General features: G+C 43.2%; 45 protein-coding genes and 2 pseudogenes (1 of these 47 running past the window's edge). 14 read left to right on the plus strand and 33 right to left on the minus strand.

Annotation, left to right across the window (positions count from 1 at the left end; translation table 11 throughout):
• Positions 1–97 precede the first annotated feature (97 nt).
• Complete coding sequence (locus AB6D07_RS12950) at positions 98–907, minus strand: SH3 domain-containing protein (protein WP_017084343.1); 810 nt, start codon at positions 905–907, stop codon at positions 98–100.
• Between the two features lie 341 nt (positions 908–1248).
• On the opposite strand from AB6D07_RS12950, the pseudogene AB6D07_RS12955 reads away from it, so the two are divergent.
• A pseudogene (locus tag AB6D07_RS12955) lies at positions 1249–1506 on the plus strand (carboxypeptidase M32); the annotation flags it as partial.
• Positions 1507–1608: 102 nt separating this feature from the next.
• Here the strand turns inward: AB6D07_RS12955 and AB6D07_RS12960 are convergent.
• The 3 genes from AB6D07_RS12960 to AB6D07_RS12970 all read right to left on the minus strand — a co-directional run bounded on the left by AB6D07_RS12960 (position 1609) and on the right by AB6D07_RS12970 (position 4168).
• Positions 1609–2613: a metal-dependent hydrolase gene (locus tag AB6D07_RS12960; protein WP_017103019.1), complete on the minus strand. Its 1005-nt coding sequence runs from the start codon at positions 2611–2613 to the stop codon at positions 1609–1611.
• Positions 2614–2756: 143 nt separating this feature from the next.
• Positions 2757–3185, minus strand: coding sequence for a hypothetical protein (locus AB6D07_RS12965; protein ID WP_017103020.1), 429 nt, complete (start codon positions 3183–3185; stop codon positions 2757–2759).
• A gap of 173 nt (positions 3186–3358) precedes the next feature.
• On the minus strand, positions 3359–4168 hold the full coding sequence (locus AB6D07_RS12970) for a sulfite exporter TauE/SafE family protein (protein ID WP_009846561.1): 810 nt from the start codon (positions 4166–4168) through the stop codon (positions 3359–3361).
• 329 nt (positions 4169–4497) lie between these two features.
• Here AB6D07_RS12970 and AB6D07_RS12975 point away from each other — a divergent pair, with 329 nt between their 5' ends.
• The gene (locus AB6D07_RS12975) at positions 4498–5475 is read left to right on the plus strand and encodes a DUF1852 domain-containing protein (RefSeq protein ID WP_029222927.1); all 978 of its coding nucleotides are present in this window, start codon (positions 4498–4500) and stop codon (positions 5473–5475) included.
• Positions 5476–5521: 46 nt separating this feature from the next.
• On the plus strand, positions 5522–6550 hold the full coding sequence (locus AB6D07_RS12980; protein ID WP_009846559.1) for a methionine synthase: 1029 nt from the start codon (positions 5522–5524) through the stop codon (positions 6548–6550).
• A 99-nt stretch (positions 6551–6649) separates the two neighbouring features.
• Here the strand turns inward: AB6D07_RS12980 and AB6D07_RS12985 are convergent, their stop codons facing one another.
• The 17 genes and pseudogenes from AB6D07_RS12985 to hsdR form a co-directional block, all read right to left on the minus strand.
• The gene (locus AB6D07_RS12985) at positions 6650–7132 is read right to left on the minus strand and encodes a tetratricopeptide repeat protein (protein WP_029222928.1); all 483 of its coding nucleotides are present in this window, start codon (positions 7130–7132) and stop codon (positions 6650–6652) included.
• Positions 7130–7561 (minus strand): annotated as a pseudogene (locus AB6D07_RS12990) (GNAT family N-acetyltransferase); the annotation flags it as partial. The gene AB6D07_RS12985 and the pseudogene AB6D07_RS12990, both read right to left, overlap by 3 nt.
• A gap of 85 nt (positions 7562–7646) precedes the next feature.
• A complete protein-coding gene (locus tag AB6D07_RS12995; protein WP_009846557.1) occupies positions 7647–8153 on the minus strand; it encodes a GNAT family N-acetyltransferase in 507 nt (168 codons plus the stop codon).
• Between the two features lie 46 nt (positions 8154–8199).
• Entirely contained in the window at positions 8200–8667 is a 468-nt protein-coding gene (locus tag AB6D07_RS13000; RefSeq protein WP_012603768.1) for a cold shock domain-containing protein, read from the minus strand.
• 86 nt (positions 8668–8753) lie between these two features.
• Positions 8754–8966 carry a hypothetical protein gene (locus AB6D07_RS13005; protein ID WP_017099097.1) on the minus strand — a complete coding sequence of 71 codons (213 nt, stop codon included), beginning with the start codon at positions 8964–8966 and terminating at the stop codon, positions 8754–8756.
• A 222-nt stretch (positions 8967–9188) separates the two neighbouring features.
• Positions 9189–9689 (minus strand): opioid growth factor receptor-related protein, encoded by a 501-nt coding sequence (locus tag AB6D07_RS13010; RefSeq protein ID WP_017103023.1) that lies wholly within the window; start codon positions 9687–9689, stop codon positions 9189–9191.
• Positions 9690–10150: 461 nt separating this feature from the next.
• Entirely contained in the window at positions 10151–10624 is a 474-nt protein-coding gene (locus AB6D07_RS13015; protein WP_017103024.1) for a response regulator, read from the minus strand.
• Positions 10611–11966: an ATP-binding protein gene (locus tag AB6D07_RS13020; RefSeq protein WP_372091207.1), complete on the minus strand. Its 1356-nt coding sequence runs from the start codon at positions 11964–11966 to the stop codon at positions 10611–10613. The genes AB6D07_RS13015 and AB6D07_RS13020 overlap by 14 nt, the downstream gene beginning before the upstream one ends.
• A 6-nt stretch (positions 11967–11972) precedes the next feature.
• Positions 11973–13391 carry a DASS family sodium-coupled anion symporter gene (locus AB6D07_RS13025; RefSeq protein WP_017103026.1) on the minus strand — a complete coding sequence of 473 codons (1419 nt, stop codon included), beginning with the start codon at positions 13389–13391 and terminating at the stop codon, positions 11973–11975.
• Positions 13392–13686: 295 nt separating this feature from the next.
• Positions 13687–14067: an MmcQ/YjbR family DNA-binding protein gene (locus tag AB6D07_RS13030; RefSeq protein ID WP_017103027.1), complete on the minus strand. Its 381-nt coding sequence runs from the start codon at positions 14065–14067 to the stop codon at positions 13687–13689.
• A 29-nt stretch (positions 14068–14096) separates the two neighbouring features.
• Entirely contained in the window at positions 14097–14573 is a 477-nt protein-coding gene (locus tag AB6D07_RS13035) for a hypothetical protein (protein ID WP_017103028.1), read from the minus strand.
• 95 nt (positions 14574–14668) lie between these two features.
• Positions 14669–15145, minus strand: a complete 477-nt coding sequence (locus tag AB6D07_RS13040; protein ID WP_017103029.1) for a GNAT family N-acetyltransferase — start codon at positions 15143–15145, stop codon at positions 14669–14671.
• 141 nt (positions 15146–15286) lie between these two features.
• The gene (locus tag AB6D07_RS13045; RefSeq protein ID WP_017103030.1) at positions 15287–16696 is read right to left on the minus strand and encodes an McrC family protein; all 1410 of its coding nucleotides are present in this window, start codon (positions 16694–16696) and stop codon (positions 15287–15289) included.
• Positions 16693–19305: an AAA family ATPase gene (locus tag AB6D07_RS13050; protein WP_017103031.1), complete on the minus strand. Its 2613-nt coding sequence runs from the start codon at positions 19303–19305 to the stop codon at positions 16693–16695. Before AB6D07_RS13050 ends, AB6D07_RS13045 begins: the two co-directional genes overlap by 4 nt.
• A 49-nt stretch (positions 19306–19354) precedes the next feature.
• Positions 19355–20758, minus strand: coding sequence for a restriction endonuclease subunit S (locus AB6D07_RS13055; protein ID WP_017103032.1), 1404 nt, complete (start codon positions 20756–20758; stop codon positions 19355–19357).
• Positions 20758–22374, minus strand: coding sequence for an N-6 DNA methylase (locus AB6D07_RS13060; protein ID WP_017103033.1), 1617 nt, complete (start codon positions 22372–22374; stop codon positions 20758–20760). The genes AB6D07_RS13055 and AB6D07_RS13060 overlap by 1 nt, the downstream gene beginning before the upstream one ends.
• Positions 22375–22552: 178 nt before the next feature.
• A complete protein-coding gene (gene hsdR / locus AB6D07_RS13065) occupies positions 22553–26116 on the minus strand; it encodes a type I restriction-modification system endonuclease (protein ID WP_017103034.1) in 3564 nt (1187 codons plus the stop codon).
• A 460-nt stretch (positions 26117–26576) separates the two neighbouring features.
• Between hsdR and AB6D07_RS13070 the strand changes: the two genes are divergently transcribed.
• On the plus strand, positions 26577–27842 hold the full coding sequence (locus tag AB6D07_RS13070; protein WP_017103035.1) for a DUF3103 domain-containing protein: 1266 nt from the start codon (positions 26577–26579) through the stop codon (positions 27840–27842).
• A 92-nt stretch (positions 27843–27934) separates the two neighbouring features.
• Here AB6D07_RS13070 and AB6D07_RS13075 read toward each other — a convergent pair whose 3' ends face one another.
• Positions 27935–28252 carry a Dabb family protein gene (locus tag AB6D07_RS13075; protein ID WP_372032199.1) on the minus strand — a complete coding sequence of 106 codons (318 nt, stop codon included), beginning with the start codon at positions 28250–28252 and terminating at the stop codon, positions 27935–27937.
• Between the two features lie 242 nt (positions 28253–28494).
• Entirely contained in the window at positions 28495–28734 is a 240-nt protein-coding gene (locus AB6D07_RS13080; RefSeq protein ID WP_017103037.1) for a hypothetical protein, read from the minus strand.
• Positions 28735–28990: 256 nt separating this feature from the next.
• Between AB6D07_RS13080 and AB6D07_RS13085 the strand changes: the two genes are divergently transcribed.
• Complete coding sequence (locus AB6D07_RS13085; RefSeq protein ID WP_017103038.1) at positions 28991–29875, plus strand: LysR family transcriptional regulator; 885 nt, start codon at positions 28991–28993, stop codon at positions 29873–29875.
• A gap of 83 nt (positions 29876–29958) precedes the next feature.
• Here AB6D07_RS13085 and tnaA read toward each other — a convergent pair whose 3' ends face one another.
• From tnaA to AB6D07_RS13100, 3 genes are all read right to left on the minus strand, one after another.
• Entirely contained in the window at positions 29959–31431 is a 1473-nt protein-coding gene (gene tnaA / locus AB6D07_RS13090) for a tryptophanase (RefSeq protein WP_017103039.1), read from the minus strand.
• Between the two features lie 744 nt (positions 31432–32175).
• Positions 32176–33876, minus strand: coding sequence for a GTPase family protein (locus tag AB6D07_RS13095; RefSeq protein WP_017103040.1), 1701 nt, complete (start codon positions 33874–33876; stop codon positions 32176–32178).
• The gene (locus tag AB6D07_RS13100) at positions 33863–34975 is read right to left on the minus strand and encodes a YcjF family protein (protein ID WP_029222929.1); all 1113 of its coding nucleotides are present in this window, start codon (positions 34973–34975) and stop codon (positions 33863–33865) included. Before AB6D07_RS13100 ends, AB6D07_RS13095 begins: the two co-directional genes overlap by 14 nt.
• 240 nt (positions 34976–35215) lie before the next feature.
• Between AB6D07_RS13100 and AB6D07_RS13105 the strand changes: the two genes are divergently transcribed.
• Positions 35216–35740 (plus strand): peptide-methionine (S)-S-oxide reductase, encoded by a 525-nt coding sequence (locus tag AB6D07_RS13105; RefSeq protein ID WP_029222930.1) that lies wholly within the window; start codon positions 35216–35218, stop codon positions 35738–35740.
• A gap of 263 nt (positions 35741–36003) precedes the next feature.
• Here AB6D07_RS13105 and AB6D07_RS13110 read toward each other — a convergent pair whose 3' ends face one another.
• Positions 36004–37776 (minus strand): sodium:solute symporter family transporter, encoded by a 1773-nt coding sequence (locus tag AB6D07_RS13110; protein ID WP_017103042.1) that lies wholly within the window; start codon positions 37774–37776, stop codon positions 36004–36006.
• A 543-nt stretch (positions 37777–38319) separates the two neighbouring features.
• Between AB6D07_RS13110 and AB6D07_RS13115 the strand changes: the two genes are divergently transcribed.
• Positions 38320–38934 carry a toxin-antitoxin system YwqK family antitoxin gene (locus tag AB6D07_RS13115; RefSeq protein ID WP_017103043.1) on the plus strand — a complete coding sequence of 205 codons (615 nt, stop codon included), beginning with the start codon at positions 38320–38322 and terminating at the stop codon, positions 38932–38934.
• Between the two features lie 1056 nt (positions 38935–39990).
• Complete coding sequence (locus AB6D07_RS13120) at positions 39991–40725, plus strand: oligogalacturonate-specific porin KdgM family protein (protein ID WP_009846528.1); 735 nt, start codon at positions 39991–39993, stop codon at positions 40723–40725.
• A gap of 137 nt (positions 40726–40862) precedes the next feature.
• Here AB6D07_RS13120 and AB6D07_RS13125 read toward each other — a convergent pair whose 3' ends face one another.
• The 3 genes from AB6D07_RS13125 to AB6D07_RS13135 all read right to left on the minus strand — a co-directional run bounded on the left by AB6D07_RS13125 (position 40863) and on the right by AB6D07_RS13135 (position 44365).
• Positions 40863–41579 carry a 3'-5' exonuclease gene (locus AB6D07_RS13125; protein WP_017103044.1) on the minus strand — a complete coding sequence of 239 codons (717 nt, stop codon included), beginning with the start codon at positions 41577–41579 and terminating at the stop codon, positions 40863–40865.
• Positions 41579–43441 carry a DUF294 nucleotidyltransferase-like domain-containing protein gene (locus AB6D07_RS13130; protein ID WP_017103045.1) on the minus strand — a complete coding sequence of 621 codons (1863 nt, stop codon included), beginning with the start codon at positions 43439–43441 and terminating at the stop codon, positions 41579–41581. The genes AB6D07_RS13125 and AB6D07_RS13130 overlap by 1 nt, the downstream gene beginning before the upstream one ends.
• Positions 43442–43645: 204 nt before the next feature.
• Entirely contained in the window at positions 43646–44365 is a 720-nt protein-coding gene (locus AB6D07_RS13135) for a FadR/GntR family transcriptional regulator (protein WP_009846525.1), read from the minus strand.
• 440 nt (positions 44366–44805) lie between these two features.
• Here AB6D07_RS13135 and AB6D07_RS13140 point away from each other — a divergent pair, with 440 nt between their 5' ends.
• The gene (locus AB6D07_RS13140) at positions 44806–45528 is read left to right on the plus strand and encodes a FadR/GntR family transcriptional regulator (RefSeq protein WP_029222931.1); all 723 of its coding nucleotides are present in this window, start codon (positions 44806–44808) and stop codon (positions 45526–45528) included.
• Between the two features lie 225 nt (positions 45529–45753).
• Entirely contained in the window at positions 45754–47043 is a 1290-nt protein-coding gene (locus tag AB6D07_RS13145; RefSeq protein ID WP_029222932.1) for an MATE family efflux transporter, read from the plus strand.
• Positions 47044–47293: 250 nt separating this feature from the next.
• On the opposite strand, the gene AB6D07_RS13150 is transcribed toward AB6D07_RS13145, so the two are convergent.
• From AB6D07_RS13150 to AB6D07_RS13160, 3 genes are all read right to left on the minus strand, one after another.
• The gene (locus AB6D07_RS13150) at positions 47294–48175 is read right to left on the minus strand and encodes an NAD(P)-dependent oxidoreductase (RefSeq protein WP_012603741.1); all 882 of its coding nucleotides are present in this window, start codon (positions 48173–48175) and stop codon (positions 47294–47296) included.
• A 1177-nt stretch (positions 48176–49352) separates the two neighbouring features.
• Positions 49353–51506 (minus strand): heparinase II/III family protein, encoded by a 2154-nt coding sequence (locus tag AB6D07_RS13155; protein WP_009846520.1) that lies wholly within the window; start codon positions 51504–51506, stop codon positions 49353–49355.
• 2 nt (positions 51507–51508) lie between these two features.
• The gene (locus AB6D07_RS13160; RefSeq protein ID WP_029222933.1) at positions 51509–53707 is read right to left on the minus strand and encodes a heparinase II/III family protein; all 2199 of its coding nucleotides are present in this window, start codon (positions 53705–53707) and stop codon (positions 51509–51511) included.
• 332 nt (positions 53708–54039) lie between these two features.
• Here AB6D07_RS13160 and AB6D07_RS13165 point away from each other — a divergent pair, with 332 nt between their 5' ends.
• The 4 genes from AB6D07_RS13165 to AB6D07_RS13180 all read left to right on the plus strand — a co-directional run.
• Positions 54040–54375, plus strand: a complete 336-nt coding sequence (locus AB6D07_RS13165) for a cupin domain-containing protein (protein ID WP_009846518.1) — start codon at positions 54040–54042, stop codon at positions 54373–54375.
• 34 nt (positions 54376–54409) lie between these two features.
• Positions 54410–55342: a sugar kinase gene (locus AB6D07_RS13170; RefSeq protein ID WP_017103048.1), complete on the plus strand. Its 933-nt coding sequence runs from the start codon at positions 54410–54412 to the stop codon at positions 55340–55342.
• Positions 55343–55415: 73 nt separating this feature from the next.
• Positions 55416–56042 (plus strand): bifunctional 4-hydroxy-2-oxoglutarate aldolase/2-dehydro-3-deoxy-phosphogluconate aldolase, encoded by a 627-nt coding sequence (locus AB6D07_RS13175; protein ID WP_009846516.1) that lies wholly within the window; start codon positions 55416–55418, stop codon positions 56040–56042.
• A 397-nt stretch (positions 56043–56439) separates the two neighbouring features.
• Positions 56440–57671, plus strand: the 5' portion of a protein-coding gene (locus tag AB6D07_RS13180) for a sodium:solute symporter family protein (RefSeq protein ID WP_009846515.1). It continues 538 nt past the right edge of the window; 1232 of the gene's 1770 nt are visible here — the first part of the coding sequence; its start codon is at positions 56440–56442; its stop codon lies off the right edge, out of view.

A 57671-nucleotide genomic window follows, 5' to 3' on the forward strand; every position in this document is an offset into this window, starting at 1 on the left:
AAGCAACGACAGAATCCTTCGGTATTTAGACCGTCAACCTCCCTCGGTAATCACATCATGCTAGCTAAGGTGGTTTTTTGTTACTCAATACTCAAGTTTATTTAAAAACATTGCCAGATGATGGCTCATAATAAACTCTTCCAGAAGTGTTACTATGATTACCACAATAGGTAAAATACACTCTTCTTGGCTTGTAGTTAACTGAACGTACCCAACCACCTTGGTGCTCAAAATCCTCCACTGAACAGACTCCTGTGTTTATGAGATCCTTCGATACTTTGATGAACTTTGCCTTGTAAGATATGTAGTCATCAGAACTATCTAACGCAGCTTCTAACCTGTTAGATGACATAACTCTCAATTCAGTTGGTTTATGTTTTGACAGATACTTAGAAGAAACCCACCTCGCTACTTCCCCATCAACACCTTCTATAGTGCCATCATAGTACTTGGAAATTCTTGACCAACCATTAGTCGTCTCAAAGACCTGCACCAATTGTCGTCGATATATTACATTGGTTTTCTTGCCTGTCTTAGCCGGAGACAGTCTAACGTTTAATTCACTTGCGGTTACGTAAAAATCACTAATTGTAATAGTTGTATCAGATGCAGTTACTGTTTTGGATTGAACAGAAGCTTGATTATTACGACTCTTTTTATCCTCGACATAGGTATTATCGTTATCAGACATTCCTATATATCCTAAAAATCCTCCCAAAAAAGCAGCAAATGTTAAGTATGACCATTTATTCTGCTGACTTGGGGTTGGTAACAGTACAATGATTGCTCCAAAAATTGGACTAAGAATAAAGGACAAAAAGAAAAAACCTATACCAGATCTTCCTTTACGCTTTGCATAAGCACCAACAGCTACAGACAACCCAATCCAAATAATATAACTAAACATATTAACTCACCTGTTGGGAACCGTTTTGGATCGGCCTAAGCACTTTACTTCACTACCTTATATAAACTTTAAGGCAAAGGTTGGATAACGCAAACTTTCACAAAAAAATATTTCTTAGTTTTATCCGAAAAGTTATTTAATTGCGTGACGAGTAGTTTCCTTGCTCAACAATGGAACAGCTTAGTCGATAATGAATTAATGATCTATTTGACAATCCCTGCCAATGGAAAGAACGAGCCTAGATTAGATGAGAAGAAAAACTGAAACTCACAATAGGGCAAAACGAGTTAAACTAGGATCTACCTAATCTAAAGATTTGCAGGTTACATTACACCATAGATCGCGGCGCATTTGGTTATTTCCCATCGTACACACTAGGTGCGATATACGCGGCTCAGTTCATGGCTTCAATGAAGAAAACAGTGGATGTGAACGCTGTGATTGAAAGTGGCGACCTATCACCTATCTTCACTTGGTTAGAATCGAATATTTGGAGTAAAGGCAGCCAGCTTAACACCGATGACTTGGTGAAAGGCGCAACCGGTGAAACCTTGAATGCGCAATACTTCAAAGACCACCTAAGAAGCCGTTACCTTTAATGTTTTATTAAAGAGTTTTCGAACAAAGAAAACTAGGTAATAGACGAATAAAAAAGGCTGAGCAGATTATCTGACTCAGCCTTTTTACTGTTTAAAACTAGCTCATTTATCTCCAGTAAGCATATCGAAGAAGATCTGTCTCGACTCAGGTGTGTTGTCTCTATGAGTTTCGTATCTTACATGCGTGTTTGCATCAACAGTTTTTGATAGCTTGATGCTCCAAAGTGCTTTCATTTGATTCGGTACAATTGAGTATCGGACATCGATAATACGCAACTCGTCCGTTGGGTCCTGAGCAATATAACCATTAGAGAACCAGCGAAAGCGTTCAATATCTTTTGCTTGTTGTGAATTAGGGGCAAGCCACGGGAAATCCTGACTCACGTTCAGCTTAGCGATCGACTCTCCGGGGTATATATTTACCGATGTGCCAACCCGCACTGCGTCTACATGGTAATGAGCCTCTGTTTCGTATACCACTTTCCAAACCAAGATATTAGCAAAGCTCGGTTTTGCCTCTAATCGAATCGGCGTATGTTGTCTTTGTTCCGCTAATTGCCACCCAATCGCCTCTGCCCTATCTCTTTGTATCATCCCTAATGTTGGATAAATTAGAGCCCAAGCAAACGCAACACGTGCTAGCCAAGGTGCTCGTTTCAACGTTGCAAACACAAGCAAAACTAAGATGGGCAGCGTATAAACAGGATCGATGATTGATATGGTATTCCAAGCAAAACGCGCATTAGTCAAAGGCCAAAGTAACTGCGTGCCATAAGTGGTACAAGCGTCTAACAGTGCATGAGTGCCATAACCCAGAGCGCAAAACAGCCAGCTTTGCCTGAAAGTAAGCCCGCGCCTTTTTGCAATCAGATGATGTAGAACAAAGGCACAGATCAAACTGCCAATGGGGATAAAGAAGAGTGAATGAGTAAATTGCCGATGGAACTCCAAAGCCAACAAAGGATCACTTTGAGACTTAATCAGTGCATCTAAATCAGGAGCCAATCCTGAGAGTAGCCCTAATACCCCAGCAACAACCACATGTTGTTTTTTGCTTACTGACTGTGACAAAGAAGCGCCTAACACGCCCTGCGTTAAAGGATCCATAAATCACTCATTGATAGCATTCCGTTGAATCAAACAAGATACATTTAGCTATAGCAGTGAATTGGGTTAAATAACAATGTTTTATCAAGATAATACTGTTGATAAAACACCCTGACATGAATGAATTCCATGAAGCGTTAGCGTTAAACGTTTTGCTGTGTGGCCTTGCTTAACAGCATTTCCCAATCAGATTTATCAACCTGTTCTTTGTGAACATTCACTTTGTAATAGCCATTTTTAGTCAGTGATTTAACCTGAATATACTGACGAGAAAAGACAGAGTTTTTGATCACCAAGTTCGCTTTAACGTCATGTAGATGTATGTCTTCACCGACTAAAGATAAATGTCTTCGGGTGAACTTGGAGACCAAAGCATAGACAGCGATCATGATTAAGATAGAAGTAACAAAAGGGAAAAACTGGAGCTCAGTCTGATAAAACAAGTTGATAGCTAAAGATGCGATCACGTAACTTATTATCATTGATAGAGCCACGTTCCAACGTGGGCCGTTGCCCTTAAATGAGATTTCTCGTGCCATTACTCGCTCCTTTAGATAAGTATTTGACCACATTTGAATATTTATTAAACGTGAACAATCTTATTATGAACCATGGTGCATTAAAATGAGTAACTCATGTTATTGGAGGGCTCAGATCGCAATTAGACATTTACATGCATTTTTTTGCACCTAAATGTCTAATGAATAAAGAAACTGATTCAGTTACAGGTTACTGAATTCTTTAATTAACGAGCAACCATGCTGGCTGCAATAACCACCAACAGTACTGAGAAGATCTTCTTAATCGTTGGAACCGGTAAATGGTTAGTTGCTTTTGCGCCTAGCGGAGCTGTAAACCAAGATGTGCACACGATACCCAGCAGCGCAGGTAAATAAACAAAGCCAGCAAAACCTTCTGTTAGAGCAAAGTGGCTGCTGCCCGAGGTGATATAACCGATAGACCCAAATAATGCGATCACAATGCCACAAGCCGACGCACAACCAATGGCCTTTTTCATATCGACAGAGAAGAACGTCAATAGTGGAACCAGCAATGCCCCACCACCAATGCCTATCATGGCTGACAAGCCCCCCGTAATAGTTGTAAGAACCGTTAGTACGCCCTTGTTCGGTAGCTTTCGTTCTTTAGGCGCGTCATTTTTGCTGCTTAAGAACATCTTGATCGCAATAAGAACCACACTTACGGCAAACACAATACGAACAACTTTTTCTGGCAGCAGAGCCGCCATAAAGCCACTAATCAATGCACCCAGAGCAACACCCAACATGATCCAAGGTGCCAAATCCCAAGGCACGTTTCCATTTTTGTGGTGAGCAAGCGCAGAGGAAGTTGAGGTAAACAAAATTGATGCCAAGGAAGTCGCAATCGCTGCAACGACCACTTGGTCAGCAGGTAAAACTTCTAAGTGAAGTAAAATGCTGCTTAACACAGGTACAATGATAAGCCCTCCGCCAATCCCCAAAAGTCCGGCAAGAAAACCAACACCACTGCCTAATAATGCACAGTATAAAATCAACAACAGCAACTCACTCATTTCGTCCATCTCTTAATTAAATTAATTGTCTTAAATAACGCACTATTAATGTGGTTATATTTCCATCAAGCCAATTAATATAACTGACACCACCTAATATTTTCAAACATAATAGATCATGAATATTCCTCATGTTGATTGTGAAAGAATACCATTATTAATCATTTATCGAACCAAGTATAAAAATACCAAGCGATTAACTTAATACCGTATTAATTTTTTCATACAGTATTGCCTTCAACTATTAATCCGGTCACAAGCAAAAATAAATGCAATTTTAATTCTAAAGACCGAGAAAGTCAGACTACAGATTGGGATATCAGAACAACATGAATACAGAATTTAATTTTACAATTAAGAGCATTAGCCTCGACGAGAACTATCAACCTGCGGACAGCACACGTATCACCACCAACTTCGCTAACTTAGCGCGTGGTGACAGCCGCCAAGCAAACTTGCGCAATGCACTGCAGATGATTGACAACAGTTTCAACGCATTAGCACACTGGGACAACCCAAAGGGCGATCGTTACTCTGTAGAGCTTGAAATCATTTCTGTTGATATGGACATTGAAAGCAACGGCGAAGCATTCCCTTCCATTGAAGTACTGAAAACCAATATTCTAGACCGTAAAACCAACGAGCGTATTGAAGGCATTATCGGAAATAACTTCTCTTCTTATGTTCGAGATTATGACTTTAGCGTACGTCTATTGGATCATAATAAAGGCCAAGAGAAATTCAGCATTCCGGAAGATTTTGGGGATTTACACGGCAAGCTTTTTAAATATTTCGTTAACTCTGACGCTTACAAAAAGAACTTTAATAAACCACCTGTTATTTGCTTAAGCGTGTCAGATAATAAAACCTATTACCGTACTGAAAACCAACACCCAGTATTAGGTTTTGAATACCAACCGAATGAGTCTTCTTTAACTGAACAATATTTTAAGAAGATGGGCTTACAGGTTCGTTACTTCATGCCGCCAAACAGTGTTGCACCTCTAGCTTTCTATTTCTTTGGTGATCTACTGAACGATTACTCAAACCTAGAACTTATCAGCACCATCAGCACCATGGGTACATTCCAAAAAATCTACCGTCCTGAGATTTACAACGCGAATGCGGTTGCAGGTAACTGCTACCAACCAAACTTGAAAAACTTGGATCACTCGCTAACTCAAATCGTGTATGACCGAGAAGAACGAAGCAAATTAGCTATCGAACAAGGTAAATTCGCAGAAGAGACTTTCATTAAGCCATACCAGTCAGTTCTAGAGAACTGGTCTGCCAACTACGCGCTTTAATCGAGCAATCACGCTCTTAAATCACCAAGGATAGGCAGTATACGTTATGAAAACATTATTACCGACTTCAACAGCAGGCAGCTTACCTAAGCCATCTTGGCTAGCACAGCCAGAGACACTTTGGTCTCCATGGAAACTGGAAGGCGACGAATTAACCGACGGCAAACAAGACGCGCTACGTGTCTCTCTTCAAGACCAGCAACAAGCCGGTATTGATATTGTGAGTGACGGCGAACAGACACGTCAGCACTTTGTAACAACCTTCATTGAACACCTGAATGGCGTGGATTTTGAAAAGCGTGAAACCGTTAAAATTCGCGACCGTTACGATGCGAGTGTACCAACAGTCGTTGGCCCTGTTTCTCGTCAAAAGTCGGTTTTTGTCGAAGATGCTAAGTTCTTACGCCAGCAAACGGATCAACCAATTAAGTGGGCTCTACCGGGGCCAATGACCATGATAGATACGCTTTACGACGCGCATTACCAAAGCCGTGAAAAGCTAGCATGGGAGTTCGCAAAAATCCTTAACGAAGAAGCAAAAGAGTTAGAAGCGGCTGGTGTTGATATTATTCAGTTCGATGAGCCTGCGTTTAACGTATTTTTTGATGACGTGAACGATTGGGGTATTGCTTGTTTAGAAAGAGCCATTGAAGGGCTTAAGTGTGAAACTGCAGTTCATATTTGTTATGGCTACGGCATCAAAGCAAATACGGATTGGAAAAAGACACTAGGTACCGAGTGGCGCCAATACGAAGAGGTATTTCCTAAGCTTCAGCAATCGAATATCGATATCATCTCATTAGAGTGTCATAACTCTCATGTTCCGGTTGAATTGCTTGAGCTCGTTCGAGGTAAGAAAGTGATGGTCGGTGCTATCGATGTTGCAACCAATTCAATTGAAACGCCGGAAGAAGTTGCCGACACTCTACGAGAAACACTGAAGTATGTTGATGCCGATAAGCTCTACCCGTGCACCAACTGCGGCATGGCTCCACTTCCTCGTGAAATTGCCTCAGCTAAGCTCAATGCGCTAAGCGCTGGCGCAGAGATCGTTCGTAAAGAACTTTCAGAGTAACGGTTTAAACTCAAACTAAAACCGAATTCTTGAAGCCTAAGTATCCTATTAATACTTAGGCTTTTTCTATATTAGTACATGATCTTTATAAGCAGCGGCTTACCAGGTTTTATCTAAGTCTTGAGCATATAAAGAGATCGCGCGTTGGTACTCTTTAATCGCATCGCTATTAGTCGTAGATACCAAAAGCTCAAGTAATAGCGACGTCGCCTCTTTATGGCGACCTAAATTGTACAAACACATTGCGTAGAAAGGTTTCACTTCTATCGAGTCAGGATACTCAGCCATAGTCTGTTCGAAATAGCCTAAAGCCTCTGCATAAAGACCAAGGCTTCGATAAGTACTCGCCAAACCGAACAGCGCATCAAAACGCTCTACTGAAGAAAGCACGCCAGACAGAGATAGCACATAATGCTCAATCGCCTGTCGCTCTTTACCTTGATTATCGTAAGACCACGCGATCTGCAAGTGCGCTTTCGCGGCATAATTTTCATCAGTGAGTAGCGTTGCCAACAAGTCACGTGACTCTTGGTACTTCTCTTCTTTTCGCAATTCGATTGCTTGTTTGATAATGGTGTCCATAGTTCTTCCTAAAATCAGTTCCATTTCAACGAGTCCTTTCACTTCAGACAACTGAGTAAAACCTTTTGATTGATAAAGCTTAATCGCGGGGTTCTCACTGAACACTCGCAACACTAACTGAGCCGATGATTGATTGTTCGCATGTTCAATAGCTAAATCGAGACACTTAGAACCAAAGCCTCTATCTTGATATTCAGCTAATATCTGCAAGTCCCTAAGAAACGTTGTATCACAGTTGTAACTGAAGCGGATAACACCAATACGGCTATCCCCTACATAAACTTCATAGTTATCCAGTTCATCCCAGCTGCGTAAAAACTGACTATGACCCCAAGCGATGCCACGAGCTTGGTAGTAACTCGCCATATTCGTTTTAGTGATCGATTCAGCGAACTTAGGATCGGAACCTTTGACTAACCTTACTTCCATATTGTGTCCTTTGTTTCTAAATCAAACATTGAGCAATACGTAATTTAAGTACCAAGAGTATTGCATCGTGTTTAAACCATCCTAATCAATCTGGTTCCTTGGTTAACGCCTTCTCTAACCACATTGAACTGATGTATTGACCGTTTTTCTTCGCATATTCATTGAACACTCCGACTTCTCGAAATCCAAAACGTTTATGAAGTGCTATTGAAGCCTCATTAGGTAAAGCAACACCTGAGAGTACGCGGTGAACACCATAATCACTAATCGATGCAAATAGCTGAGAATAAAGCTTAGAGCCTAAGCCTTTACCTTGAGCTTCTGTCGCAAGATAAATAGTGACCTCTGCGGTATCTTCAAATGCCGACATAACCCGGTATTGCTGAGAACACGCGAAGCCTAATAACGCATCACCTTCTGTCGCGACATAAAGTTGATATTTACTTTGACTAGAAAATTGAGAAAACCACTGCTGGCGATTTTCCAACGACAACTTCTCTTCTTCAAAGCGCGCATTGGTATGTTCAATATAAAAGTTGAAGATATCGGTGATGCCTGCAATATCAGGTAATGTCCCTACTCTGATTTCCATGTAATGTCCTTTTAGTTGTCTATTTTGAATGACTAGTAAACAGGCATCAATAGTGACTGCAGAACTGACTCTCGCAAGGAATACCATCACGATCACCATCTATTTTCACATTGGGACAGTTTGCCAAATAAAACTTTGCTTCATCACAAGATAACATCTCACTGCAGTACATTTTTCCTTGGCAGCTAAAACCCATACTCTCATATGCCGGATTTAACTTTGGCTCTAACAAAAAAAGATAAAAAGCTGCCCCTATAAGACCAACGATAAGTGCAGACAAAATAAGTGATAAAGGATTGGATTTGAGTGGTTCTATACCAACTAACTGAGCACTCGAAGCGCTGAGTTTAGAAGAACTATGTGATAGTTGAAATTCAACGCTATCTCCCACTTTTGGAGAACGATAACCCTTTCGAAATTTGGATATATGAACAAAAATATCGCCCTTTAATTCATCTGAGTTGATGAATCCAAACCCCCTCTCATCAACCCATCGAACAATTTTTCCATTCATAACTATTCCTCTCCAAACCGTCTCTTGGTCTTAGTTCAAATCACTAACAATATTCCGTTACGCTTAATAGGGTTCAAGTTTTCCCATTAAGGACTCTTAACTTTACCCATTTTAGTCAGGATGCCTTTGCCCTTCTCATAAACAAAAGATAAACCAAAGTAGACTGAAACCCACAAGACAAAATCAAGAGCGGCTAACTTGATATCAAGTGGATCTGAAAAGATGTTATAGGTGTGTCCAAACTTTGCTTCAATTGATTTAACTAAAATCACTGTAGCGATAAAAATCACAATCCTCATGGGTTTCCCCTATCTATACGTTTAAACTAAATCGTACACATGCGCGTGGATATTGTTTAAGTTATTCCAAGTATATAATGCGTTTATAGCCCTACATGTCGTTGGCTTTTTCTATAAACCAAATGCCTTTACACGGGCCATTGGTTAAATGCCAACGACCATCAAATCTATTGCTACTGTCATGTGCTGAAAGTCGATAATCCCACTGGCTATTGCGGACTTCTAACCATTTAACGCATTACGCCAATATTGCACCGTTTTATCAGAGACAGAACCGGTTTCGTTCGCTGCTGCGATCAAGAAGCCACATAAGTTGGTCGCAACTTCCTCATTGCCTAACAAATATAAACTACGAATGGCTCGCGTTAACCTTAGTTGGTTATGATCATGGTTTTTAAGCCATACATGATTTGCGTGGCTAAGCGGTAACAACGAAGATATTTCGATACCCTCTCGCTGCATGCCCCAAAACTCAAGCATCAGGTCAAGTACTTGTAGATGAGCTGTGCGGAGCTCTTCTGACTTAGCAAAAAGCACCCTATCTTCTTGAGTAACCAACGGCGCATGTTGATTAAACTTAGTCCCCTCATCTATTGGGAAAAATACTTGAATGTACTTATGGTCATGCTCCAACCAAAAGTGATTGTAAGCTAACAACTGTTCTATATTTCGACCAAACTTATCCGGCGCTTCACCAGATATAAAGCGAGCAATCTCACTCATTTTCAAATCCTACTGACTATAAACCCCCACTTGTGGGCGAATGCATTATTACGCAGTAAGCCGTGAAAAGCCTAGTCCTTTACGTTGTAAGCACCGATCTGACTTCGAACGCCAAATACCGCACGTTAGGAATCCTTGTTAATACTTCCAACTCACTGTTCTAACAGACGACACTGATACCCTGCGACGCATTTTAGCTCTGTAATATGTTCAGGGAATAGTTCGTGAAGAAAATACAATGCATCTGTTGGTGTTGGCGTAGCGCATGAGTTTTAGACTTAAGCCAGCAACCAGTGTGTTAATAACTGAGTACTAAAACCTGAACGACTAAAAGAGATAGGTAATATATGCACCGAAAGATTACATCTTTCAAAGACAAAATCCTTCAGAAAGCGTCCTTCGGTGCATACAATTTCAAGCGACTGACATTAGTGACTCATGTAAGTCGCTAACATAAGAGACTAACGCAAGCGTCTCAACACAACCTGCTGGTCGAGATCATTCTGATAGTCCGTGTAATCAAGCCCTTGATCAAATATGTACTCAGTAACAAGAGTGCGAATGCACTCAACTAATGTGCTTGCTTGCCAAGGCTTCTCAAAATAACGGTCGATACCTGCTGCATTAATCGCATTGATGGTATCAGTATGAGTAGCCTGCCCCGTAAGAAGAATTTTCTTTGTATTCGGAAAGCGGCTGTCATGGAACACGTCAGTGAGTAACTCCACACCCGTTTTTCCCGGCATCACATGATCAGACACGATGACGGTAATGTGTTCGCCTTCTGCGTCAAGTTCATCAATGAGATCAAGCACTTCTTGTGCTGATTCACAATCTTCAATATTCAGCCAACTCGCCAGCGGCTCTAAATCTTGTACCACTGCGCTCAGTACTTCTCTCTGGTCATCGACACAGATTAAATTAAGCTTCTCCATGTTCACCCTCTACTGGTAACTTGATTCTAAATACAGTTTTAGAAGCATCACTTTTCACAATGATACTTCCGCCATAACCCGCCACAATCCGCTTAACTATTGATAGACCCAAGCCCAACCCAAACGATAAACCACCTTTTTTAGTGGTAAAGTTGGGCTGAAATACCTTTCTACGAGTCACCTCGTCTATCTCAGGGCCGTTATTCGTGATCGTAACTAATATTCTTTTCTTACTTAATCTGGTTTGAATCTCTATTGCGGCATCGTCTGAATTCGACATTGCATCACAAGCATTCTTTACAATGTTGACCCAAATCTGAACGAGCTCTGTTTTCGAGCCTTTAAAAGTCGGCAAATCTGCAGGGCTCAATCGCACAGATACTCTACGTAACTCACTTTGTAACAACGATAAGGCATGGTTAATGGAGTCGTTAATATCAACCGCTTCTTCGGTGTCAATATCAACTCTGCCAAGTTGTTTAACCGATTTTACGATGCCAACAGTGTGTCGAGATGCCAAACGTAAATCATGTAAATCACAGCCCATCTGCCAAAAACGAATCGCTTCTTCTGGGTTTTTCAGCCAATGTTTTGAAATAACGTCTGTTGCAGATAGAGCGTCAATTGGAATCGCCTTCGCAAGAGAGCGTGCAATGTTTTTGTCTAAACCATATTTTCTTTCAAATTGTCGCCCACGTGTTCGCGCTTCTGACGACGACGTTTTCTGACCATGCATTAACCCAAAATCGAAAAATTGACTGGCTTCTGGATGCACTCCTTCAAGTAGATCCATGATGACCGTTTCAAGTCGACCAGATTTACTATTTACTACACCAATAGCGTTGTTAAGCTCATGGGCAATCCCTGCAGCCAATTGACCCAAGGTCGTCATTTGCTCAGCAGTATGTAACTTCTCTAACGCTTTTTGTTTCGCTATCGCTTCTTGTGTTGCACGGCGTTGACGACGCGACAACTCATTGACAATCACAAGTGTGAACTGTGCGGTAAGAGGGCCAAAGTTACGTTCATCTTCTGCAGGCGTGTCTTTATCGATCCACGCTAACTCAACATCGGTTTTAGCAACAACCGTTGAAGATGCTGTCCAATTGCCTGAAAAGAAGCTGTGAACGCCTATAAAGGCCCCACTACCCGCGCTAAACACTCGCACTTGCGGTGCATTCGCTTCGGTATAAAAACCTTCCAGTTCTCCACTAAACACATAATATAAACGAGTGTTTAACGCTGATTGTTCAATAATGGTGTTACCGGCACGGCACGTCACCCGACGTTCTGTCTGATTAAAATAACGCTCGATAAGTGCTTCTAGCTTTTGTTGATACACGTATCGTTATCCTATGTGACCAATTGAATGCAGCACCCACACCATAACAAAACTCAGTAGCACACCAACCACACCTAAAATAACACCGATTCTAGCCATTTGATTACTTTGCACATGACCTGTGGCATGAGCCAACGCATTCGGTGGCGTACTGATTGGCAGCGACATACCTAATGAAGCGGCAAAAGTCACAACCAGAATTAACGTTAACTCACCGCCTAGTGGCGTGAGTGAAGCCATAGACGAACCTAATGCAGCCATAATTGGCATTAACAAGTTAGCCGTTGCGGTATGAGACATAAAGTTTGCCATTACCAAACACAAGAACGCCGCTCCGAACAACACCACATAGGGTGAGTAAGCATCAAACGGAATGCTGTGTACCACGAGCCTTGCTAAGCCAGTTTTATCGAGAGCTAAACCAAGCGCAATACCACCTGATACAAGCCACAGTACGTCCCAAGAAATCTTTTTCAGGTCTTCTTTATTGATGATCCCTGTGAGTGAGAACACAGCGACAGGAATCAGAGCGACGGTATAAGAGTTCATGCCATGGCTTGAGCCCATTAACCAAAGAATGATGGTCAGCGCAAAAGTGACGTATACCGCAATGGCTTTGGGCGTTTTAAGGAATTTACCTTTGATGCTTAGCTCGATTTTCTTTTGGTCAGCTTTGTACATAAAGCCTATTAAAAACCACGCTAACGCCATCATAATCACGACAAACGGCACACCAAATGCCATCCATTCACCGAACGTAATGAGGTTATCGCCAACTAAATATTTAAGGGCGATAGCGTTCGGCGGGGTACCGATCGGGGTACCAATGCCACCGATGTTAGCGGCAACAGGGATACAAAGCGCAAACGCTATACGACCGGGGTCTTTCGGGCCAAACACAGCCAGTACCGGCGTTAAAATAGATAGCATCATTGCCGTTGTTGCCGTGTTAGACATAAACATCGAAAAGATACCAGTGATCAACATTAAGCCGAGCATCACAAACTTTGGGTCTTGTCCAAATGGCTTCAACAACACGCGAGCTAAGTTTACGTCTAATCGATACTTAGTGGCGGCCATCGCTAAGAAAAAACCACCTAAAAACAGCATGATGATTGGGCTGGCGAATGTCGCCATGATGTCGCTGTATTTTAACAGCTCACCAAAATGTTCTTCCCCATGATCAAACCTTAAAAAGATCAGCCCTTTATCCGACAACATCAACAATTGCAGAACAATAATAACAACAGACGTCGCGTAGATCGGGATGGGCTCGAATACCCAGCACAATGCCGCTAATAAAAAGATCGCGATAACGCGTTGTTGAATAATCGTAAGGCCTTCAAATGGAAACGCTGATAGCGGCATTACGAGGATAATGAAAGGAATTAAAATAGGGATAATGTATTTAATATAGGGGCGCATAGCACAAAAACTCTTCCTGAGATAACAACTACTTAGAAATTAGATTTAAAGTTCTAATTTAGATCCGACAACGAATTATCGACCTCTTATCACTATCTCACTATCGGCTAGATCAATGATTACGTAATCGCGATATCCCCGTTTTCGTTTCTGTGCGCTACCTCTACGTTTGTGTGTCATTTACTGTTGCAATACAACTTGATCAATCTCGTCGCCAGGATCTTCCAAAGGACTATTGGCCTGTCGATAAAGATTAAAAAGTATTACGTCAACGCCGAAATCTGCCTTGAAGCATTTACGTGCGTGGTTCAGATAGGTGTTCTATGCCCAACTCTCGTTGTTTACGTTTACTTAAACCACTAGCAACAATACGATAAGACTCAGACAAGTAATACTTTAGGTCATCGTCTAATTGACCTGAAGTTTCAACTTGCTGTATCCATTTCATCCCACGGTTAGCAAAGTACGGAGCCGGTTTATAGCCTTCACTATCACTGAGAAAATCGTAATTTAAGTTGGATGTCTTAAAAGTAAATGCCGCTTTTTTTCCATCACTCCAACCGCCAATGGCAAAGACTTTACCACCCACCTTCCAGACATCTGAATTGCCCCATTGAACGACATGACTCGTCCCAGTAAATGTCCCGCAAAAATGGTTAAACTCATCGTAATTCATACTCATTTCCTTATGCACACAACCTCGGATTAAATGGCTAGCGTCAGTTCTTGTATGTCAATTAGATCGACTTCCCTACCTAATATTCGCTTGTACTCTACTAAATGATGAACTGGGATTACTGGCAATTCGATGCCGAGATAGCTTTTAATGACTGACTCTGAAAAATCGATGTCGAGTTGATGCCAAGATCCATCTAGAGCCGACTGTATCTTCGTATTATGAGATAAACCAATTTCAATTTTTTGGTCTTGGTAAACTAACTGGAAATACTCGAGATCCCAACCGTATTCTGCATAGTGAATTAACGGCTTAGATATGAATTGCGATACGCGAGCCAAAACCTTGTTTGCGTCAAAGTTGTGGATATAAAGGTCTATGTCTGCGATCTCACGACTGCCACCATGTATCGTTGCAGCTAGCCCTCCGACAATTTGATACTCAACACCATCAGCATCCAAGAGTTCTTTGAGCCACTTCAGTGCTACTTTCACTTTTTCACTCATCTAATTCCCTTAGCTGAATTTTCCCTATACCAAAACATCTAATTGAGCAGCAATCATCAGTTATAGATGCCGTGTACGTTTGTTATGCCGCTATTTCAACTTAAATGGCTCTTTGAATATTCAAACAACTTGAAATCATCTGATTGGTCTGGCTGTACTTCACCGACTTTGATATAGCCTAACTTTTCGTAGAAATGGTGGTTTCTGTAGGACTGATAAGGGGTGAACAAAGTCCAGTTTGTGATATGCGAATACTGGTGTTCAATAAGGCTCATGGCTTGAGAGCCAATATGTTTATCTTGATACTGAACATCAATGTAGAAATATCGGATCTCAATACTGCTCTGCTCACCACACTCTACGCAAATTGCCCCAGCATAGTCGCTGTTGTACAGCACTTTATAAAAGTTGCCTTTACTAACCTCAGCTTGGAACCAATCTGTTGATTCTATGTTTGGCGGGAACGCACCGTATTTTTCCACATCGTCTGCAAATGCGCTGAGTGCCGAGTTCTGCAGCTGTTGGATATCGTCAGTGCTGGCAAGTTCAAGTTGGAGGGAGATATCCGGCATAATTATCCTTAATTCATATACTTTCGACCAAGTGCCCATTTATGTAACGCATTGTACCAGCGCAACATTTTCCTTTAGCACATAGATATTATGGAAATATAAACCATTCACACTGCCAATAAAATCGCCAACTTACCAAGATCAAGCATAGCTCTCATGCTTCAGCCTTTGTGTTAGCGAACCAATAAGCTCATTAGCTTTAGACTTAAATGCTTCTGGCCAAATAACACTATTCTCGTTTTCAGATTTTAAAGTAAACGGGACAACCCACAACCTAAGCTTAGGTGGCGATTCTTTATCAAAGTCAAAGCTGCACTCAACCGCCTTATCAAAACCATCATGAGCAGGATAAATCAAAAACAGATCCCCTTCTCCCCCTAGGTATTTATGGCCGTAGGCAAACATTTGATACATGTCAGACTGCGATATACCGTAATTAGAAGCGGTTAGGTTGATAAGCTTCCATTTGGTGTCTAAAATCACTGTGGTATCTAACATTTCTGGCGTTTCTGGCGACTTAGTAGACTCAGTAGACTTAGTAGACTTAGTGAGCATTAAATCAGGGCGAAGTTGAAACTGGCGATGCCCATTGTGGTGAACTAAATATTTAGACTTAGCTTGCGTGCTAAGAGTCACGCCATCAGCTAAGTTCCTGCGTAATATCGACGCGACGTAACTTTCAAACACCGACTCCATAGGGAAAAGTAAAGACTGCGCATTCGCCGTACCTTTCATGCTAAGAGGTGAAAAACCTTCAAGGATCAACCTAGCCCATGCAAGCGGTGACTGGTAATAGTCCATGCCTCTGTCTAGTTTTACACGCGCAAAATCTTGCTTCACATTGGTACTTGCGGGTATGTCATCAAACGCAAAATCCAGCTCTCGAAGTAACCTTTGGCTTTGGTTTCTTCGGGTGTACGCCGCTACTTTTTTTAAGGCGGCGCGTATTAACCGATTGGCAGGTCTGTCTTGCAAAAACTCATCAAACTCACAATAAAATTTGTGTTTGTTCACTGAATTATAGCGCACCTGTTTGGCCACCAATAACTTGCCTTTTTTAAAGCCTAAGTTGTCTTGCTGTTTTACGTAGTCACTGCGTAAACCGCGCTTCACCAATTGGTTAACACTGTGCAAAAACTGCTGAATAAACACTTCAAGCAGCGGCATTCTCAAGGTATCAACGTTAGCCGACTGAGTGGCAATATGCCTAAATTCACCGAGGTGTTTGAGCATCATCAGCAAGAGTTTTCGCGACTCGTCGATGGCCTCTGGTGAGTTATCTGTTTTTTTCGCTACTTTGGGTAATACTTCAATGTGTTCACCATTGGGCGTAAACAATACGCCCACGTAGTTTCTTACTTGCAGCAACTTGTCGCCGTAACGGCTGCACAGCTTTAAAAAACGCCCTACATTACCTTTGTTTTCATTTAAACAGAGCCGTTCTAAATATTGAAACGCATTGGCTGAAATAAGCGTGTAGTCATCATTTGCTTGCGCGGCTTGTTCATCGCACGTTAAGTAGCCAAATTCAAAAACAATGGAAGTGGTCATTTTTTATCGTTAACTTCTGATGATTCTGATCCAGTGCTATCGGTCTGAACATCACTGGTTTGGGTTGCTTTCACGCTTTTAGGGTTGTAAATACCAATATAAGCGTCAGCGTTTTTCCATACTTGGTTATCTTTCTCTTTTAATGAATACTGCTGATAGTCTTCACCAAATTGATCCAACGTATGTTTGTCGCCAAATAGCGCTTTTAGGCTGCTTTGATTCATCGGTTTTTGAGTAACGAATTGCAAATCTTCTGGTTTTTGATTGTCGGCTAACACTAAACGGATCTTGTCCCAGTCTTCAAAGAAATATTCTTCCAGAAGAGGAATGATCTTGTTCTTAAACGCCAATTCAAGTTCTTTAAATTTATCTTCTTCTGTTTTGGCATTAAAAGCAGGAAACAAAAACGCATGGCCAAGTGTGTGTTCTCGGTCGTATAAAATCTCGATACGTTCATTGATCACCTTAAGCAGTCGCTCAAGGTCAATACCATTGACAACAACACCATTTAGAAGCTCGGGCTTTGGCATCATTTCGACGAAATCAAAACGACGGCGCAGTGCTGTATCCATCATGGCTAATGAGCGGTCAGCGGTATTCATTGTGCCGATTAGGTACAAGTTATCAGGTACAGAAAACAGCGGCGTACTGTGCGGTAGGCTAATTTCTAAAGATTCGTCAGTCGATTTTCCCTTTGCTGGCATTCGTTTGCTTGGTTCAATTAGGGTAATCAATTCACCAAATATTTTAGAAATATTGCCGCGGTTGATTTCGTCAATAATAAGTACGTAGTTTTCTACTTCTGCTGTCCCGTTACTTTTACTACGAATATCAACATTATTATCAGAAAGGTGTTTCAGTGTACCAGCGACAGTTAAACGAGATAACGGGTAACAAGTAGGCAAGTTGAAACGTTTATTTCCATTTAATGCATGGAAATCCACAGAAAAGTCCAAAGCTAACCACTTTACTGGAAGGTGGTGAGCGTACCCATTTCCGTTTATTCCAGACTCTATATATTTATAGTCACCATCAATGACACCAACTGCCTCGACGGACGTATTGCTATTTATACAAAGTACTAAGTCGCCCTTCTCCATTTCTTGAGAAAAGTAATTCAAGGAATTTTGATCATTTCGACCTAACTCATTGAAATATGAATTGCGTTTTTGTTCGCGTAAATCACCCGCGTCATCCCAACCAATCGCTGCAATATTGTTTTCAAAGCAATACGTTTTGCGGGCATTTTGGTATGTACCCTCTATGGAAATCTTCCAAACTTTACCTTCAGGATTTATTCCTGGATCCTCTGTCTGCAATGACAATTGCGCTGCTGCACATATCCTCTTAAACACCCCTGGGGTGATTGTATAGCTGATATCGCCTGCCTCGGTATTGGCTGTTATCCCCTCTACAAACTCTTCATAACCGTAGCTTTGGTGAAAGGTGACAAAGCGAATACGTTTGGCAGTAACCAGTTCATCGTATTTGGCTTTTAGTTCAGCGCGTGTGTCCCAAACAAAGTCAGGGGCGGCGGCTTTAACGGCCGCTTCAATGGTGTGGTAGGTTTTTCCGGTTCCCGGTGGGCCATAGAGAATTTGGTTTAAGCTCGGCACCGTCATTTCGCTATCTCCATTGTTACTTTTCGCTGTATCCGTTGATGAGTTGTTAGGAGCGTAATCGACTGGCCAATACCCTTCTCTCTCTACCAAGTACTGCTCAGCAAATTTGTCTTTATCTTCTTCGCATGTAGCAAGATACTCAAGACTATATTTGGCATCATCGAGTTTGATTTTTGATTTTTGAACAGTTACGAGTTTAAATGCAGCGTCCGATTTAGCACTATCTAAGCCTTTACGGCCAATGCGGAACTGATTGTCGATATTTACAGGATATATATCTAAGCCAACGTCATGCGCCCACTCGGTTAACTCATAGAGCTCCTGCAGTTTAGGGTTGGAAAGGTTGGTGACTGCATCCATGTTCATTCTTTCTATCAACTGTTCAATTTCTTTCTCTGACGCTTCTTGATTGCTTGCCCAGACATCTTCATAGTAGTCAAAAAATGGTACATCATCTGGCATATTATCAAGCAGTTGGCGATATGCCTGTGCCATGGTTGCTTGACTGTTTTTTACCGCGCGACACAGCACAGGAGCTTTGTAAATATTAAGTACGCTAGGTTTAGACCTATTTTGATAGATAAATGCCACTTTCCATTTTAATGTCGGAGCTACATCAATGACCTCGATTGCATTTAAATCATTAGCTCTAACCGCTTTGATTACGGCTAAAATATTCTGCTTAATGCTTGCAAATGCAGCAGATGCATCCTCACCATGTTTAGAGTGCCAAGTATAAGTGTCATCGTGACTATAATTGTTGCGACCATTTCTTTTATTTGAATCGGCACGCTTATAAATACCAAACTTCTCTGATGAACCGCCCTTAATGGAACCTAACTCTCTCGCTTCGGTTTCAAGCCAATAAGTAAATGTACTTTTATCTTCAACTGACACATATTCAGCTAATGTCATCGCTTCAATTCGTTCTACTGGCCATTCTGCTAAAAAGCGGTCCCAGAGCTGTTGTTTTTGATCGGTATTCATACTCTATCCATTAAAAAAGCACGCCCGAGCGTGCTTATAAAATTATCAATTAGCTTTTAGCGGCGGCTTTTTCTGCTTTCTTCTTAGCCGCTTCGGCTTTTTTGGCTGCTTTGGCTAGGGCTTCGGCCTTTTTACGAGCCTCGGCAATGCGCTCTAGCAGTTTGTCGGCTGGTCCATCGCTTGGGTCTTGCGCCACCAGCTCACCACGGAAGGCTTTGGCTAAAATACTTTGGGTTAGGTTATCGACCCTCGCCTGCGCTTTTTTCACTTGTGCTTCGATGGTGTCAGCGAAAGTGAAGTATTGTTCGACTAGACGGACAATTTCATCTTGTTCATCTAAATTTGGGTAAGGTAAGCTCAAGCTTTTTAAAACTTTAAGGTTAATGTTTTTTTGCGCCGTTGCAGGTGCAAACTGCTCAAGACGATTTTTATTTACATCAATTAAGTACTTAACAAACAGCGCTGATGTCATGTCGCTTTTTGGCGTAAATCCAACGACACTATCAGGAAAACACGCATCAATACCTAAAATAGCAGTATCCGCTATGTTTGCAGCTATCGTTATACATAATGTTCCTTTGGGGAATAGCTTCCCTTGTTCCAAACCAAATTCACTGTACCATTTAGAGCAACTAGTAATTACACCATTACTTTGTGCCACTTCCCCAGTTTGGATAAATGGGTACTCGGCACCAAATAACCGAGGGTCATTACGGGGACGATGCTTTGATTTTCCTCTTGCTAGCTCTCCCAAATCATCTAGACCTTTACGTAACCAAGACGTCGGGTAGCCCTCTTCATCATATTCATTATCCCTACGCCATTCTTCCGTCAACTTACCCGACACCGCAGAGGCGAGTACCGATTGGCGGAAGCGTTTTAGCAAATCTGGGATGCCATCTAGGCGGGCTTTGATGGTGTCGACCTGTGCCAATACTTCATCGAGCTTTTCGACGATACGTTTTTGTTCGGCGAGTGGGGCAAGTGGTATAGAAAGTGACTCGACTTTAGCTTTTGTAAGTGCCTGTCTTGTCGCTCCAGATTCATTACTATTAATATAGTCTTGCATAACAGGAGTCATCAGATAGTAATTAAGGTAGCCGCTTAACGGATCGGGAAATACTGGACGAATAATACAAACATGTTGATTAACACGGCCACCAATAGCCCAGTCTCTAGCAACTGAGACCCTACCTATCGATGCACCTGTAATATTAAGTAGTACGTCTCTGTCATTGATGGTGACAGCACTTAACTTAGCAGCTTGCTTATCGTCTATAAATGCCAAACCTTTTGTAGCTATCCCAGAAAACCTTACGTTCATTGAGCGAACCAGAGGTATTCCCTCAGTCTTATATGCTTCTTGTCCACCTCTAGGGGTTGAACCACTACCAATTTTGGTAGTGATTTCAACTAACTTTTGATGAACCCAACCTTTCGGCAACTCACTCATTACTCTGCCTCCGGCTTTTCTGCCAAGCCAAACGCTTCAGCCACAAGCTGTTTTTGTCCTTCAGCTACGTCGTCAGCGCCAAGTGCTTGCATCAGTTGGTAGATTTCAGACATGGCTTCTGTAAGCTCTGCCATCGCTTCACCTGCTAATACTTCTGGCTCTGGCAGGTTTTCTGCGCTAGTGGCTTCTAGGTCTTTTAGCCAAGAGATATCTAGGCTGTCGCCTTTCTGGTCGCGAATGTAATCACGGCTGAACTTGCGGAAACGCGCACTATCTACCTTGTGCGCTTTCTCGCTCAGGCTTTCTGCTGTTTCGCCTTCTGCGAAAATATTACCGAGCGTCTCATAAACGCCCTCTTCACGAGGTGACTGACCGTTTTTATCTGCGCCATAAGCATTGATAAAGGCTTCAAAGTGCTTTTCCGTCAGTGGGCGACGTTTACCAAAGGTGTTCATGTTGGTACGCATATCGAATACCCATGTCTCTTTGGTGCAGCCTTTGTCTTGGCTCTTGTTCTCTGGCGTGCCTTTTTGGAAGAACAGCACGTTGGTCTTCACGCCCTGTGCGTAGAAGATACCTGTTGGCAAACGCAAGATGGTGTGCAGGTTACACTTATCCATTAGGTCACGGCGAATATCCGTACCCTTACCGCCTTCGAATAACACGTTATCAGGAATTACCACCGCTGCACGGCCGCCTGGTTCTAGTGCATCATAGATATGCTGCATAAAACAGAGCTGTTTGTTCCCGGTTGGGTGAACAAAGGTACGAGTGATATTGGTACTTGATGCGCTGCCAAACGGAGGGTTAGTCAAAATCACATTTGCTTGTGGAAGGGATTCACCTGCGCTACCCAACGTGTTGCCAAGGCGAATTGCGCCCTCTTCTGCATCACCTTCAATATCGTGCAGTAGGCAGTTCATCAGTGCTAAACGGCGCGTTTCTGGTACTAGCTCCAAACCCACAAAGGCTTTGGTCATTTGGAACTCTTGGTCGTCACCGTCAAGGTCATCTAAATCGTTGGTTTGTGATTTGATGTACTTGTCCGCTTCAATCAAGAAACCTGCGGTACCCGCTGCTGGATCTTGAATCACTTCACGCGGTTGAGGCTGTATCACTTTGATGATGGTGCTAATCAGTGAACGTGGCGTAAAGTACTGACCCGCGCCCGATTTAGTCTCGTTCGCGTTCTTTTGCAGTAAGCCTTCGTACATGTCACCAAAGTCATCACGTGATTTACCTTGCCCTTCACCATCAACAGAGTCGTCAAACCACTCTAGTTTGTCCATGTTATCAACTAGTTCCGTCAGTTGAGCAGGCTGAGTAATGGTGGTGTTTACGTTTTGAAAGATTGCACGAACAATGGCATGGTCGTCAGCACCAAGCTGAACCAGCATGTTACGGTAGAACTGGTGCTGCTCTTGGCCTAGCTTGGCTTTTAGATCCGCCCAGCGAAACCCTTGTGGTAACAAGTCATCTTCTTGGCCCGTCTCTTCACACATTTTAAGAAACAGTAACGACGCCAACTCATTTACGTAGTTTTGGTAAGACACACCGCCATCACGTAAGTTGTCACACAGTTTCCACAGTTTGGCGACCAGATCATTATTGTTCATGCTTGTTCTCTTGTTTGTACTGACTTGTGCCAGATAGATAATTCGTTAAATACGAGTGCTAATCTGAGATTCCAGACAGTTCGTTCCTCACTTCTGGAATGACAATGCCGCGTGCACTTGTTAATCCGCACACTTCTTACTGAGTGTGCATTTTTACGTTTGGTGCGATTGTACTGAGTTACGCAGGCTCGTCCCACATAAACTCGTTGAATTGAGTGAGTATGCTGTCTAATTCATCATTAAAGACGTTCATAAGCTTACGTTTGCCACCTTTACGCTTGTAGTTGCCCGTTTTAAAGGTGTCATCGTCGAGTACTACTTTGTCTTTAATAGATGACGCTAGGCGATCGAGCCAGTTGAGTTGCTCTTCACTCCACTCTTTTTGGGCTTTGATTTTATCTAACGCTTGATCCACTCGATCTTCGAACGGCAGCAATGCGTCACCAATCGCAGCTTGTCGAATATGGCCAATTAAGCGCGCTGCTACATCTTGGTTCTTGGTCTCTTTCCACGCTTTTTTAAGGGTGGGTTCATTGAAGTTTTGCGCATCGAACCACTCTTGTAGTTCTAGCAACCCTTTACGAGTTAAGTCCCTTGGGCGGTTGATGACCACATCTAACGCTTCTTGTTGGTTCGACGATTTGTCCACCAGCGCATCAAAAGCTTCTAAGAAATCTTGCGCGGTTTCATGCTCGCCATACACGGTTTCTACTCGCAGCAGTGAATCGTCCACATCGGTAAAGATTGGCATATCACGCAAGTCATTAATCTCTTGCTTTAGCTGCTCTAAACGGCTGACCATATTGGTTACCTTGTTGAACACTTCTGCCGACCATTTGGGGCCTTTTTGTTTGAGTGTTTTAGCAAGGCTTGCGAAGTTACAGCCTGCTGAGTCTTGGCAAATCTCGTCAAAACGTTTGATTTGGCTGTCTATCTCGCGTGATTTAAGGCGGCTAAACTCCGCGTGGCTTGAGATACGTTGCAGCTTGGCAATCAACTGTTCGTGGCTGTGCTCTGCAAAGCTTCGACCATCCGCTTCCATCACTTTATAGGTTTCAGAATCGGTAATTTCGTTGACTAAGGTTTGCAGCTCTACTTTAGGGCGAACAACCACAGGGCGCATGGTATCGACACTTTGCAGCGTGGAATAGAGATCAACCGCATCGAAAATTTTGAATGATGTTTTGCCGACTGCTGGGCATAAGCGCGTCGCACGACCTTTCATCTGCTCATACAAGATACGGCTGCGCACTTTACGCATAAACACTAAGTTACAGATACTTGGTATATCGATACCCGTTGTCAGTAGGTCTACCGTTACCACGATGTTCGGTAAGCGCTCTTTGTTAAAGCGTGTGATCATCGACTGCACTTTGGTGGAGTCTTTATCTGAATCGCCAGTAATTTTGATTATCGCATCGTGCTCTAGCTGCGGGTATTTGGCTTTAAATGCCGTGCGCAGCTCTTCGACCACTGAATCGGCATGGGTGTTGTTCACACAGAATACGAGCGTTTTTTGTGGGCTGGTTGGGTCGATATGATTAACCAGCTCTTCACACACCACTTTATTGAAGTTTGAGGCGATGAGCGCACGGTTAAAATCCGCGACTTCAAAGCCTTGCTCATCCTCTAACGTATCGTTGATTAACTCACCTTGGTTAGACAAACGCTGAACTTCGCTACCTTGAGATAAGTACAAACCGCCTTCACTTAATTTGGTGATAATGCGAATTGGCGGCTCTTGATCGGTTAAGTAACCGTCGACGACAGCTTTTCGGTAACCGTAACGATAAACGGGTGTTTTCTTCTCGCCGCCAAAAATATCAATGGTGTGCGATGCTGGCGTAGCCGTTAACGCAATTTTTACCGCGTCAAAATGATCGATAATACGGCGATACGAAGAGATGAAATCTTGGTCGCTTCTGAACTTCTCTTCGCCTTCGGTTTGTTCTTTATCAAGAATGTAACCACGGTGCGCTTCATCAATAATAATGCAGTCGTAACGCCCTACTGGCATCACTTCATCGCTTTGGAGTGTGCGTTTCACTAAAGACTGAACGGTAGCAACGTGTATCTTGGTGCAGTCTTCAGGAAAGCGATCGGTTAACCCTTTCACATTGAAGATCGAGTTAAAAGTATCCCCTTTGATGTTGGTGTCTTCAAACGAATCGAGCGCTTGCTTACCCAGTGAAGTTCTATCAACTAAGAACAGAACGCGCTTAAAACGTTGAGACTGAATAAGGCGATACATCAAAGCAATCGCGGTACGTGTTTTACCCGTACCCGTCGCCATGGCTAATAAAATGTCTTGCTGACCATTCACGATGGCTTGCTCGGTGGCTTGCACCGCTTCCTCTTGGTAGTAACGTAAGCCAAGATCGCTCATTTCAGCATTTTTGGTAAACCAGTTGTTGGTTAGCTGGTCATCGCTTTCGAGTTTGTCCACTAACTCTTCAGGTCGGTGCCATTCTGGTAATGCTTTGGGCATATTGGTGGCATGACGAACATCGCGATACCAAATACCACTTTTGGTTTTCACTGCCGCTTTGTAGCTTCGCCCGTTAGCCGAAAAACAGAATGGGATTTTAAACGTTGGTTGTTGAAGCGCCGAGGAGCCGTTTGAATCGCTCCATGTCGGCAAGTAAGTGGGCAGAGCTTCGGCTACTTGGTCTAGCGCATCTTGCCCGTTCGCGACTTGTTTTAATTCGGAACGTAGGAACTCATTATCGAAGTATTTGCTGTAACGGTAAGCTTCTGTCAGCTTCGCCGATACATCTTTGTTTTTCTTTTTCGCCTCAACCACGCCAATGGGTTTCAAACCAACAAACAACACGTAATCGGCAAAGCCCATTTTACCCACTTCATCTTCGCCGGTTGGCCACTCAGCAATCGCAATATTGCGCCCGACTTCTGGCCTTGTTCCGTTGGCGAAGTTAAGGATTTTACTGTCTGCATCCCAACCCGCTTTGCGTAGCTGGTTATCGATCAGGTAGCGAGTTTCATCTTCACTTAAATCTAGAGAGCGCGACTTCGCTTCATCTATTATCTGTTTCTTATACGCTTTACGTTCGACTTCTGTCTTCTTAGATAGCTCAGTTTCTTGTTCTTTAAGTTTGGCTTCTAGTGCGCTAATTCGAGCTTGAGACTGCTCGTGTGTTTCTTCCTGCTTACTTTCTAAAACGGAGATGTAGCCATTTAACGCCGTTAACTTAGACTGTTGCGCTTCCAGCTCTGCTTTGGATTGTTCTTTGGCTTGGTTTTCACTTTGACGAGCTAATGCCAACTCGTGCTTTAGCGACAACACTTCTTGTTCAAACTGTTGACCGCTATCTGAGTTTGGTAAAACAAACGGAGGGACAGGAAAGTCGTATTTCTTAGTGACAAGTCGGTAATACCAAACCGCAACGCGGAAAGCGAAACGCAAACACATTTCCGCATCTTGTAGGTCGTTATGATATTCATGGACGGCTTGGTTGCCAATTTTGCGTAGCTTATGGAAGACATTGAGAATGCTGTCGTCGACAAAAGGGATTTTACCGAGTTCACGTAGCAGTTCGTGCTGGTTATCGGGCACGTTGATGTCTAACAGCTTGGCTAAATGTTTAGCGGTAGCTTCACCAAAGATACGCAATTTAACGAGCGTGGTGTTTGGATCATCTGGATAGTTTTTTTCTGCTGCGCGAGCAATAGCGTACAAGAAATCGTTAACGCCCTTGAGGAATTCGAAGTTTGATTTTTGCATTAAATACCAACCGACTCGTCGTAATTTAAAATGTAATTTTTATTGAATAAACCGTATCTTACAATAAAACCTTCATATAACACGATGACATTGGTTGCTTTTAAACAATTGATTGCGATTAAACAAATGATTGCAGTTAAATAAGGGGGCGCGATTAAATAATTGCTCACTATTAAACCATTCGTTTCAACAATATTCCCCACCACTCACATCAAGTCCCTCCTCACAAAGAACCTCCCGCACTGCTTAATTTCCCAAGACTTAAATGTGGTTGGTTAGTTATCTATCGAATCGGGGGGACTTAACCATGAACCCTGAAACCTGAAACCTGAACCAATAAAACTGAGCTACAAAACAAAACAAAAACCATTGATTAACTTCAAACTCATTCAGATTACTGATAGATTAGAGCTGTAGAGTAAAAACTCTATCGATATAAGAATTCGAATAAGGGTTATATATGAGACTATCTTTTTCTATCAGTATGGCGCTTGCAACGACAGTGGTTGGCTTCCAGTCTTATGCAAATAATATCGACACAGCAAACTCAATCTCTCCCGTAGATCCACTCTCTATTTCAGAGCTGCACTTTATTTCAGAGCCCACATCTATTACAAAGAGCAGTGCTGCGCAAAAACAATCTTTGGCTTTGCAAATCAGCGAGCGTTATTCCGATCTTGAGCTTTCATTGAAGGCTCAGATCTCAGAAAAGAACTTATCCGCGCCTGTAGATAAATTGAGCTCTACTCAGCCCTACTCTGCATTTTCAAGCCGGATGCAGAAAGCGGATCTTGGTTATCGCAAGATGAAAGGGATCAACGACTTCAGCGACTCTGTGTTAGAGGTTCGCATGGCTGATGAAGCGATGATCGAAGCTTGGAAGAATGGTGAAAACCCGCTGTTTGCTTTCGAACCATCAGGCGATGATTCAAACTGGCAATACATCGAAGCCTATGATGTGTATGGGCAGGTTCACGAACTAGACGTGTACCAAATGCCAGACGTCCCAGTGTTTGTGGTTGATAGTAACGGTGCTGAAGAGCTCAAAGCAGGCCTAATGGCGATGCAGGCAGAGATGCAAAAGCTGGGTACTACAACGAAAATCAATGCCGTTAGCGATACCAATGCCGACGAGAGTAAACCTCAAAAATCGTCTTTGATGAACAGGGCTCGTCGCTCGATGGCCTTGTCGGAACCTGAGCCGTTGAATACCACACAATTAACCAAAATCCGTTTAGCCGTCGACCAAGAACCTTGGATCTCTGGTAAAGCGGAAATCTACGCTATCGTGACGGGTGTCGATTCAAGTCGTTTAGAGCCCCAGATCGACCTCGTTGAGATGCCTTATCTGGACTACGACAAACAGACGTACTACCCGAACCAGACCGTCATCTTCTGGCCTCGCTACCGTTGGGGCGCTGCAGACATGATCTTAATGGAACACGATGATGGCACAGACTACAAAGCGCTAGCAAAACTCTTAGTTCAAGCCGCAGAAGAGATACTGAAGATGATTCCTGATCCAGAAGTTCAAGGTTATGCGATCATCCCTCAGATCACAGGCAAGATTATCGATGTGATTCCTGATGGCGTATTAGTCAATGATGACGACTTCGTGGACGTGTACTACACCTTAATGCAGAACACACCTTATGTAGACCGTCCGGGCGCAGGCGGAAATGCTGTCGCATCGTTTGCACCAGTCACCATTTCACCAACAGAGTAAGTCGTTTCTTATTTAGTTAGGGCTTAATCGCTAGGCCCTAACTCTTCATTATCGAAGGTAAGTCAAACACAAAAAATCTACTCAGAACCTAATTACAAGGAGTAATCAAACACAATGATGTCTTCTAAAAGCGGACGAAACACATCTTTCAGCGCATCATGCTCAGGGTGCGGAAGGTAATTCTGGCGGCCTTCTTCATCGGCGAACGTCATTAACACCGAGTGGGTATAACCTTGATTCTTGTTTTCAGGGCTGTCATTTAATCCCCATTCTACTGAAGTGACCCCTTCAACCTTACTGGGCATCGCTTCAAACAGCATCTTTAGTTTGTGAACCTCTGAAGCCTCAGCGTTTTCTTTAAACTTAATCAGTAAAATATGACGAATCATTCCTGTTTCTTTTCGAGTCATTCCTAGTCCTTTTCGAATCGTTCGCTTGCTCGTTTTTCATGCTCAACCAGCACCGAGTCGCGTTCTTAAGTTAGAGGAGAACAAAATGCCACACGTAACACAACATGCCAAGGCTAGATCACTAGAGTTTATAAAATACTCCACAACCCAATAACGAGAAATGCTGCACCCTAGGGCGCAGCATTTTCATAATTATGTGCTGGGTGTTCGAGCCTATCCCGCTCGTAAGCACGATTTGAGCGTTAGTCGCGACGACCATTCAACTGAATCGCTTGGTCTTGCGTAATGTTCGTTTGAAACTTTAAACCACCGTAAGCAGCTTCATTTCTTCCTTCAAGTGTTAAGTCAGATTCAACACGCTCAGCCTTTACTTGATTAGCTTCGCTCGTTGCCATGTCGATAGTACCGGTATACGTTCCGTCAGCAGCGAAAGCTGTGTTCATTGAAAGAGCCATCAAGCCTAGTGCGATAAACTTGTTCATACATCACCTCATATTATTTTTAATTATTTGTTCGTTTGATATCTGTGTTTCTTTGTTGGGGTAACTTTAGCGCTTGAGTGATAGCGACTCGAGGAAAAGCAAGATTTACCAAATGGAAAATCAAGGGATTAGCGAAGTTCTGACGCGGTGCTGTCTTATGGGATTTTTATTGGCACTATGATATTAGAGTCACATAATCTCAGTACGCCTGCCGCGCCGAGATTACTGCCTATAAAAGGATTCATTTGGAGAGCCTGTGAACATCAATCTAGACATTCAAAATATCCTCGTAATCAAGCGTATGTATGAACTTCGCAATGTTGGATTGGTTGCCGAGTCGCTAGGCAAAACCTCCGGTGCGATCAGCAAGAACCTTTCGAAGTTAAAGTTACAGCTCGATGATCCGCTGTTTATTCAAACCAAACACGGGTTTGAACCCACGACTTTTGTTGAAACCAACATCGAAAACTTTGAGAAGATCCTGAGCAGCGTTGAAGCCATAACACACCAAGTGTTCTCGCCAGAAACTTACCAAGGCGATATCAAAATCTACGCGAATACCCTGTTCTGGGAGCGTTTTGGTTCGAAGCTCTACTTTGCTCTGAGTAAAGAAGCCCCGCATGCTCACTACTCATTCGTTCGATGGGGAAGCAATGTGAGGAACAGACTCATCGACGGCGAAGAATCCATAGCGGTTCATTACTTTGATGAAACCTTGCCACAGTCGATTTCTCAAATGGAATTCGGCAAAGGCAAAGTGGTTTTCTTCGTGAGAGAGGATCATCCAGCACAAGACTTTGAGTCGCTCGCCAACTACCCAATCATTCTATTTAAAACCCCGGGATGGAATGACAATAAATACCCTATCCTTGATCGACTTAGGAATATCGGTTTTCACGTAAACCCAAAAATAGAAGTTGACAACCCTGCAATGATTCATGATGTCGTACTTAAATCTGACTATTTTAGCATCACCCTCAATGGCAACGTACCAGAAGGTTTTCGTAGTATTGATTTGCCGGAAAAGCTGACTATCGATGTCAGCTATGTAATGAGCTGTCGTCGCTCACAGAAAGACGCGCCTTTGAATCAATGGCTATTACAAATTCTGAAATCTGCTCTGAAAAACAAGCAAGCGTAGATCAACCGATAACGGCTTTATGATCGAAAAAAGGCTCCATAAAGGAGCCTTTTGATTAGTGACTATTCGCTTATATTCTTACTTTAAAATGCTTCTTCGAGCGTTTGTTCATTCTTTTTTCCTTCTTGTCTCTCGCTTATTTCTACCTCTTTCAAGCGCGCGGTAAAGTGTCTTAACACAGGCGGTTCATAGGTAAAGTCGAGCCCTTTCACTTTCCCAGCATTCTCTTTTACTTTCTCGAATGCTTCGATAATGAAATCCATGTGGGTTTGTGTGTACGTCGCGCGTGGAATGGTTAAGCGCAATAATTCTGCAGGACATGGATGTTGTTCACCGGTTGCTGGGTCGCGACCTTGCAGCAATGAGCCAATCTCAACCGCTCTGATACCCGCGACTTTATAGAGTTCACACGCCAAAGCATGTGCTGGGAACTGACCTGCAGGAATATGAGGAAGCAGTTTACCCGCATCCACAAACGCAGCATGACCGCCTGCTTGCTGGCACACGATGCCCATCGCTTCTAAGCCATCAACAAGGTATTGCACCTGGCCAATGCGGTACTCTAACCAATCTTGGCGCATACCGTCATACAGACCAACCGCAAGACGCTCCATTGCGCCGCCTTCTAACCCACCATAGGTTGGGAAGCCTTCTTGCACCACACACAAAGTTCGACACTCTGTGTACACATCCATGAAAGAGTCGTCTTTAAAGCACAACAAGCCGCCCATTTGTACCATGGCATCTTTCTTGGCAGACATGGCTAAGCCATCCGCGTATTTGTAAGACTCACTAGTGATCTGTTCGATTGTCCAATCTTGATAACCCGCTTCTCGTTGTTGAATGAAGTAGGCATTTTCAGCGTAACGTGCCGAGTCCATGATCACAGGAATATCGTACTTCTGAGCAATTTCATAAACGGCTTTTAGATTGGCGATAGACACTGGCTGCCCACCAGCAGAGTTACAAGTAATGGTACTCACAATGTAAGGAACATTAGCAGCCCCCGCTTCTAAAATAGCTTCTTCCAGTTTCACCACATCGAAGTTGCCTTTGAAGTCCGCATTCACTGAGGTATCGAACGCTTCTTTGGTATAAACGTTCTTCGCCACACAGCAATTCACTTGGGTGTGACCTTGTGTTGTATCGAAGAAGTAGTTCGACAGAGCAACCATTTTGCTGCGATCGAGACCTTTCTCCATTTCACGCTTCTTGATAAGAACAGGAATGTAGATCTGCTCTGCGCCGCGCCCTTGGTGCGTTGGAATCGTCAACTCGTAACCGAAGATATCTTTCACCGCATTCGACAATGCATAGTAACTGCGACTACCACTGTAAGCTTCATCCCCCATTAACATCGCGGCTTGCATGCGCTGAGTAATAGATCCTGTTCCGCTGTCTGTCAGTAAGTCGATAAACACATCATCACTATCCAGTAAGAATGGGTTCATCCCCGCATCGACAATGGCTTGTTCACGATAGGCACGAGTTGTTCTTTTTACTGGCTCTACAACACGAATACGAAACGGTTCTGGTAGATGTTTGAAGTTTTCCATAATAATACCTTTCAATACATTCCGATCAGGTCGAAATCTATTTTCTTTAGATGTCACGAATCCTCACCATTAAATTATTAGTTCCGTATAAATACACACATAAAATTAACAGTGAAAATAAAAAATTAAAAAATGACTTATTAATCAAACCTAAACAGAGGCTGAGATAATTAGCGAGAACGACAAAACAACGAATATTCCGCACGAAATAATAAGTGCGATATTCATGCGTTCAAAGGTTATCAAAGCTGCTGATAGGTAAACAAAGCATGCTGCTTTGCTGGCGCGTGACGCCTAGAGGGTACTACTCTGAAGAAAGGCGGAACGAGAGCTGGTGATCTAAGGTATACCAAGCTAACAAGGTTAGCCATGTTGTTGATTGCCATTTCAGATACATGTTCACAATATATCCCTACGTTGAAATCAAGATGAACCGAAAATTAAATATAGTGCAATTGTTTTATAAATACAGCTTAGAAAAGTATAAATGTGATCAAAATTTGGAATGGTAATTAAATACGATAGCATGTTATATAAACTGTGAATCACAGCCGTTTATATACTATTAAACTAGTTCAACGAGTTACTTAATAATATCGAATCTCTTTTGAACTCAATATCTCTCTAATAAGAGGCGAAGATGGCTGTTTTCTAAAAAGCTATCTTCTAGAAATCTACTAAGCTAAAAACGCCAAGCTCTGATGAGGCTCAAACCTCACCAGAACCGTATTCGCAGTGAATGACTTACTTCTTCTTAACCACTTGTTTAATCGCCATTTCAGCTAACTTCGGAGTCGCGGCTTTCAACGCACTTGGTGCCACCTTCTTACCGACTTTTACTGCTTTATTCAGTTGGCCTTTAACCGACGTCCCTCTTTTCATGGCTTCTAAACGTTGGCGGTTTCTTTGCACGTTATTTGCGTCAGCGATACGCTCGATCAACGTCTGCCTTAAAGTATCTAAACCAAACTGTACCTTTTCTGGCGCAATCGCCAGCGGTAACACGATATCGGTTTGCAGCAATATATGATTGTATTCGAGCGCTTGAGCAATGATCTTTGCTTTGTTTGATGTTGGATTCTCTAAGTCATACGGTGGTTGCCAATCGTCTACAGGCTTTAATCGGTCTACCTGATTCACAACCGACACCACAATCGGCTTCTTGCGTGAGATGTTCTTAGGATCATCATAGAAAGCATCAAATCTATCTTTCAATTGCTTATCCAAATCACGCGCAGATTGATTGGCTTTAAGCACCCATAGCACCACATCGGCTTGGGTCATCTCTTTCAGCATTAAGGCTTCGGTTTTAGGATTGCCATCAAGCCCTTGAAGATCAACCACGCGAACATCATTATCGTCGACAAACGCGTTGTAGACGGTTGAAGTGTCGGTTGATGGCAGCACATCCACTTCTGCAACCAACTCTTGCTTAAGCGCATTGATAAGTGAAGATTTACCAGAACTGGTTTGCCCCACCAGCACGATTCGCACAGGTTCTAACTCTGGAGCAAAGCGTTGTTCGTCGAGTTCAGAAACATCAGACGCTTTCAGTGCTTCATCTTCAATGCTGAAACGTCCGCTGTAGAGGTCAATCGCCACCGCAGCGACTTCATCTAACAAGGCTTGTTTAGCGGCGTATTGCATGTCATCAACCACACCTCTTGTCATTGAAGATGTCGCTTGCTCTCTCCCTATATCAGAAACAACTTTTAGCGGGTTCAAATAGAGGTTTTTGAGGTGATTCCCCCAAATAGCGGCCTTAACGATCTTCTGCCCTAGTTCGCCATATTTGTCATAGGCTTCGTAGCCCGCCTTAATGTAAGAAACCTTGAGATACTCAATGCCCGGTATATGCTCTCGCACTACCAGTTTGTAGCGTCGGCTGACCTCTTCGAAGAGTTTTAGCCCTTCAGGAATCGAGAAATCGAGCGATTTCTTATCAAACTTTTTCGCCACAAACTCAAGTACTTCTAAACCGGTTTGGTCTAGGTTGCCCCACTCTATGTCGACCATTAATTGTTGGCGTACATGGTGTTTTGAATCATTCCAGATCGACAGTTCTTTTTGAGACCAATCAGTCGAAGCCTTAACCAATGCATCGTTGATATCAGCTTTGTTATGTTGTGATTCAGCTTCAGAACTTCCCTCGCCAAGGCCGTCGCTCTCTTTATTTGAGAAGGGCTCCGTACTTGAAGATCGGCGTGAAGAGTGGCTTGAAGAATCGCGTGAAGAACGACTAGAAATGAACAAGGGAATGGTGAATACCAAGGTACTCACGGCAATGGCAATCGACATTTCGAGTAGGTAACCGTATTTGATCGCCAAGAAGACACCAAAACCCATCATGATAATGCTTGGGAAGATGGCAGAAATCAGAGCAATACCCCAACGACCGCTCGATAGCACCGCCAGTAATCGAAATAGGTTTCTAATTTTCTTCATAGCCCGACGCCGCCTTTCCTTTTTTCAGGGATTCTTTGTAGATCTTCTGCATCTCTTCTTCAGACACTTCTTCGCCTTTGTTCTTATGATAGAAGTAAAAACAAGCCGCGCGACCTAAACCATAAGAGGTGCCGAAACTCATTGCCGCTGCAGCCACCGCCCCTACCGTTTGACCATAAACTGGAATCAGCTTTATCAACTGTCGAGTGCCCAGCTTCATTCCGTATTGCAACGCAAAGCTGCTTCCCAGAGTGCCTATCAACTCACTGAAGACTCTCTTGTTCCACTCAACCCCATATTGATTCGCCAAGCTATGAAGCATTTTCGCTTGAATCGCAGGTACCGACACCAACCCAACACCCGGAATCAGGTCGCTCGCTGCCGCACTTCCCGCATACCAAAGCACTTCGTTTTCTACTTGATCAAAGTTGGCTTCTTCTTGCGTGGAATGCTCTTTGTCTTGCACCATCATTCCGATCACCGGAAGAATACTGGTCAGCTTTTCTAACAAGATGTCATAGTTGTAAATTGAACCACTGTTATTGCTCGACTCATCCGTTTCGAAATCGACCGCTACCGATTCAAACTCTTTACCCCAAGCCTTCTCTACTTGGTTGGTGTTGAACTGAACCTGCCTTGCTCGATCTGGTTCACCGGAAGACAACACTGCAGTATGAACAAGCAGCAAGTGTCTAATTTTCTTCTGTTTCTTAATCTGCTTTAGAGCCGCAAGCACTGAGGATTGTTCAGGTTCGTCGGCTTTCATTACAACGACTAACGCATTACCTGCCTGACCAATCTCTTCCAGATCCTCTTTCGCATCATAATTCGCTTCGCTTAGTCCTCTGGTATCGAGAAAGCGCATCACCGGTTTGTCTTGTGGGAATTCGTAAGACATCGCCGTCATGGTACAAGGCGCAAAACCATTGCCAACTTCAACAGAAGAGTCGCCAGTCACCGCCTGAATAAACGATGACTTACCTGCCCCCGTTTTCCCCAACAGCCACAAGGTCGGCAGATGCTGACGCTGGTATTCATGGGCCTGAGTCAAGTCTGGGTTCTTGCTCGGATTAATGAAGTCTTTTATTTGATCAAACATGTTTAGAGTAACGCTCACTTGATGTTGAGATTCGAGTTGATGACAAAGCAATACTGACTTATATAATCACAAATCATATTAAACTTATGTTTGTTCAGTCGCACAGGTTTACAATACCTAAACGCTTGTTTTTATTTGCGCGCTCATTTTTTACAGGCGCTTTTTTATACGTGCGGGTATCATCGTATTGATTCACGCATCGAACAAACATCAACAAACACAGAGAAGTAAAAGGTAAGTATGGAACAAATTTATTTAGCTGGCGGTTGCTTATGGGGCGTACAGGAATTTATTAAGTACGTTCCTGGTGTTATCAGCACAGAAGCAGGCCGTGCCAATGGAAGCGCCCAGCTAACAGAAAACGGGACGACACAATGCGATAGCACGCAATGCAATGGCACACAAAGCGATTACGATGGCTACGCAGAGTGCGTACAAATAGAGTTTGATCCAAGTATCACGTCAGTAACGATTCTGATGGAACACTTGTTTGAGATTATCGACCCTTACAGCGTCAATAAACAAGGTGTCGATGTGGGAGAGAAGTACCGCACAGGCGTTTACAGCACTAACGCAGAACACTTAACCGAAGCTAAGCACTATATTTCTTCAAGAGATGATGCCGACCGTATCGCACTCGAGATATTGCCGTTAACTCACTATGTCGCGAGTGATGATATCCACCAGCATCACCTAAGCCACTTCCCTGAAGATCACCACTTATGCCATATCCCTTGGGATCTGCTGCATAAGTACAAATCCTAGACTTAAACGTTACGCCTTGAGCCCTGAGCCTAGAGCCTAGAGCCTAGAGCCTAGAGCCTAGAAACAGAACACTAAAAAGCCCCAATAAGCATTTACCTATTGGGGCTTTTTAAATTATTTCAGTATGAGCTAAAGCCAGAAAGCTTATTGAGTGATTTTCAAAAGCTCTCCGTACATATCACATTAAACTTTGGCAGTTCAAACGAACGGCTACCGCAATCGGTAGCCGCTGTAAAAAGTTATAGTTTTTGATTTAAAAGGAATTAGCCTTTGGCTGGCGTCACTTCGTCTTGTTGCTCGACTTTGTCATCGACCGCTTTAACAAGTAACAGACCGACAGAGAACACAATCAAACCACACAGAACGAATACCATGCGTCCCCACATAGGGTTTGGCAGTACGAACATTGTCATTACGCCCACACCCGCTACCGCGATAAGTGAACCCAACATACGACGTTGCTTGTTATCCAGTTTCTTCTGTTCATTACTCTCAGCAACTAACGGTGTTGCTAGATTGTTGAAGAACTTGTCGACATCTTTCTCACGGTGTTCCGGTAATGGCTTGTAGAACAGTGTTGAAAGAACGAAGAAGCCAGCAGTAAATACGATGTGACCGATAAGGCCGATAGCCACTTTCAGGTCAGCCCACTCACGGCCAGTTAGTTCGTTTAGACCGAACCAGTTTTGAATCATGTCCGCAGTGATAACGAAACCAACAAAGTAAGAAACCACACCACCTACAACTAGCGTACCCCAACCTGCCCAATCCGGTGTTTTACGGATGAAGAAGCCACAGAATGCTGGAATCGTCATTGGGAAGCCTATCAATGCGCCCACGTACATCATGGTGTCGAACAGGCTCAGACCTTTAAGAGAGTTGATGAACAGAGCAACCAAGATGATCGCGATACCGAAGAAAGTAGACGTTAGCTTAGAAACAACCATTAGCTCTTTCTCTGTCGCTTTAGGACGAAGAATCGGCTCGTAGAAGTTCTTAACAAAAATACCTGAGTTACGGTTTAGACCAGAGTCCATTGAAGACATAGTCGCAGCAAACATAGCGGCAATCAGAAGGCCAACCATACCTGCAGGCATGTATTCTTGAACAAAGTAAAGGTAAGCGAAGTCAGCGGCTTTGCTGCCAGCTTCTGGGTAAGCTGCTGCTAAATCAACACCTTGACCTGCCATGAACCAAGAAGGCATGAACCAGATGATTGGACCAAGCGTCATTAGTACACAAGCAAGCAGTGCAGCTTTACGTGCGTTGTTTGAATCTTTCGCAGCAAGGTAACGGTAAGAGTTAAGCATGTTGTTGGTGATGCTGAACTGCTTTAAGAAGATGAACACAGCCCAGATGCTGAAGATGCTCATGTAGTTCAGGTTATCACCCGTAATAAATGAATCGGTTGGGAAATCATTGATGATTTGCGTGACACCGCCACCGTGGTAGACCGCTACTACAGCACACGTTACCGTTACCGCCATGATGATAACCATCTGCATAAAGTCAGAGGCGATAACCGCCCAAGAGCCGCCTGTTACTGACATTACCAGTACAACCAGACCCGTTAGGACAATCGTCGTTGTCATATCAAAGCCGAAGATACCCGATGCGATGATCGCAAGGCCGTTCAACCAGATACCAGCAGAGATAACGCTGTTTGGCATGCCAGACCAAGTAAATACTTGCTCATTCACCTTACCAAAACGCATACGAATCGCCTCAATTACCGTCACAACGCGCAGTTGGCGGAACTTCGGAGCGAAGTAAAGGTAGTTCATTAGGTAACCGAATGCGTTCGCGATGAAGATAATCGCTACGGCAAAACCATCGGTAAAAGCTTTACCTGCTGCACCAGTAAATGTCCAAGCACTGAACTGGGTCATAAATGCGGTTGCACCTACCATCCACCACAGCATATTACCTCCCCCACGGAAGTAATCACTTGTCGTACTTGTAAACGTTCGGAACATCCACCCTATCGCAATTAAGAATAGGAAGTAGATGCCAACTATCAGGGTATTGAGTTCCATCTTGAGACCTTTTTATTCATGTTTTTTTGTTAAGGTCACTATAAATAGATGGCAATCACATTTGTACTACAATAATTCAAATGCGTGACGGTGATCTTACAGTCCAGGGCTTAAATAATCATACAAGTGATCGGGTTCAAATTTGCAACAACAGTCAACACGATGCATCAAACTTACACATCCCAAACGTTAATTTTCAGTTCAAACATCAAAGACAAGAACCATAAAACACTAAGATACTGATAGGTAAGAAAATAAACGCAAAGGACAAATAACTAACATAGAAGCTAACGTCATATACGAGCCATCTACAAGGTAAATTAATAGAGAAACTCCACTTACCAACAAAGTGAAAATGTTTATTTTGTATGATTACTAGAAGCTACAACTAAATAAAAAACCGAACCGTTCCGAAGTTCCGCAACTTGGCACCTCAATAATGAAAACTTGAAAACCACTAATATAAGCTGACAGTCTTTCACGGAAGTGAAATGCTTTTAACACACCGATTACACTTTCCCCGTCCATTAAAAAGGTGTCATTATGAAGAAATACGTCCCAATCTTAATTGCTCTTAGTACGATGTCTTCTATGAGCTATGCAGCCACCAGCAATGATGATGTTGTTGTTGACTATTTGCAGATGCGAAAAGGCGTGGCTTACCAAGTCAACCATTCAAAGCCATTTACTGGCCAATTTGAAGAGAAGTTCGATAACGGCCAAATCGCGACCAAAGCCCAATTTTCCGATGGTCTAGAACTTGGGTTAGAAACAAATTGGTATCAGAATGGCCAAGTCGCTTCTAAAGTGAATTACGTTAAAGGTAAACTGCAAGGCAAGGCTGAAACCTGGTATCCCAACGGTCAGAAAAAAGCTGAGCTCAGCTATAAAGACAATGAGCTGTCGGGTGCTGGCTCTCGTTGGTATCCGAATGGCGAACAAAGCCTAACAGCCGAATTCAGTCACGGGAAAACAAATGGATTAGTAACGAACTACTACCCTAATGGCAATAAGGCTAGCCAAGCGAAATTTGATGAAGGCGAAGTAGCAAACGGGAAACTCACTCGCTGGAATACTAACGGTGACAAGGTTGAAGAACTGACCTTTAAAGACCACAAAATCACGTCTAAACAAGTTTGGATGCCGACAGAAAGCTAGTCCAGTATAAGTTTGTGCTAAGGGCTAGTTTACTGAGACTGTCCTAAATCCTGTATAATTGGCCCATAGCACTGCTCTTCCTGAGCGCATATTACTAGAACGGACTGCATTGTCATGAGGCTACTTTTCAGAGGTAATCTCAGCGTGAATAACGTTGATCTTATCTATCAACCTCACCTACCTATCAACCCCACCTCTTTGTACCTGATACATTGAAAAGTGCAACTGCAGTAGTGGGTCAAACGGATTCACTTGAACGTGCGGTGAGCAACCGAGAAGCTTAATCGTTAATCGTCTTGATAGATGCCCCAGATAACCCTCAACTCAAATTTCAGACAAAAAAACGCTCATGTTGCCTGTATCAACATGAGCGCAAGGGCAGATCTTCACTACCATGTCCTACCTTTCTAAACGAAAGCAGAAGTTATAATTAGAATAGTTGGGAGCAATAATTAAGGTATTACCTAAAACACCTTAATTATTTTTTTTAACATAGACTGAAGACTGACAGCCTTCTCCACCTCTAGCTTACTGTCCCCAAAACAGATAAAGCCCACATGTTTCAATTCATTCAAAAATTCACATCGTCGATGGTTCATCCGACAGCATTAGACAACCTGCCCTCATACCAATCTCAAATTCAAGATCAGCTTTGTCGCTCAGCCATCATAGTGATCTTATTCACCCACCACCCGAACGCCAAAGAATAATAATGTATTACAAATAAAATCTACAGTGAAACATTACTATTTTTGCTATAGCGCACATTACAGAAAGAAGCCCTAACAAATAAATTAATATTTATTCTTTTAAAACAATTGATTACTTAATCCCATCAATTTGTAACGATCTGTGTAAATGAGATTTATGATAACAACAAGATCTAATTCACAGATCGACCTTCACATTATCTATAGCATATTTGTATTATTTTAATGCAAGCAGGACTCGGCGAATTCAACAGATTCAAAAAGACTGTTGCATTAATCAAACGAATTACCCTATTTGGCTCTAACTTGAGGCCAATACTCAACCTATAAATATGGAATTAATACCATGAATAAAACTAAAATCGTGATTGCTGTGGCATCTGTACTCGCTGCTGGCTCTGTATCTGCGGCGTCTTTCGATATGAGACACGAATACAAGAGTCATACAGATCAACACGCTACTCGTGTAAAACTGGGCGATAGCATTGGCAACTTCCTTGTAGATATCGAAGCGAAATTCAAGGGAGAAGACGGCGAGTTTATGGAAGATTTGAAGAATAATGGTTGGGAACTTGGTCTTAATTATCGCCATGTGCTTAACGATAACTGGACGATGACTTACGGTATGCCAATAGAAGGTCGCGAGTCTGGTGTCACATACAAACCTCAAGTTCGCGCGACATACAGTGTCGACAGCATTGACGGTTTAAGCCTAAGTGCACGTTACCGTTACGATATGAGACAGAACACAAAATCAATTGCAACTGACTCAGACGGCAAGCCAATCTTAGATAACGGCTACTTAACTTATCAAAACGATGAAAACCAACGTCGCCATCGCTTAACAGCAAACATCAACTACTCAATGGAGAACTGGCGTTTCGGTTTTGAAGGTAACTACTACAAAGCAGATGATTACAACATCTACGACAACGATGATACAAACTACGAGTTAAATGCAAGTATTCGCCACATTATGGGTCAATGGGCACCATATGTAGAGTTTGGTGATGTGAGTACTTCATCGACTAAAGCGACTCGTGAACTGCGTAGCCGTGTTGGTCTAACTTACAGCTTCTAATCGATAGCTATATAAATAATCTAAGATAATTACTGTCCTAATTTTCTAAGACCTAAACAAAAGCCAGCTTAATCGCTGGCTTTTCTTCTTTCAAATCAGGTCATTCAACAATGATTCGCTTACAGGAAGATACAACCCTAACGGCTGATCCGATATAAAAAGGAAAGTGTCACTTCATCATTAGGCACGACTCGCTTCTGCTGAGCCAAAAACAATTCCGCTGTCGAAACGGCATCGGCTAATGCATTGTGGCTGTTGTACTCAGGAAGCCCGTACCTTTCGCGAGTCCCTGCCAAGGTTAAATCGACTTCTTCATGATTGCTGATCGCTTTCTCCATGCTTTTCTCAATACATAGTGTATCTAGCCAAAGTAAAGGCAACTGCCTTAAGCCATAGCATCTTAATAGATACTGGCTAATGAACTTCTCTTCGACCACACAAGCGTGCGCGACGATGATCTTACCTTTTGCGGCTTCGAAAAACGTCAGCATAGCATCATGAATTGAAGCGCCCTCTTCCAGCATTTGTGGTGTGATGTGGTTGATAACTGCAGTTTCAGCATTGATCTGCGAATCGTTATCCAGATAAATATGCTTGGCGGACGCTAAGTCTATTCGCCCCTTGACCACATCGACCCAACCCATAGATAGAATAAGGTCTTGCTCGCTGTCTAAGCCTGTAGTTTCAAGATCTAAAACGATATATTCGCTATCTTTGGCCAAGTCCGTCATCTCTGGGCAAGGTTGATCCACAAGAGCATGTAACGCCTCTGGCAGCTTAACCGTATTCAAATATTGCTTTCGTGTGCGCTTAATTTTCTCAAGAGGATGAAAGTAATTTAAAAACGATTTCATTAGCGTGCTCCGAAACGGATTTTCGCGGCTTCTTGAAGGTCAGCAATGATCCTAAAGGCATCTTTCAAGTGTTTACGCTCAAAGCTACCAAAGCTATCTGGGTTGATGTTGTTGTCAGGCACATCCCCGTTCTTCAGCGCTTCAAGTTGATGACCAAATCGGAAAGAGAGAATGAACTGGTAAGAGCCCAGAATGTTCTTGAATGCGTCGTCGCTCAGCATGCCTTTTTCATTGGCAGCTGCGAAACGTTCATCGGTTGCTGACAAATCACATTCCACCGCTAATCCGTAAATACGCGCAAGATCAATAATCAAGTTAATGGCGTACTTCTTCACATTGAGTGTTTTCTTGTTCTCACCCGATTTCTCTAGAACCAAACTATTGAAAATACCCAATGGCGGGTTGGTGTTTACCGCATCTTTCACTAGTGTGCTTAAAAACTCACGGTTACTGCGAATGTTAGAATGCAACTCATCACGAAGAATGCCTTCGAACTCACTGTTGCCATAGATGGTTCGAATTTCTAGGAACACACTGATGTTGAGTAAGCGTTCGTACTCAGGGTTAGCCACCCACTTCTTGTAGTAGTGCTTCCAAACGCTGAGTGGCTGACACCATTTTGGTGTCGCAGCCATGAATTTACCCGGACACAATGGATAATCACAACTCGCTAATCCGTTAGTCACCATCATCGCTAAATGTTTGAAGTAAATACGGTCACTGTCTGTCGCATCGTCAGAGAGTACAATCGCACTATCTTGATCCGACAGCATATGGACTTCATTACGAGCGTGCGAGCCCGCAACAATCCAAGAAAAATCACAAGGTGGTGGGCCTAACTTATCAATCGCTATCTGAATCAATCGGCGTGTGTAGGCGTCCATAATCATGGTCATGACCTTACCTACGGTTTCCGGTGCAACCTTGCCTTCCACCAGCGCTTCAAAAATAGCTTGTCGCTCTGGGGTAAACGAAGACATGGTTTTCACACTGCCCGCGTATTTGATTTTCTCGATTAAGAAGATCGCTTGGACACGGTGGTTTTGAACTAAGTGAGACGTAGTGAGAAGACCAACGACCTTATTCTCTTTCACAACGGGCAAGTTACGGATGTTGAATTGCATCATGATAGACGCAGCATGCAGCACCAGATCATCCGGTTTTACCGTCAGTGGAGAATGCGTCATCACCTCGGAGATCAGGCTATCAGTGCTGACACCGTGGGCGATCACTCGCTTAGTCATGTCACGGTCGGTAATCAAACCAACAATGGTTTCACCCTCATAGATCACGGCACATGGCGAGCGTTGATGAAGCATTTCAACCGCGACCGACTGAATAGTTTGTTCAGACTTAACGATAGCCACCTGCCCGCTTGCCACTTCTTCAACCTTACGAATGAACAAGCCTTTTTCTTTATTTGACCACACAACATCAAGTGCCGACTTCAACCGAACCTGCGCCTGTGATGCAAAGTGTTCTGCGCAGCTTGGGAATGCCTTGAACAACGCTTGAAGCGCCGAATGTGGAATCACATAAAGTAAGCTATTTTCGATTGCGATCGCTCTGTAGCCTTTCTCGTCATTAACTTCAGAATCTAAGAACGTAAAGCCGAACAAGTCTTCACTGCCTAAACGAGCACGAAGTACACCGTCTGACTTTCTTTGTTCCATAGAGCCGGTTCGGATGATGTAGAGCGACTTTTCTTTACCCGACTCACACAGATCAACCACATCCCCTTTGCCGAGATAAGTGATCTGAACATTAGAGGCAAGTTCGCGAAGTGCTTGTTTAGGGATCTTATCGAATGGGTCGATTTGACCTATGAATTGAAGAATATTTGGCAGTAGAGACTGGGGCATAACCATACTCGCATTTGTTTGATTAGTATTATTATATAATTAATATATCGAGTTGCGAGTTGATTTTTAGGTTGAATAGCAGAATTGATCAAGTTTTAGAGATTAGAATAAGAAGTGCAATGTCAGAAACATAAAAATACAGATACAAAAAAGCACGCTAAATGCGTGCTTTAAAATTTGTAAGGGCACATCAAGTGCTTTCAGTTAGCTTGTTACAGGCAATCGGTGGTTTGATTCTTGCAAATGACTTGCCGAAACTTGGCGTGCTTTATCACTATTGCCTGCCATAATGGCTTCGTATATTGCGCGATGTTCGTTAATGCATGTGCTGCCTTCTTCTGAAGAGTGCACAATAAAGTTAACAAACATCGTCGTCAATATGTTGCCAAACGGTAAGTAGAAATCATTACCCGTTGCATTGAAGATAAGGCTATGAAACTTCATATCAATATCTAACCAGCGAGCTTGATCAAGCGTTTCTTCGCTAGAAATTTCTACCATTTTTTGGAAAATTTCTGATAATTCAATACGTTGCTCTGCAGTTGCAAACTTAGCTGCCAATGCACACGCTTCAGGTTCAATCGCACGACGTAAACCTAAAAACTGATGACAAAACTGATCGGTATCAGCTAGTCCATCCATCCATTCGATAAGCTGAGGATCTAAAAAGTTCCAGTATGCACGATCAACAACGCGAGTGCCGATTTTAGGGCGTGACTCTAAAAGGCCTTTTGAAGTTAGAAGTTTCACCGCCTCTCGCAACGCCGTGCGGCTAATACCAAACTGCTCACACAGAGCCATCTCACCAGGGATAATCGAACCCTGAGGTAAATTACCCGACAAAATACCACGAGCGATTTCACGTGCCACCTGCACATGAAGGCTTCGCTTAGAGCCTGAAATAGATTTGAAAGTTTCTGCCATGAGTCTACTTACTTATTAGATATGTATTATTTAACTCGTACTATAGCACTGAAAGTATAATGCACCAAATGAGGGGGATAATAACGTGAGCTCCCTTATACTCTATGGTTCTATCAAAATCCCACAAACTTTTCGAAGCTTATCACTACCAGTCGTACCTTCTTATTTATACATACAAATAGTTCCTATTTACGCAATTTTGGCATGCGTAACATCACAAAAATCACCTTAACTTGTGAGTTCCCCTTCACTGCGACGCATTTCTATCGTTGTACACTTGATTGAACTAGGTGTTATTGTATGATTTATTAAAAATAGTAGGTGACTGTAGATGTTTGACTCGATAGCCGCTACAAGCATTATCCCTCAAGCTTAAAGTCGCGCTAACTTAAATCTATCCGCTGTTTTTATACTTAATACGTCAGCCTGAGGTGGTTTATATGGCTATATTTTCATTGGTGGCAGATTCAAGCCGCCGAATTCATGTTCAAGTGGCTCGACAGATTGCGCGTAAAATTCTGTCGGGAGAGCTCAAAGAAAAAGAGAAATTACCCAGTGAAATGGAGTTGTGTGAAGTCTTTGGCGTCAGTCGAACTGCACTTCGCGAATCGACAAAGCTACTTTCAGCCAAAGGGCTTATCGAATCAAAACCTAAAGTGGGGACTCATATCAGGCCACGTACTCAATGGCACTTTTTAGACCCTCAACTCCTAGATTGGATTCAAGATCTGGAAGACACCAAACCCTTCTTATCTCAATTTTTAGGCTTAAGAAAAGCGATTGACCCAGAAGCGTGTGCGCTTGCGGCATCCAACGCTACGGTAGAGCAACGTAAAGAGCTTTCGATTCTTTTCCAAAAGATGACCATCGCAGCAAATGGCTTTGATTATGAAGAGTGGACAACCAACGATCATCTGTTTCACCAAACGATTTTCTTGTCGACGGGTAACCAGTTTTACATTCCGTTCGCGAACATTCTGTCGACGATTTTCAAACAGTTTATCGACCACTCTGCCGAAGGCGGTCGCTTCTGTTTAGAAGAGCATAAAGCGATATATGATGCGATTATGTCAGGCAATGCGAATCAGGCTCGAATAGCCTCTCAAGCTTTACTTGATGATGAAAATCAAAAGCTGTCTAGGGTTGAATTAGCCATCGCATAACCAAGATTGACCAGACTGACTCGTGTATCCCAATATACGAGTCAGTCAGTTTTAGCGCCCATTTTTAACCATCCATTACCGTAGTGTTTCATCTTTAAATGTTGAACTCGGGTCCTCTCAGAGAAAACTTACGGTTACACACATAAGGTATTGTTTGTGTCTACACAATCGTATGTAAGGAAAAATTTCTCTCTCGCCTGGCCCCTAGCCCTAAACGGTATATTGATGCAGTCGATGTTGATGATCGATACGCTGCTGGTCTCTCCTCTTGGTGAAATACCTTTGGCTGCCATGGGAATTGCGACGACTATGGTTGCCTTTGTACTCGGTATTCAAATGGCGCTGGCAAACGGCACTCAACTAGTATTAAGCCGCGCCGTAGGTTCTGGCATCACCGCTTCATTATCCAAAGCGTTTTGGGCAGGTCTGTTCATCAACTTAGGTATCGCGACAATATTTTGGTTTCTACTCACCTTTTTAGAACAGCCTTTAATTCAAGCCTTAACCGACGATAAAGCCCTTTACTTAGAAATCAGCCACTACCTTGATATCTCAAAGTATCTCGTCATTTTCACTGCATTAACGCAAGTGATTATCGCCCTATTTAACGCATTAGGAAGAACCAAGATACCGTTTAAAGGGTATTTGATTGAATTGCCGATCAACGCTGTACTTTCTTATGGGCTCATTCACGGCTTTTCAAATTTCGAAGGTATTGGTGTTCAAGGCGCCGCGCTAGGCAGTGTTATTGCTATCACCCTTCGCCTTGTGTATCTGGTTCTTTGCGTGTATTTCAGCTCAGCAATTTCACTCAAATTAGACGCCCAACGATCAGAGTTCATGACAAACGTTCGCCGTCACTTTATCGAGATATTCCCTGTCGCAGCAAATGTAACCATGCTGTTGATTGGCGCAACGATTTATCAGTTACTGTATTCGCAACTTAACATCAACGCGTATGTTGCGATTACTTTGGTGATGCCTTGGATTAGGGCTGTCTCTCAATTTATTACCGCTTGGGCTCACTCTTCCGCAATTACTATCAGCCAAGCGATTGGCTCTAAAAAGATGGATGACCTAGTCAAAAACGTCGATACCAGCATTGATATTGCGGTAGTCATTTCTTTTGTGTGTGCAATCTTGTTCGCAGGCTTAAGTATGGTGATTGGTGACATTTACCCGAACTTGGACGAGTCTACATATCAAGCGTTGGCCGTTATCGCCCCACTCTACATCTTTTTACCGATTGTTCGTGGCTACAACACAGTCCATGGAAATGTATTGAGAGCACTAGGAAAAACAACCGCAGTCTTCAAAATCAACTTTACTGGTCAATGGGTAATTTCAATTCCATTGTGTGCATTGATCATCTTTGGATTAGACGGCTCTATCTTTTGGGCATTTGCCATTCAGCCCTTTGAAGAGCTAGTAAAAGCGCTGCCCTTCAGACATCTTGCTCGCAAGTCATTGATAGAGTTCGACTCAAACAAAGCCAACGAATTGATGTATGACTGATCGCCACCAAAAAGTAACAAAGTTACTGTCCCGAGAAAATGTCTGAACTGCTTGTGTAGTCTCAGGCTTATCTCATTTAGATCGATATAGCTCAAATGAAGAGCCAAGACATTTCGTTACGCCATAAAGAATAAGGCTGCATTAAATACACTTCCTTAAAAAATATCGTTCCAAGAATGTCTAAAAACAAGCATAAAAAAACCCACTCAAATGAGCAGGTTCTTTATCCAACCGTGTCTAAACGACGTGATTACTTCTCTAGTTTAGCGAAGTAGTCGAAGATTACTGGTACGTCGTTTTGACCAAGGCCAGCATCTACAGCAGCTTGTAGGCTTGTTGCGGTACCTTGAGCGATTAGAGACTCAGTACCTAGCTCTTCGCAAAGAGCAAGGAAGTAACCAAGATCTTTGTTTGCGTTAGCAACAGAGAAACCTAGCTTCTCTTCGCCGTCTACCGCGTAGAATTTACAGAATTGCATGAACGGAGAATTAGATGGACCTGCAGACATAATGTCAAACAATTGCTGACCATCAACACCAGCGCGTTGAGCGACAGCGAAAGCTTGAGACATAGTCGCAACCGTTGTCATACCCATGAAGTTGTTTACAAGCTTAGTCACGTGACCAGCACCTAGAGCGCCTAGGTGGAATACGTTTTCGCCTTGCTCTTCAAGAACAGGTTTAACTTTGTTGAAAGTTTCCATGTCGCCAGCAGCCATGATGTTCAGAAGACCATCTTTAGCATGGGCTGGAGTACGACCTAGAGGTGCGTCGATCATACCCGCGCCTTTTTCAGCAAGAGCTGCGCCGATTTGCTTAGTAGAAGCAGGGATAGACGTACCGAAGTCTACGAGTACTGCACCTTCTTTGATGCCCGCTAGAACACCGTCTTCGCCGTAAACGATTTTTTCAACAACAGCAGAGGTGGTAAGGCAAAACTGAACAATATCACTTGCAGCTGCAAGTTCTTTAGCGGAAGTGAAAGCTGTAGCATTGCCACGAGCAGTAACACGAGCCATCGCTTCTTCGCTTAGATCCATTACGTTTACGTGGTAACCGCGTGTTTGCAGGTTTTCAACCATGTTGCCGCCCATAAGACCTAGGCCAATGAAACCGATTACAGGTTTAGTCATGTTCAACTCCAAATATGTTATTGTATGATTATATGCTCATTATAATAACTAGCCGAATCCGCTAAGGCAACCGTTTTAGGACTTTCGTGCGTGATCCAGCGCATGAATTTCGAATGCGGATACTGACATCACTTATCGAATTGGCCTCATATAAACCCAAAGAATAGGTCTTGTGATTAATAAGTGACAAATCAGATAGCAACTCAGTCTTTCGTCCTTCATATCCGACAATATCTAACCGGATACGAATCAGTAAATCACTTACAGATAAAGCTTGATAGGTTTAATTAGTGTACATTCCTATCGTTCTGACCAAAGAAAAATGAGTCAGGCACACTCTTAAAGTTCCCCCCAATAAATCAAAGCGTCTGACACCTTTCCCTGCCCCCTAAAGGTACTAGAGTAGCTCACAACAAGAACTTGCCGAGTCAAGAATAATGCGGAAAAAACACTGTCATTTTTCAACAACCTTATCCAGTAAGTAATAAATTTCGAACAATATAACACCACCAATTGTATTACTTATAAGCACTAAAAGTTATTGGAAGTTATCGTAACAATACTCGCAGAACCAGATAACAACGTTCATTTTGTTAAATCGTTTCGTTGTCAATGCGCCGCTGCAGCATTAAACGTTTCTCTAAATTTAGGGGCTGTTGATCTTTCGAGCTGGGTTTTGCAGCATCTTGTGGAAAATTTATACAAGGAAGAGGCTTTGACGTGTAGCTGGCCTACATGAAAAGCCGATAACGCTGTAGAAATGAACCACAAGAGCTGCCCGAAGGGTTCGGCTAAAATCGTTTTATGCTTTGTTGAAGAATATTTGCTTAGAATGACTAGGCTACATACTCTTCGCCGCGCCTAAAACGATTTTATCTCGAACAAAACTTAACCACGAAAGGTCAACAGCCCCTAGTCATCAACCCTAAACACCAGATGTAAATTGAATCCAATTAATTCAAACGATCTCACCCTCAAACCACACGAATAAAAAAACCGAGCAACTCGCAGTGAGTTACTCGGTTTGACTTATTTCCGATATTCTTTGTCATCGACATTAATTTCGTTCAGTTACTTAGATGCGAACACCCTTACAATCGAACATGATATGGCGCTTCGTTCCCGCAAAGCACCACATCAACACAAGCCATCGTTAAACGGCCTATGTGTCAATCATTTACAGTTGAGCAAATGACCCTTCCCACGAGTATGTCTCACCCGCGAACTCAACTGTGTGAGTTGCTTGCTGCGTGTCTTCAGCTTGGTTTGAAATACCGTAATGGTAAGTGTTACCAGAAGTAGTCTGAATGCGAACAACAGTCCCGACACTGTTATGGCCCACAACAGACACTGATTTAACCAGGCCACGAGCGCCTACAGAGGCTTCGATAGACTCGTTAAAGTAACCATGCGTTTCTAGTACAGAAGCAAACACGTGGTTTTGACCAGACTGACGTAAGATAAGCGCAGGCTCACTCTTAAGGTTAAAGTCTGGATCGTTAGCACCAGTGCGAGCAAAGATTACTTCACTGCCCGCATTCGCGCTGGTTACTAGGCTGTAGTAGCTGCTGTCATGTAGCCAGCTCACCAGAGAGCCCTCTTGGTTCACTTTGCCTGAAGCAACGTTCCATAAGTGCTGGTAACCGTTGTCTTCACCTAGCGGCTTCAGCGTGCTTTCGATGTTGTAGTCGAAGTCAGTACGGATGATTTGACCCGAGTGGTGAACGGGTAGGTCGTACTGGTGTTCAGCGTCAGCTTCGATGCGGTATACATCGATAACTAGTGGCTTCTCGAACTCAGGAAGTTCAGCAAGAATCACGCTGCGTTGCATGTCTACGCCGGTGTAGTACTCAGAAATTGTGCCGCTCATACCTTGCAGAGACTGGTCGTCTGCTACGAAGAAGTGCTTCTGACCAAACTTAGATTCAGCCAATGCCGTATCGAAGTTGTTCTGCGTTTTCTGATCAACCGTTACTGTGTTGTGAGCAACTGTCTGCTTACAGTAAGACTTGTTCTCTGGGATGTAACGACCGCCAAACTTAGGCTCAACGTTTACCCAGCGACCGAAGCCGTAATCGTGCAGCACTTCGTGGCCACGGTTGAATACGCTTAGGTGTAGCCCATCGTAGTGACCGTGGTCTAGCGCAGAGTGGTACTGGTGATCGCTGCCGTGTTGACCAAACCAAATCAACGCCATCGTGTCGTCGTCTTGTTCGTCACGGTGACGAAGAATGCTTACGCCGCCTTTTTCGCCTTCAGGGCCGTCCGTTACAAACAGGCTACCCCAGTTGAATGCTTTGATGTCGTCTGCTGCATTGACAGCGTCAGATAGCGTTTTACCTGAAGCATGGACCCAAACATCTTGTTGGTGATTAGCCATACCAAGTAAAGTTTCAGTCTGCTCATAACGGTGGTAACACACAGACGTTGCCATAATAACGCCTTCATCGTTAATAGAAATCGTCTTCGATGAATCGTTCAGAGCTGGCAATGTACCGTCTGGGAATGCCGTTTTAAATACCGCGTAAGACGTTGTCTTGATCACTGAGTCGTTGAATTCGTAAATACCAAGATCTGGCTGACGACGTTCAATCGCTTCTGCGAACAAGTAGATTGGACGTAGTGAGAAACGGTGGTAGTAAGGACCTTCCATGTAGTAGCCGTCTGGCGAAAACAGTTGGTCAAGTTGTGCTAAGAAACCGCCGCTTACTTTGTCGAGTTTCAGGCCGTAAAGCGCTTTGTCTACTGATTCTTGATCGTTGATTGCGTAACCACAGATACCGACTGCAGCCACTGCCCATAAACCGTGGTTGTGTACGATATCGAAGTCGTGTGCGTAAGTAACAACAAACATTTCGATCATTTGCTTAAGAAGATCGTCTTCAATCAGACGCTTTTGTTCTTCAGAAATGGTGTGGTAGATACAGCTGTACGCACAAGAAGCGTAAAGCATCCACATATTTTCGTTCAACGTTTGGTGGAACAGCTTACCCGGAGGGTTAGAGTCACGGCTTACGTTACTTTCAAGTGTTGGGTACACCGTCGCGTACGCAGTTAACATATCAACGATGTAATCACGGTACTTTGTTTCCTCAGTGATAAGGAACAAACGACCCGCTAGATCCATGTGGATGTAGTTTTGTTTATGACGGTTATGTTCGTAGCCGCCGCCTTCACCGTGACCTGGAACTTCAATGCCAACTTCCGCCATGTAAGCGTCAGTTTGTTTAATATCGCGAGTCAGTGCGTTACCTAAAAGGCTATCCTTGCCAAGTTCTTTACGAAGCTCTGCTGCTTCCTCAAAGTTAAGTAAAAGTGGTTGATAGCTCATTATTATTTCCCCTGCTCTGCTGTGCTTGCTAATTCTGGGTTTAAAATTGTTTCTACTGAGTAGAAGCCTGTCCAGCTGTATACTTTACCGTTCAGTTCTACTTTGTGTTCAGTGCTCTCAGTCGCGCCAAGTTGGTTGCTGATCATCACTGTCACATTTGACTTCTCTGTGGTGATTTCGACGACTGAACCGACGTTTGTATGCGCTACAACCTTGATGTCTTTCACAACGCCGCGAGCATTTACTGATTGTTCGAACTCTTCGTTAAAGTAACCGTGCGTTTCTAGAACAGAAGCGAACAGTGTTGTTTCGCCTTTGCTACGTAAAATGAATGCAGGCTCTGAACGTAGGTTGAAGCTTGGATCGTTAGCACCAGTGCGAGTAAAGACAACTTCAGCATTGTCGTTAGACGTTGCGCCTAGCCAAGTGTAGTACGTGTTGTTTTGTAGCCAGCTCACAAGTGCTGTGCCCTTCACTTCACCGCTTGCCACGTTCCATAGGTGTTGGTAACCGAAGTCTTCACCTAGCGTGTTCAGCTCTTTGTTTGCTTGGTATTCAAAGTTCGTGCGAACAATCTGACCTTGATATTGGTGTGAGTAGTCGTATTGATGCTCGCCTTCGCCGCCTTTCTCTGAATCTAAACGGTAAAGGTCTAATAGTAGTGGAGATTCCAATTCTTCAAGGTTTAGCATGAACACGCTGCGTTGCATGTCAAAACCTTCGTAATGATCGTTAGCAAATGCGCTCATGCCGTTGATTTTCTCGTCTTCTACTTTAAAGAAGTGAGGCAAGCCGTGTACTGAGTCTGCACGCTCAACGTCAAAGTTATTCTGACATTTTTCATCAATGGTTACTGCATTATGAGCAATCGTTTGACGTGCGTAAGATTTGTTTTCATCTAGGTAACGACCGCCGAATTTTGGCTCAACGTTCACCCAACGGCAGAAGCCGTATTCACGTAGCACTTCTTGACCTCGGTTGAAGAAAGAAATACCCAGCGTATCGAAGTTGCCGTGACCCATGCCGTGTTGGCCGTAGTTCATCACTAACTGAGAAACGTCGCCTTTCTTATCCTGCATGCGGATAAAACCTTGCGCGCCGTTGTGACCTTCAGGGCCTTCGTTCAATTCAACACTTGGCCAGAAAGGCATGCCGATTTCTTTTTCAGCAGAAGCCGCTTCGTATGCTTTAGATAACTCAAGACCACATGGGTGCATCCATACTGCGTCTTGAATCTTCGCCATACCAAGAATGTTTTGGTCAACACCCTCAGCTGAAGAGTAGTGCTTACTGTAAACACTGACTGCAACCTGAACACCCATGTCTGTGATACCCATTGTACGAGAAGCATCATTCAGAGCCGGGAACTCACCGTTCGGATAAGCCGTCGCCAGCATGGCTTGTACTGTGTTACCAATCACGCCGCCTTTGTAGTTGTAGATATCTACTTCAGGCATATGACGGTGAATGACTTCAGCGAAAACACATGTTGGGCGAATCGCGTAACGGTGGTAGTAAGGACCTTCCATGTAATAACCAGAAGGTGCAAACAGTTGAGAGATTTGAGCTAGAAAGCCGCCAGTATCGTTACGGTCGATGCCGTACACTGACATTTCAAGGTACTCGCGCTTGCCTAGAGCAAGACCACAGATACCCACAGCGGCTACTGCCCAAATACCGTGGTTGTGAATGCGGTCGAAGTCGTGTGCGTATTTAACCGTAAACATTTCTAGCATTGGTTCGAAAATGCGCGATTCAATGTTGTCACGCTGCTCTTGTGTCAGTGTTGAAGCAACACAAGAGTAAGCCAAGCTTGAGAACATTAACCAGCAGTGTTCGTTCAAGATTTGGTGGAACAAACGACCTGTAGGGTTAGTGTTTTTCTGTACGTGGTAATCAAACGTTAGATATTTGTCCGCGTACTCTTCTAGTAGTTCTGTAACAAAGTCAGCGTACTTTTGCTCTTTAGTGATCAAGAACATGCGACCAGCTAAGTTCATGTACGTGTAGTTTTGCTTATGGCGGTTATGCTCGTAACCACCCGCTTCTCCGTGACCAGGAACATCAATAGGTAAGCACATGAACGCTTCTAGGTCTTTCGCGTTCGCTGCAATGGTTTTGCCCATTAAGCTAGAACGGCCCACTTCAAGGTGAAGTTGCTCTATTTCTGCTTCAGTCAACAATACTGGTTTAGTCGTCATATTCTTTGTCACCCTCAATAAAGAGTTTATCGGTTTAAACTTTGATTAAATTTTCAAACTCCATATAAAGTAATACAATATTAGCTTTAATTGTACTTATTCGTCGCAAAATGATGAGCAGAATCACATAAACCCGCATAAGCTATTGATATTAATAGATAACACTAAATATCAAGCATTTGTTAAGTTGTTGATTTATTTGCGCTATATAAAGTATCGCTTGATCAATATCACACAACACTAGATATATTGTATTACAATTAACCTCATTCCCTTATGATGAACACAGTTAAGTAACACTTAAAAGATTTAAACAGATTAGGAGATACACAATGAACTCTTTCTTTATTCTAGATGAAAACCCATGGGAAGAATTGGGCGGTGGTATCAAGCGTAAAATCGTCGCGTACACTGACGATCTTATGGCTGTACACCTATGTTTTGATAAGGGCGCAATTGGCCATCCTCATACTCACGAAATTCACGACCAAATCGGTTATGTTGTTCGTGGTAGCTTCGAAGCTGAAATCGAAGGTGAAAAGAAAGTGCTTAAAGAAGGCGATGCTTACTTCGCGCGTAAACACATGATGCACGGCGCCGTTGCTCTAGAGCAAGACAGCATCCTTCTTGATATCTTCAATCCTGCGCGTGAAGATTTCCTAAAATAATAACTAGCGCAACCTCAGTTGCTAAGGTAAGCATATGAAATCATTAAACATCGCGGTCATTGGCGAGTGCATGGTTGAGCTACAACAGAAAAAAGACGGGCTTCAGCAGAGTTTTGGTGGCGATACACTGAATACAGCACTTTACTTGTCTCGCTTAACAAAAGAACAAGATATCAACACGAGCTACGTAACAGCACTAGGCACTGACCCATTCAGTACCGACATGTTAGAAAAGTGGCAAGCGGAAGGTATCGACACTAGCTTGATTGCTCAGCTTGATCACAAACAACCAGGACTTTACTACATCGAGACCGATGAAACTGGTGAACGCAGTTTCCACTACTGGCGTAATGATGCTGCAGCAAAATTCATGTTTGACCAGCAAGACACGCCTGCTCTACTTGATAAGCTATTTTCTTTTGACGCGGTTTACCTAAGTGGTATTACGCTTGCTATCTTGACAGAGAACGGACGCGCACAGCTATTCAGCTTCTTAGACAAATTCAAAGCTCAAGGCGGCCAAGTATTCTTCGACAATAACTTTCGTCCAAAACTTTGGGAAAGCCAACAAGAAGCGATTTCTTGGTACTTGAAGATGCTTAAGTACACCGACACAGCGCTACTGACGTTCGATGACGAGCAAGAGCTGTACGGTGACGAAAGCATTGAACAGTGTATTGCACGTACGTCTGAGTCTGGTGTGAAAGAGATCATCATTAAGCGTGGCGCGAAAGACTGCCTAGTGGTTGAAAGCCAAAGTGCTCAGTACGTTGCACCAAACCCAGTAGACAGCATCGTTGATACAACAGCGGCTGGCGATTCGTTCAGTGCAGGCTTCTTGGCTAAACGCTTGAGCGGTGGCAATGCGCGTGATGCAGCATTAGCAGGTCACATTGTGGCAGGGACTGTGATTCAGCATCCAGGTGCTATCATTCCTCTAGAAGCGACCCCTGATTTGTCTCTATAATTGCGCACTTTAACTATTAATCAAGGGTTTGCTTAGTTGAAAGCAGACCCATTATTAACGTGAGAAAGAATTCATGACTACATTAAATGAACAACTAGCAAACCTAAAAGTAATCCCTGTAATCGCTATCAACCGTGCTGAAGATGCCATCCCCCTAGGCAAAGCACTGGTTGAAAACGGCATGCCATGTGCAGAAATCACACTGCGTACAGAATGTGCAATCGAAGCGATTCGCATCATGCGTAAAGAATTCCCAGACATGCTAATCGGTTCAGGTACTGTACTGACTAACGAGCAAGTTGACGCATCTATCGAAGCTGGCGTTGATTTCATCGTAAGCCCAGGTTTTAACCCTCGTACAGTTCAATACTGTATCGATAAAGGTGTCGCAATTGTACCGGGTGTTAACAACCCAAGCCTAGTTGAACAAGCAATGGAAATGGGCCTTCGCACGTTGAAGTTCTTTCCTGCTGAGCCTTCTGGCGGTACAGGTATGCTTAAAGCACTAACAGCGGTTTACCCTGTTAAATTTATGCCTACTGGTGGCGTAAGCTTGAAGAATGTAGATGAATACCTATCGATCCCTTCTGTTCTTGCGTGTGGCGGTACTTGGATGGTTCCAACTAACCTTATCGACGAAGGTAAGTGGGACGAACTAGGCAAGCTTGTTCGTGACGCTGTCGAGCTAGTCAATAGATAGGTTCGCGTTAACTGGCTGACACTTGTTCAACGACGAAAGCGAGCTCTGTGCTCGCTTTTTTATTACGTGATATAAAGTGGACACACCTATTTTAATTTTAACCATACTTATTAGAGTTTTGTCGCTTCTCAATCAACACGCTCGCTCAACTAACCCCTATAACCACACGGATATTTGTATTATTATTTTAAATACTTACTTTCAAGTATTTATCCAACGACAACGATGAAATTTGAAATAATTTCAGAAAATTAAGCTCTTAAACGGCTTTAAGTGCCATCTATGATGAAATAAACATGCGCCCCAGATCACGCTAAAGACATATTGTAGTACAAATAAGTATGCAGAAGGAGTAATCTAGGTGTCAGTTAATTATGAAACTTAAAAGGCTGAAAAGATGACTATTGATACTTTTGTTGTTCTCGCCTACTTCTTCTTTTTAATCGCAATTGGTTGGATGTTCCGTAAGTTCACCACCTCTACAAGTGATTACTTCAGAGGGGGCGGCAAAATGTTGTGGTGGATGGTTGGTGCAACCGCCTTCATGACACAGTTTTCAGCATGGACGTTTACAGGTGCCGCAGGACGCGCGTTCAATGACGGTTTCGTTATTGTAATCCTATTCTTAGCCAATGCTTTTGGCTATTTCATGAACTATATGTACTTCGCTCCAAAGTTCCGCCAACTTCGTGTGGTAACGGCGATCGAAGCCATTCGTCAACGCTTTGGTAAAACGTCTGAACAGTTCTTCACATGGGCAGGTATGCCTGACAGTCTTATCTCTGCAGGTATCTGGCTAAACGGTCTCGCTATCTTCGTAGCTGCTGTATTCAACATCCCAATGGAAGCAACCATTGTGGTAACGGGTATGGTTCTAGTATTGATGGCAGTAACAGGCGGCTCTTGGGCGGTTGTTGCTTCTGACTTCATGCAAATGCTTGTAATCATGGCCGTGACAATCACTTGTGCGGTTGCGGCTTACTTCCACGGTGGTGGCTTAACTAACATCGTTGCTAACTTCGACGGCGACTTCATGTTAGGTAACAACCTAAACTACATGAGCATCTTCATCCTTTGGGTTGTGTTCATCTTCGTGAAGCAATTCGGTGTAATGAACAACAGCATCAACGCTTACCGTTACCTATGTGCAAAAGACAGTGAAAACGCACGTAAAGCGGCAGGCCTAGCATGTATCCTTATGGTTGTTGGTCCACTAATTTGGTTCCTACCACCATGGTACGTAAGTGCATTCATGCCTGAGTTCGCATTAGAGTACGCTTCAATGGGTGATAAAGCGGGTGATGCTGCTTACCTAGCATTCGTACAGAACGTAATGCCAGCAGGTATGGTTGGTCTTCTTATGTCAGCAATGTTCGCTGCAACGATGTCTTCTATGGATTCAGGTTTGAACCGTAACGCTGGTATCTTTGTAATGAACTTCTACAGCCCGATTCTTCGTCAAAATGCGACTCAGAAAGAGCTGGTTATTGTAAGTAAGCTAACGACTATTATGATGGGTGTTATCATCATCGCGATTGGCTTGTTCATTAACTCTCTACGTCACTTGAGCTTGTTCGATATCGTAATGAACGTAGGTGCGTTAATTGGCTTCCCAATGCTTATCCCTGT

The organism is Vibrio sp. 10N.239.312.C11, assembly GCF_041466065.1.
In the GTDB taxonomy this organism is placed as follows: domain Bacteria; phylum Pseudomonadota; class Gammaproteobacteria; order Enterobacterales; family Vibrionaceae; genus Vibrio; species Vibrio tasmaniensis_A.

Excerpts from the sequence above, each read along its gene's own strand:
- AB6D07_RS12950 (WP_017084343.1), bottom strand. The coding sequence starts at position 907 with ATGTTTAGTTATATTATTTGGATTGGGTTGTCTGTAGCTGTTGGTGCT.
- AB6D07_RS12960 (WP_017103019.1), bottom strand. The coding sequence starts at position 2,613 with ATGGATCCTTTAACGCAGGGCGTGTTAGGCGCTTCTTTGTCACAGTCA.
- AB6D07_RS12965 (WP_017103020.1), bottom strand. The coding sequence starts at position 3,185 with ATGTGGTCAAATACTTATCTAAAGGAGCGAGTAATGGCACGAGAAATC.
- AB6D07_RS12970 (WP_009846561.1), bottom strand. The coding sequence starts at position 4,168 with ATGAGTGAGTTGCTGTTGTTGATTTTATACTGTGCATTATTAGGCAGT.
- AB6D07_RS12975 (WP_029222927.1), top strand. The coding sequence starts at position 4,498 with ATGAATACAGAATTTAATTTTACAATTAAGAGCATTAGCCTCGACGAG.
- AB6D07_RS12980 (WP_009846559.1), top strand. The coding sequence starts at position 5,522 with ATGAAAACATTATTACCGACTTCAACAGCAGGCAGCTTACCTAAGCCA.
- AB6D07_RS12985 (WP_029222928.1), bottom strand. The coding sequence starts at position 7,132 with ATGGACACCATTATCAAACAAGCAATCGAATTGCGAAAAGAAGAGAAG.
- AB6D07_RS12995 (WP_009846557.1), bottom strand. The coding sequence starts at position 8,153 with ATGGAAATCAGAGTAGGGACATTACCTGATATTGCAGGCATCACCGAT.
- AB6D07_RS13000 (WP_012603768.1), bottom strand. The coding sequence starts at position 8,667 with ATGAATGGAAAAATTGTTCGATGGGTTGATGAGAGGGGGTTTGGATTC.
- AB6D07_RS13005 (WP_017099097.1), bottom strand. The coding sequence starts at position 8,966 with ATGAGGATTGTGATTTTTATCGCTACAGTGATTTTAGTTAAATCAATT.
- AB6D07_RS13010 (WP_017103023.1), bottom strand. The coding sequence starts at position 9,689 with ATGAGTGAGATTGCTCGCTTTATATCTGGTGAAGCGCCGGATAAGTTT.
- AB6D07_RS13015 (WP_017103024.1), bottom strand. The coding sequence starts at position 10,624 with ATGGAGAAGCTTAATTTAATCTGTGTCGATGACCAGAGAGAAGTACTG.
- AB6D07_RS13025 (WP_017103026.1), bottom strand. The coding sequence starts at position 13,391 with ATGCGCCCCTATATTAAATACATTATCCCTATTTTAATTCCTTTCATT.
- AB6D07_RS13030 (WP_017103027.1), bottom strand. The coding sequence starts at position 14,067 with ATGAATTACGATGAGTTTAACCATTTTTGCGGGACATTTACTGGGACG.
- AB6D07_RS13035 (WP_017103028.1), bottom strand. The coding sequence starts at position 14,573 with ATGAGTGAAAAAGTGAAAGTAGCACTGAAGTGGCTCAAAGAACTCTTG.
- AB6D07_RS13040 (WP_017103029.1), bottom strand. The coding sequence starts at position 15,145 with ATGCCGGATATCTCCCTCCAACTTGAACTTGCCAGCACTGACGATATC.
- AB6D07_RS13045 (WP_017103030.1), bottom strand. The coding sequence starts at position 16,696 with ATGACCACTTCCATTGTTTTTGAATTTGGCTACTTAACGTGCGATGAA.
- AB6D07_RS13050 (WP_017103031.1), bottom strand. The coding sequence starts at position 19,305 with ATGAATACCGATCAAAAACAACAGCTCTGGGACCGCTTTTTAGCAGAA.
- AB6D07_RS13055 (WP_017103032.1), bottom strand. The coding sequence starts at position 20,758 with ATGAGTGAGTTGCCGAAAGGTTGGGTTCATCAAAAGTTAGTTGAAATC.
- AB6D07_RS13060 (WP_017103033.1), bottom strand. The coding sequence starts at position 22,374 with ATGAACAATAATGATCTGGTCGCCAAACTGTGGAAACTGTGTGACAAC.
- hsdR (WP_017103034.1), bottom strand. The coding sequence starts at position 26,116 with ATGCAAAAATCAAACTTCGAATTCCTCAAGGGCGTTAACGATTTCTTG.
- AB6D07_RS13070 (WP_017103035.1), top strand. The coding sequence starts at position 26,577 with ATGAGACTATCTTTTTCTATCAGTATGGCGCTTGCAACGACAGTGGTT.
- AB6D07_RS13075 (WP_372032199.1), bottom strand. The coding sequence starts at position 28,252 with ATGACTCGAAAAGAAACAGGAATGATTCGTCATATTTTACTGATTAAG.
- AB6D07_RS13080 (WP_017103037.1), bottom strand. The coding sequence starts at position 28,734 with ATGAACAAGTTTATCGCACTAGGCTTGATGGCTCTTTCAATGAACACA.
- tnaA (WP_017103039.1), bottom strand. The coding sequence starts at position 31,431 with ATGGAAAACTTCAAACATCTACCAGAACCGTTTCGTATTCGTGTTGTA.
- AB6D07_RS13095 (WP_017103040.1), bottom strand. The coding sequence starts at position 33,876 with ATGAAGAAAATTAGAAACCTATTTCGATTACTGGCGGTGCTATCGAGC.
- AB6D07_RS13100 (WP_029222929.1), bottom strand. The coding sequence starts at position 34,975 with ATGTTTGATCAAATAAAAGACTTCATTAATCCGAGCAAGAACCCAGAC.
- AB6D07_RS13105 (WP_029222930.1), top strand. The coding sequence starts at position 35,216 with ATGGAACAAATTTATTTAGCTGGCGGTTGCTTATGGGGCGTACAGGAA.
- AB6D07_RS13110 (WP_017103042.1), bottom strand. The coding sequence starts at position 37,776 with ATGGAACTCAATACCCTGATAGTTGGCATCTACTTCCTATTCTTAATT.
- AB6D07_RS13115 (WP_017103043.1), top strand. The coding sequence starts at position 38,320 with ATGAAGAAATACGTCCCAATCTTAATTGCTCTTAGTACGATGTCTTCT.
- AB6D07_RS13120 (WP_009846528.1), top strand. The coding sequence starts at position 39,991 with ATGAATAAAACTAAAATCGTGATTGCTGTGGCATCTGTACTCGCTGCT.
- AB6D07_RS13125 (WP_017103044.1), bottom strand. The coding sequence starts at position 41,579 with ATGAAATCGTTTTTAAATTACTTTCATCCTCTTGAGAAAATTAAGCGC.
- AB6D07_RS13130 (WP_017103045.1), bottom strand. The coding sequence starts at position 43,441 with ATGCCCCAGTCTCTACTGCCAAATATTCTTCAATTCATAGGTCAAATC.
- AB6D07_RS13135 (WP_009846525.1), bottom strand. The coding sequence starts at position 44,365 with ATGGCAGAAACTTTCAAATCTATTTCAGGCTCTAAGCGAAGCCTTCAT.
- AB6D07_RS13140 (WP_029222931.1), top strand. The coding sequence starts at position 44,806 with ATGGCTATATTTTCATTGGTGGCAGATTCAAGCCGCCGAATTCATGTT.
- AB6D07_RS13145 (WP_029222932.1), top strand. The coding sequence starts at position 45,754 with ATGCAGTCGATGTTGATGATCGATACGCTGCTGGTCTCTCCTCTTGGT.
- AB6D07_RS13150 (WP_012603741.1), bottom strand. The coding sequence starts at position 48,175 with ATGACTAAACCTGTAATCGGTTTCATTGGCCTAGGTCTTATGGGCGGC.
- AB6D07_RS13155 (WP_009846520.1), bottom strand. The coding sequence starts at position 51,506 with ATGAGCTATCAACCACTTTTACTTAACTTTGAGGAAGCAGCAGAGCTT.
- AB6D07_RS13160 (WP_029222933.1), bottom strand. The coding sequence starts at position 53,707 with ATGACGACTAAACCAGTATTGTTGACTGAAGCAGAAATAGAGCAACTT.
- AB6D07_RS13165 (WP_009846518.1), top strand. The coding sequence starts at position 54,040 with ATGAACTCTTTCTTTATTCTAGATGAAAACCCATGGGAAGAATTGGGC.
- AB6D07_RS13170 (WP_017103048.1), top strand. The coding sequence starts at position 54,410 with ATGAAATCATTAAACATCGCGGTCATTGGCGAGTGCATGGTTGAGCTA.
- AB6D07_RS13175 (WP_009846516.1), top strand. The coding sequence starts at position 55,416 with ATGACTACATTAAATGAACAACTAGCAAACCTAAAAGTAATCCCTGTA.